55 protein-coding genes, 1 tRNA gene and 1 riboswitch (1 of these 57 cut by a window edge) are annotated in these 56,240 nt (G+C 68.2%); of the genes, 8 read left to right on the forward strand and 48 right to left on the reverse strand.

The features are described 5' to 3' along the window. Positions 1-75: 75 nt before the first annotated feature. Positions 76-507, reverse strand: coding sequence for a VOC family protein (locus DDQ50_RS13860; protein ID WP_116757270.1), 432 nt, complete (start codon positions 505-507; stop codon positions 76-78). A gap of 104 nt (positions 508-611) precedes the next feature. Here DDQ50_RS13860 and DDQ50_RS13865 point away from each other — a divergent pair, with 104 nt between their 5' ends. Further along, positions 612-1,589 (forward strand): helix-turn-helix transcriptional regulator, encoded by a 978-nt coding sequence (locus tag DDQ50_RS13865; RefSeq protein WP_116757271.1) that lies wholly within the window; start codon positions 612-614, stop codon positions 1,587-1,589. A 137-nt stretch (positions 1,590-1,726) separates the two neighbouring features. Next, positions 1,727-2,836, forward strand: coding sequence for a DNA alkylation repair protein (locus DDQ50_RS13870; protein ID WP_116757272.1), 1,110 nt, complete (start codon positions 1,727-1,729; stop codon positions 2,834-2,836). Here DDQ50_RS13870 and DDQ50_RS13875 read toward each other — a convergent pair. The 19 genes from DDQ50_RS13875 to DDQ50_RS13965 form a co-directional block, all read right to left on the reverse strand. Further along, positions 2,833-3,192, reverse strand: coding sequence for a nuclear transport factor 2 family protein (locus tag DDQ50_RS13875; RefSeq protein ID WP_116757273.1), 360 nt, complete (start codon positions 3,190-3,192; stop codon positions 2,833-2,835). The two genes, DDQ50_RS13870 and DDQ50_RS13875, sit on opposite strands and share 4 nt — an antisense overlap. Positions 3,193-3,244: 52 nt before the next feature. After that, positions 3,245-3,541: a hypothetical protein gene (locus DDQ50_RS13880; protein WP_116757274.1), complete on the reverse strand. Its 297-nt coding sequence runs from the start codon at positions 3,539-3,541 to the stop codon at positions 3,245-3,247. Between the two features lie 25 nt (positions 3,542-3,566). Then, the gene (locus DDQ50_RS13885) at positions 3,567-5,162 is read right to left on the reverse strand and encodes an ABC-F family ATP-binding cassette domain-containing protein (RefSeq protein WP_116757275.1); all 1,596 of its coding nucleotides are present in this window, start codon (positions 5,160-5,162) and stop codon (positions 3,567-3,569) included. A gap of 467 nt (positions 5,163-5,629) precedes the next feature. Further along, positions 5,630-7,033: an HNH endonuclease gene (locus DDQ50_RS13890; protein ID WP_165829827.1), complete on the reverse strand. Its 1,404-nt coding sequence runs from the start codon at positions 7,031-7,033 to the stop codon at positions 5,630-5,632. 559 nt (positions 7,034-7,592) lie between these two features. Beyond that, entirely contained in the window at positions 7,593-8,063 is a 471-nt protein-coding gene (locus tag DDQ50_RS13895) for a hypothetical protein (RefSeq protein ID WP_116757277.1), read from the reverse strand. Positions 8,064-8,072: 9 nt separating this feature from the next. Further along, positions 8,073-9,230: an imidazolonepropionase gene (gene hutI, locus DDQ50_RS13900; protein ID WP_116757278.1), complete on the reverse strand. Its 1,158-nt coding sequence runs from the start codon at positions 9,228-9,230 to the stop codon at positions 8,073-8,075. Further along, on the reverse strand, positions 9,227-10,507 hold the full coding sequence (locus DDQ50_RS13905; protein ID WP_116757279.1) for a formimidoylglutamate deiminase: 1,281 nt from the start codon (positions 10,505-10,507) through the stop codon (positions 9,227-9,229). Before DDQ50_RS13905 ends, hutI begins: the two co-directional genes overlap by 4 nt. Next, positions 10,504-11,694, reverse strand: coding sequence for an allantoate amidohydrolase (locus tag DDQ50_RS13910; RefSeq protein ID WP_205663638.1), 1,191 nt, complete (start codon positions 11,692-11,694; stop codon positions 10,504-10,506). The genes DDQ50_RS13905 and DDQ50_RS13910 overlap by 4 nt, the downstream gene beginning before the upstream one ends. Beyond that, entirely contained in the window at positions 11,694-13,343 is a 1,650-nt protein-coding gene (gene hutU / locus DDQ50_RS13915) for a urocanate hydratase (RefSeq protein ID WP_116757280.1), read from the reverse strand. Before hutU ends, DDQ50_RS13910 begins: the two co-directional genes overlap by 1 nt. Then, on the reverse strand, positions 13,340-14,893 hold the full coding sequence (gene hutH, locus DDQ50_RS13920) for a histidine ammonia-lyase (protein WP_116757281.1): 1,554 nt from the start codon (positions 14,891-14,893) through the stop codon (positions 13,340-13,342). Before hutH ends, hutU begins: the two co-directional genes overlap by 4 nt. Positions 14,894-15,002: 109 nt before the next feature. After that, a complete protein-coding gene (locus DDQ50_RS13925; protein WP_116757282.1) occupies positions 15,003-15,428 on the reverse strand; it encodes a hypothetical protein in 426 nt (141 codons plus the stop codon). 32 nt (positions 15,429-15,460) lie between these two features. Next, a complete protein-coding gene (locus tag DDQ50_RS13930; protein WP_205663639.1) occupies positions 15,461-15,937 on the reverse strand; it encodes a cucumopine synthase-related protein in 477 nt (158 codons plus the stop codon). Positions 15,938-16,059: 122 nt separating this feature from the next. After that, positions 16,060-16,533, reverse strand: a complete 474-nt coding sequence (locus DDQ50_RS13935; RefSeq protein WP_205663640.1) for a DUF3830 family protein — start codon at positions 16,531-16,533, stop codon at positions 16,060-16,062. Continuing rightward, complete coding sequence (locus DDQ50_RS13940; protein WP_116757284.1) at positions 16,530-17,018, reverse strand: cucumopine synthase-related protein; 489 nt, start codon at positions 17,016-17,018, stop codon at positions 16,530-16,532. The genes DDQ50_RS13935 and DDQ50_RS13940 overlap by 4 nt, the downstream gene beginning before the upstream one ends. A gap of 41 nt (positions 17,019-17,059) precedes the next feature. Further along, entirely contained in the window at positions 17,060-17,836 is a 777-nt protein-coding gene (locus DDQ50_RS13945) for an SDR family NAD(P)-dependent oxidoreductase (protein ID WP_116757285.1), read from the reverse strand. Then, positions 17,833-18,576, reverse strand: coding sequence for an SDR family NAD(P)-dependent oxidoreductase (locus DDQ50_RS13950; RefSeq protein ID WP_116757286.1), 744 nt, complete (start codon positions 18,574-18,576; stop codon positions 17,833-17,835). Before DDQ50_RS13950 ends, DDQ50_RS13945 begins: the two co-directional genes overlap by 4 nt. Next, positions 18,573-19,352, reverse strand: coding sequence for an amino acid ABC transporter ATP-binding protein (locus DDQ50_RS13955; protein WP_116757287.1), 780 nt, complete (start codon positions 19,350-19,352; stop codon positions 18,573-18,575). The genes DDQ50_RS13950 and DDQ50_RS13955 overlap by 4 nt, the downstream gene beginning before the upstream one ends. Continuing rightward, the gene (locus DDQ50_RS13960) at positions 19,349-20,272 is read right to left on the reverse strand and encodes an amino acid ABC transporter permease (RefSeq protein ID WP_116757288.1); all 924 of its coding nucleotides are present in this window, start codon (positions 20,270-20,272) and stop codon (positions 19,349-19,351) included. Before DDQ50_RS13960 ends, DDQ50_RS13955 begins: the two co-directional genes overlap by 4 nt. A 65-nt stretch (positions 20,273-20,337) precedes the next feature. Beyond that, on the reverse strand, positions 20,338-21,231 hold the full coding sequence (locus tag DDQ50_RS13965; RefSeq protein WP_116757289.1) for an ABC transporter substrate-binding protein: 894 nt from the start codon (positions 21,229-21,231) through the stop codon (positions 20,338-20,340). A 357-nt stretch (positions 21,232-21,588) separates the two neighbouring features. On the opposite strand from DDQ50_RS13965, the gene DDQ50_RS13970 reads away from it, so the two are divergent. Next, positions 21,589-22,356: an IclR family transcriptional regulator gene (locus tag DDQ50_RS13970; protein WP_116757290.1), complete on the forward strand. Its 768-nt coding sequence runs from the start codon at positions 21,589-21,591 to the stop codon at positions 22,354-22,356. Here DDQ50_RS13970 and DDQ50_RS13975 read toward each other — a convergent pair. The 15 genes from DDQ50_RS13975 to DDQ50_RS14045 form a co-directional block, all read right to left on the reverse strand. Next, positions 22,353-22,874, reverse strand: a complete 522-nt coding sequence (locus DDQ50_RS13975; RefSeq protein ID WP_133245979.1) for a HutD/Ves family protein — start codon at positions 22,872-22,874, stop codon at positions 22,353-22,355. The genes DDQ50_RS13970 and DDQ50_RS13975 overlap by 4 nt on opposite strands. Positions 22,875-22,954: 80 nt before the next feature. Then, positions 22,955-24,214, reverse strand: coding sequence for a Zn-dependent hydrolase (locus DDQ50_RS13980; protein WP_165829828.1), 1,260 nt, complete (start codon positions 24,212-24,214; stop codon positions 22,955-22,957). After that, entirely contained in the window at positions 24,211-25,134 is a 924-nt protein-coding gene (locus DDQ50_RS13985) for a DUF1028 domain-containing protein (protein WP_116757293.1), read from the reverse strand. The genes DDQ50_RS13980 and DDQ50_RS13985 overlap by 4 nt, the downstream gene beginning before the upstream one ends. After that, positions 25,131-26,381, reverse strand: a complete 1,251-nt coding sequence (locus DDQ50_RS13990; RefSeq protein WP_116757294.1) for a metal-dependent hydrolase family protein — start codon at positions 26,379-26,381, stop codon at positions 25,131-25,133. Before DDQ50_RS13990 ends, DDQ50_RS13985 begins: the two co-directional genes overlap by 4 nt. After that, complete coding sequence (locus tag DDQ50_RS13995; RefSeq protein ID WP_116757295.1) at positions 26,378-27,235, reverse strand: alpha/beta fold hydrolase; 858 nt, start codon at positions 27,233-27,235, stop codon at positions 26,378-26,380. Before DDQ50_RS13995 ends, DDQ50_RS13990 begins: the two co-directional genes overlap by 4 nt. A 52-nt stretch (positions 27,236-27,287) precedes the next feature. After that, positions 27,288-28,133: an ABC transporter ATP-binding protein gene (locus DDQ50_RS14000; RefSeq protein ID WP_116757296.1), complete on the reverse strand. Its 846-nt coding sequence runs from the start codon at positions 28,131-28,133 to the stop codon at positions 27,288-27,290. Then, on the reverse strand, positions 28,130-29,911 hold the full coding sequence (locus DDQ50_RS14005) for a dipeptide/oligopeptide/nickel ABC transporter permease/ATP-binding protein (RefSeq protein ID WP_116757297.1): 1,782 nt from the start codon (positions 29,909-29,911) through the stop codon (positions 28,130-28,132). The genes DDQ50_RS14000 and DDQ50_RS14005 overlap by 4 nt, the downstream gene beginning before the upstream one ends. Beyond that, entirely contained in the window at positions 29,908-30,939 is a 1,032-nt protein-coding gene (locus DDQ50_RS14010) for an ABC transporter permease (RefSeq protein WP_116757298.1), read from the reverse strand. Before DDQ50_RS14010 ends, DDQ50_RS14005 begins: the two co-directional genes overlap by 4 nt. Before the next feature lie 42 nt (positions 30,940-30,981). Next, complete coding sequence (locus tag DDQ50_RS14015; RefSeq protein ID WP_116757299.1) at positions 30,982-32,556, reverse strand: ABC transporter substrate-binding protein; 1,575 nt, start codon at positions 32,554-32,556, stop codon at positions 30,982-30,984. A 175-nt stretch (positions 32,557-32,731) separates the two neighbouring features. Continuing rightward, positions 32,732-33,355: a helix-turn-helix domain-containing protein gene (locus DDQ50_RS14020; RefSeq protein ID WP_116757300.1), complete on the reverse strand. Its 624-nt coding sequence runs from the start codon at positions 33,353-33,355 to the stop codon at positions 32,732-32,734. Between the two features lie 154 nt (positions 33,356-33,509). Then, a complete protein-coding gene (locus tag DDQ50_RS14025) occupies positions 33,510-35,015 on the reverse strand; it encodes a mannitol dehydrogenase family protein (RefSeq protein WP_116757301.1) in 1,506 nt (501 codons plus the stop codon). Further along, a complete protein-coding gene (locus tag DDQ50_RS14030; protein ID WP_116757302.1) occupies positions 35,012-35,737 on the reverse strand; it encodes an amidohydrolase family protein in 726 nt (241 codons plus the stop codon). Before DDQ50_RS14030 ends, DDQ50_RS14025 begins: the two co-directional genes overlap by 4 nt. Before the next feature lie 43 nt (positions 35,738-35,780). Next, entirely contained in the window at positions 35,781-36,782 is a 1,002-nt protein-coding gene (locus DDQ50_RS14035; protein ID WP_165829829.1) for an ABC transporter permease, read from the reverse strand. Positions 36,783-36,796: 14 nt separating this feature from the next. Next, a complete protein-coding gene (locus DDQ50_RS14040) occupies positions 36,797-39,349 on the reverse strand; it encodes an ATP-binding cassette domain-containing protein (RefSeq protein WP_116757304.1) in 2,553 nt (850 codons plus the stop codon). Between the two features lie 76 nt (positions 39,350-39,425). Further along, positions 39,426-40,526, reverse strand: a complete 1,101-nt coding sequence (locus tag DDQ50_RS14045; RefSeq protein ID WP_116757305.1) for a sugar ABC transporter substrate-binding protein — start codon at positions 40,524-40,526, stop codon at positions 39,426-39,428. A 170-nt stretch (positions 40,527-40,696) separates the two neighbouring features. On the opposite strand from DDQ50_RS14045, the gene DDQ50_RS14050 reads away from it, so the two are divergent. Next, a complete protein-coding gene (locus tag DDQ50_RS14050) occupies positions 40,697-41,461 on the forward strand; it encodes a DeoR/GlpR family DNA-binding transcription regulator (RefSeq protein WP_116757306.1) in 765 nt (254 codons plus the stop codon). Positions 41,462-41,488: 27 nt separating this feature from the next. Here the strand turns inward: DDQ50_RS14050 and DDQ50_RS14055 are convergent, their stop codons facing one another. From DDQ50_RS14055 to DDQ50_RS14085, 7 genes are all read right to left on the reverse strand, one after another. Continuing rightward, the gene (locus tag DDQ50_RS14055; protein WP_116757307.1) at positions 41,489-43,063 is read right to left on the reverse strand and encodes an AMP-binding protein; all 1,575 of its coding nucleotides are present in this window, start codon (positions 43,061-43,063) and stop codon (positions 41,489-41,491) included. 156 nt (positions 43,064-43,219) lie between these two features. After that, on the reverse strand, positions 43,220-43,591 hold the full coding sequence (locus tag DDQ50_RS14060) for a hypothetical protein (protein WP_116757308.1): 372 nt from the start codon (positions 43,589-43,591) through the stop codon (positions 43,220-43,222). 229 nt (positions 43,592-43,820) lie between these two features. Beyond that, the gene (locus DDQ50_RS14065) at positions 43,821-44,144 is read right to left on the reverse strand and encodes a DMT family transporter (protein WP_116757309.1); all 324 of its coding nucleotides are present in this window, start codon (positions 44,142-44,144) and stop codon (positions 43,821-43,823) included. An 11-nt stretch (positions 44,145-44,155) separates the two neighbouring features. Beyond that, positions 44,156-44,219: riboswitch (guanidine-III (ykkC-III) riboswitch) on the reverse strand. A gap of 60 nt (positions 44,220-44,279) precedes the next feature. Beyond that, the gene (locus DDQ50_RS14070) at positions 44,280-45,059 is read right to left on the reverse strand and encodes an SDR family oxidoreductase (protein ID WP_116757310.1); all 780 of its coding nucleotides are present in this window, start codon (positions 45,057-45,059) and stop codon (positions 44,280-44,282) included. Between the two features lie 358 nt (positions 45,060-45,417). Further along, positions 45,418-46,665, reverse strand: coding sequence for a YncE family protein (locus DDQ50_RS14075; protein ID WP_116757311.1), 1,248 nt, complete (start codon positions 46,663-46,665; stop codon positions 45,418-45,420). Positions 46,666-46,856: 191 nt separating this feature from the next. Continuing rightward, positions 46,857-48,740, reverse strand: coding sequence for a Na+/H+ antiporter NhaA (nhaA, locus tag DDQ50_RS14080; protein ID WP_116757312.1), 1,884 nt, complete (start codon positions 48,738-48,740; stop codon positions 46,857-46,859). 157 nt (positions 48,741-48,897) lie between these two features. Further along, a complete protein-coding gene (locus DDQ50_RS14085) occupies positions 48,898-49,806 on the reverse strand; it encodes a ThuA domain-containing protein (protein WP_116757313.1) in 909 nt (302 codons plus the stop codon). A gap of 334 nt (positions 49,807-50,140) precedes the next feature. On the opposite strand from DDQ50_RS14085, the gene DDQ50_RS14090 reads away from it, so the two are divergent. Beyond that, positions 50,141-51,019, forward strand: a complete 879-nt coding sequence (locus DDQ50_RS14090) for an MEDS domain-containing protein (RefSeq protein WP_116757314.1) — start codon at positions 50,141-50,143, stop codon at positions 51,017-51,019. Between the two features lie 151 nt (positions 51,020-51,170). Continuing rightward, on the forward strand, positions 51,171-51,470 hold the full coding sequence (locus DDQ50_RS14095; RefSeq protein ID WP_116757315.1) for a putative quinol monooxygenase: 300 nt from the start codon (positions 51,171-51,173) through the stop codon (positions 51,468-51,470). Between the two features lie 71 nt (positions 51,471-51,541). Here DDQ50_RS14095 and DDQ50_RS14100 read toward each other — a convergent pair whose 3' ends face one another. The 5 genes from DDQ50_RS14100 to DDQ50_RS14115 form a co-directional block, all read right to left on the reverse strand. Next, on the reverse strand, positions 51,542-51,793 hold the full coding sequence (locus tag DDQ50_RS14100; protein ID WP_116757316.1) for a hypothetical protein: 252 nt from the start codon (positions 51,791-51,793) through the stop codon (positions 51,542-51,544). Positions 51,794-51,999: 206 nt separating this feature from the next. Next, positions 52,000-52,209: a hypothetical protein gene (locus DDQ50_RS14105; RefSeq protein WP_133245980.1), complete on the reverse strand. Its 210-nt coding sequence runs from the start codon at positions 52,207-52,209 to the stop codon at positions 52,000-52,002. A 100-nt stretch (positions 52,210-52,309) separates the two neighbouring features. Next, entirely contained in the window at positions 52,310-52,486 is a 177-nt protein-coding gene (locus tag DDQ50_RS17340) for a hypothetical protein (protein WP_165829830.1), read from the reverse strand. Between the two features lie 417 nt (positions 52,487-52,903). Then, positions 52,904-52,977: transfer RNA gene (locus DDQ50_RS14110), tRNA-Pro, on the reverse strand. An 81-nt stretch (positions 52,978-53,058) separates the two neighbouring features. Beyond that, positions 53,059-53,637 carry a hypothetical protein gene (locus tag DDQ50_RS14115; RefSeq protein WP_205663641.1) on the reverse strand — a complete coding sequence of 193 codons (579 nt, stop codon included), beginning with the start codon at positions 53,635-53,637 and terminating at the stop codon, positions 53,059-53,061. Between the two features lie 141 nt (positions 53,638-53,778). On the opposite strand from DDQ50_RS14115, the gene DDQ50_RS14120 reads away from it, so the two are divergent. Next, positions 53,779-54,717, forward strand: a complete 939-nt coding sequence (locus tag DDQ50_RS14120; RefSeq protein ID WP_116757318.1) for a DsbA family protein — start codon at positions 53,779-53,781, stop codon at positions 54,715-54,717. A 310-nt stretch (positions 54,718-55,027) separates the two neighbouring features. Here the strand turns inward: DDQ50_RS14120 and trxA are convergent, their stop codons facing one another. Further along, positions 55,028-55,420 (reverse strand): thioredoxin, encoded by a 393-nt coding sequence (gene trxA / locus DDQ50_RS14125; RefSeq protein ID WP_116757319.1) that lies wholly within the window; start codon positions 55,418-55,420, stop codon positions 55,028-55,030. A 139-nt stretch (positions 55,421-55,559) separates the two neighbouring features. On the opposite strand from trxA, the gene DDQ50_RS14130 reads away from it, so the two are divergent. Beyond that, positions 55,560-56,240, forward strand: the 5' portion of a protein-coding gene (locus DDQ50_RS14130) for a sensor histidine kinase (protein ID WP_116757320.1). Its footprint extends 600 nt past the window's final position; 681 of the gene's 1,281 nt are visible here — the first part of the coding sequence; it begins with the start codon at positions 55,560-55,562; its stop codon lies off the right edge, out of view.

A 56,240-nucleotide genomic window follows, 5' to 3' on the forward strand; every position in this document is an offset into this window, starting at 1 on the left:
GCCACCACGCCGACTGTCCGCCCACCCCCGGCTGCGTACCGGCGGGGATCACCGTCGGGAGTGGGCGAGCGAGGGTCAGGCCGCCGGATACTCCGCGGCGATGTCGACGACCCATGTGACGCCGAATCGGTCCGCGAGCATCCCGTACAGCGGCGACCACGCGGACGGACCGAGCGGCTGGATGACGGCCCCTCCCTCGGCCAGCTTCTCCCACGAGGCGGTGAGAGCGTCCTCATCACCGGCTGCGCCGCGCACCGAGACGAAGAACGGGTCGTCGCCCCGGCTCCACGCTCGCGAGGACGGAACGTCGTAGGCCATCACGCGGAAGCCGCTCGGAGCAGCGACCTGCCCCCATACGACCTGATCGGCCTCCTCGGGCCTCGCTGCGCCACCCATGTCCGCATAGGTCATCACGACGAGGTCGCCGCCGAACGCCGCCTGGTAGAACTCGAGCGCTCGGCGGGCGTCGCCACGGAAGTTGAGGTGAGGGGTGACGTCGATCGTCATGATTGCTCCTGATTCGGTTGCGGGACGGTCCCATCGACCGCCGTTCGACAAGCCTTTCAGCGGTAGCGGTCAGTTTCCGTCCGCTATTCGCGCGAGAATGAATCATGGCTGGAACGACCTCGCGACTACTGACCCTGCTGTCGCTGCTGCAGTCGCGCCGCGACTGGCCCGGCCAGCTGCTCGCGGAACGACTCGACATCAGCGAGCGGACGGTTCGGCGCGACGTGGACCGTCTCCGCGAACTCGGCTATCGGGTACGCGCGTTCAAGGGTCCCGACGGGGGCTACCGCCTCGAGGCCGGTTCCGAGCTGCCGCCTCTGCTCTTCGACGACGAGCAGGCGGTCGCGATCGCCGTCGCCCTGCAGAGCGCGTCCGCGACCGGCGCCGGAATCGAAGAGGCCGGCGCGCGGGCGCTGACGACGGTCCGCCAGGTGATGCCGCCGCGTCTCCGACACCGGATCGACAACCTCGAATTGACCACACTCCCCCGTAGCGGAGTCGACGTCCAGGTGGACACCGAGGTCCTCGTCGCGATCGGTGCCGCGACTCGGGCCCATCAGGTCCTCCGCTTCGACTACTCCTCCGGTGCGGCCCACCACGATGCCGCCGCGCTGACCCCGGTACGCCGTGCAGAACCGCACCACCTCGTGGCGAGGGACGGCCGCTGGTATCTCGTCGCCTGGGACCTCGACCGCGACGACTGGCGCACCTACCGGGTCGACAGGATCTCGCTCCGGTCGTCCGTCGGTCCTCGCTTCAGTCCACGTGGAATACCCGGCGGCGATGTCGGCGCCTTCGTCTCCGCACGATTCAAGGGTTCCGAGGGCGCAGACGTCTGGCCGTGCGTCGGCGAGGTCGTCCTCGCCCTGCCCGCGAGAGCCGTCACGCCGTTCGCGGGCGAGTCGATCGTGGAGGACCTCGGTGACGGCCGCTCGCGCCTCATCGCCGGAGCCTGGTCGTGGCCGGCGCTCGCCGCGTCGCTCGGCAGGTTCGACGCCGACATCGAGGTCGTCGGCCCTTCCGAGCTGACCGATGCGTTCGCGCTTCTCGCGCGGCGGTTCCGGTCGGCGGCGACGGGGTGAGCGCCTGACAGATGCCGGCTCGCCAGTGCTGGCGGTCCGTGGTTCGTGCCGTCGAGGCGTGAGTGTGCTTGGGTGGTGATGGCCTCGTCTCCCGCAGTCGTCTACTGCGGTCGCTCGGCCACGAGGAGGATCGACACGTGCCATTCGCCGACGAGCTCATCGGCATCCGCACCGCCCAGGCGCTCGTGGATGCGATCGACGCCGCCGCGCCCGGCTCGCGTCTGCCCGCCCTCCGCGAGGCGGCAACCCGGCTCGACGACCTCTCGCTCCGCGAACGGGCGGACCTGCTGCGCGACGCACTGCTGCGGGACATCCCCGGCGACTACGCGCAGTTCGCGTCCGTCATCCGGGCGGCGCGCGACGGGGAGCTGCCCTTCAGCGGATGGCTGATCTGGCCGGTCACCGGGGCGGTCGCGCAGAAAGCCGTCGAGGAGAGCACCGACGCGTCGTTCGATGACGCGATGGATCTGCTCGCCGACCTGACCTCGCGCCTCACGGCCGAGTTCGCGATTCGAGTGCTGCTGCGGCACGACCTGCCTCGCGCGCTCGAGACGGCGCGCCGATGGACGGGGTCGGCGGACACCGATGTGCGCCGTCTCGCTTCGGAGGGCACGCGACCGTACCTGCCGTGGTCGGTCCGCGTTCCGGCGATCATCGTGTCGCCCGGCTCGACAGTGCCCATTCTCGATGCCCTCTACCGCGACCCCAGCGATTACGTGCGCCGTTCCGTCGCCAATCACCTCAACGACCTCAGCCGTGACGCTCCGGACCTCGTCGTCGGGACCGCACGACGATGGCTCGAGAACCCCGACGAGAACACGCCCGGGGTCGTCCGGCACGGCCTGCGGACGCTCATCAAGAAGGGGAACAGGGGCGCACTGGAACTGCTCGGGTTCACCCCCGCGAGCGTCGACGTCGTAGGCCCCGTCCTGTCGGCCGAGCGGATCGGATTCGGTGGGAGCATCGACTTCAGGGCGACGATCATCAACACGGGATTGGAACCGGCTCGGCTCGCGGTCGACTACACCGTTCACCATCAGAAGGCGAACGGTCAGCTGACCGGGAAGACGTTCAAGCTGACGACCGTGATGCTGGCGCCCGGCGAGGCGACGACGCTCAATCGGACGCACTCGTTCCGACCGATCACGACGCGGCGCTACCACCCGGGCGAGCACGCGATCGAGCTGCAGGTCAACGGCGTCCGGCACGGCCGTACGACGTTCGTGCTCGAGGCGCCCGACGACTAGGACTTCGTCAGATAGGTGTAGAGCGCGGTGATGCGGCCGTCCTTCACCAGGATGGTGTCGACCCCCGTGACCACCGGTTCCGCCGCTTCGGGACCGAATCCCCATGCGAGCGCACCGAGATCCTTCACGACGCGCGCGGGACCGATGGGGGCGAGCACGAAGTCGGCGGGCGCCTGATCGATGATCTCCTGCGCTTTCCGGCTGATCGCGTCACGGCCGACGGCCTCGCCCTCCTCGTCGGCGAACGCGGCGTCGACGACGAAGATGTCGGCGATCACCGATGCACGGATTCCGGGGTCCCGCTGTCCGAACACCTCGGACAGGTTCTTGTGGAGCAGGTCAGCGATCTCGGCCACGGGTTCTCTCCTCGTCAGGGTTGCTGCGTTCACGTATCCAACAGGTCCGAGATCACTCGGCGGGTGCGTCGTTCCGTGACCCGGGCGGCTCGCCCTCCCAGTCCGGGTGGGCGTCCCAGCCGCCGAAACGTCGTCGTGATGCCCAGACCGCCACTGCGAAGAATGCCAGATGGAATGCGACCCCGGCCACTGTCACCCAGGCGAGGACGGGGTGGCCGTGCAGGAAGCCGATCGTTATGGCGATTGCACCGAGGAGGAACAGGACCAGATACCCGAAGCCGAGCGCGACCTTGGAGGGGGCTCGCATGATGCGAACGTCCCACGCGATGCGCCGCAGCCAACCCGCCATCGAGACAGGCTAGCCGTGCCCTTGGTCAGGCGGCGCGGACGTCGATCTCGCCGACGGCTGCGCCGGGGGCGCCGAAGACGAGCATCCGATTCGCGATCTTGTCGGTGAAGAACCGGTCATGGCTGACCACGATCACCGCGCCCGGGAAGTGAACGAGAGCACGTTCCATGACCTGGGTGCTGGGCAGGTCGAGGTGGTTCGTCGGCTCGTCGAGCAGCAGCACCGATGCGCCGGACAGGAGGCACTGCGCCATCGCCACGCGGGCGCGCTGGCCGCCGGACAGTTCACGGATCCGCTTCTTCAGGTCGGCTTCGGAGAACTGGAACATCGCGAGGAAGCGGCCGACCGATTTGCGGGTGGCGGTGAGCGCGAGACTGTCGGGCATCGCGTTCACCGCGTGCGTCACGGTGTCGTCGAGGTCGAGGTCGTCGAGCACCTGGTTGTAGGAGACGATCTTCGCGCCCGACGCCCAGGCGACGTCGCCCGAATCGTGTTTCTCCTCCCCGGTCAGCACACGGAGAAGGGTGCTCTTGCCGCTGCCGTTCGCGCCGAGCACGACGATGCGGTTGCCACGGCGGACCTCGAAGTCGAGGCCGGAGAACAGGGTGCGGTCGCCGTACGACTTGGTCAGTCCGTTGACGCGGCAGAGCACGTCTTTGACATGGAGTCCGCGGTAGATCTCGGTGATGATCTCGTCGACGGGCCGCGGGGCGCGGTTCTTCTTGATGCCCGAGAGCTGTTTGTCGAGTCCCTTGCTGCTGCTCTTGGCGGCCTCGCGACGGTCGGCGATGCCCTCGGCCTCGAAGGCGAGGAGCTCGGATTCGTGGACGAACTGAGCTTCGAGGGTTTTGAGGCGGAACTGCTTCTGGATGACGTATTCGTCGAAGTTGCCGGGGTATTCGTGCAGGTGGTAGTTCTCGACCTCGACGATGCGTGTCGCGACCGCGTCGAGGAATCTGCGGTCGTGGGAGACGATGATCGCGGCGCCGTGGAAGTCGCGGAACCAGTTCTCGAGCCATTCGACGCCCGCGACGTCGAGGTAGTTCGTGGGCTCGTCGAGGAGCAGGATGTCGGGGTCTTCGAGCAGGATCTTGGCGAGGGCAGCCCGGTTGCGCCATCCGCCGGACAGGTCGTCGATGGCGGCCGTGCGGTGGGCCTCGGTGAAGCCGAGGGTGGTGAGCGCCTGGTCGATCTTGCGCGGGTAGTCCCAGCCGTCGAGGTGATCCATCTCGGCGAAGAGTTCGGACTGCCGGTCGATGAGCCGGTCGAGCTCGGGGCCGCCGGTGGGGTCGGCGGCGATCGCGGCGTCGATGGAGGCGAGCTCGTCTTCGACGGCGTGCACCTGGACGAAGAGGGCGTCGAGCACTTCGGTGATGGTGGCGGTGCCGTCGAGTTCGGAGAACTGCGAGAAGTAGCCGATGCGGGTGCCGGGTTCGATGGTGACGGTTCCGGTGTCGGGCTGGATCTGCTCGAGGACGAGCCTCAGCAGCGTGGTCTTGCCGGACCCGTTGCGCCCGATGAGCCCGACCCTGTCCTTATTCTCGAGGCGGAAGAACCCTTCGCGGAGGATCGGAGTGTTCTCGAGTCGAACACTGACGTCATTCAGTCGAACCAGGCTCATGCGGTGTCTGTCCCTCGTGGGTGTCAGCCGCGGCGACGGCGATCGGACCACCAGCCTATGCACCGGCGGCGGTACCACCCCGCCGCCCTCACCCGTTGAGCGCAGCGAAACGAAGGGACTCCCCTCAACCCACGGCCTGCGCGTCGCTCCGCTCTGCGGGCGGCAACACCCCGCCCGTTGAGCGCAGCGAAACGAAGGAACTCCCCTCAACCCACGGCCTGCGCGTCGCTCCGCTCTGCGGGCGGCAACACCCCGCCCGTTGAGCGCAGCGAAACGAAGAGACTCCCCTCAACCCACGGCCTGCGCGTCGCTTCGCTCTGCGGGCGGCAACACCCCGCCCGTTGAGCGCAGCGAAACGAAGAGACTCCCCTCAACCCACAGCCTGCGCGTCGCTTCGCTCTGCGGGCGGCAACACCCGCCCGTTGAGCGCAGCGAAATGAGCGTGCCGGGCGAAGGAAGGCCCGGTATCAGAACGGTGGGTGCCCGGTGCGGTTGGTTTCTTCGATCTTCTCGAACCATTTCTCGATCAGATCGGGGTCGGTGAATCTCGGCATTCGTTTCTCGCCGGGTGGAGCGAATTTGCGAACCGGTTTCGTGCGATAGACCCGCCCGGTCGGCGAAGTCCAGCTGATCTCTCCCGTGCCCTCGTTGCCGATCTTCCAGCGGCGTCGTTCTTTCACCAGATGATGAGAGACGCACAGCAGTTCCAGGTTTGCGAGTACCGTTTCGCCGTCTTCTGACCACGGTGTCGCGTGGTCGGCCTGGCAGTGCTTCGCCGACCGGGCACATCCGACGAACCGGCAGACCTGGTCCCGGGCTTCCAGGAACCGGCGCAGCTGCTTCGGCACGCGGTACGTGGTCCGGCCGAAGCTGACGATGGCCCCGTCTTCGGGGTCGGTCAGCATTCTCAACCAACCGGGGGCGGTTCCCGCGATACGGCGGGCCGTCTCAGCGTCGATCGGACCGTATCCCTCGAGATCGGCGGGTTCGTCGCTGACGCCCATCGCGGTGAGCACGGGCACGTGGACGAGGATCTCGGGGGTGACTCCACGCCGGGCGGCAGGAGTGGGGATCGTTTCGCTACCGGGCTCGAGGGGCGGCATGGTGCCCCACCCGTCGAGGAGCATGTCGCGGACCACATCGGACTCGATCTGCGCCAGGGTCCGGGTCTCGCCCTCGACCTTCAGGAGTCCCTTCGCGATGCCCGTCGCGACCGCCATGGCGGCGACACCATCTTCTGCGGCCAGGTAGTTGCCGAACCACGCCATGCCATCGCCTGCGGGTTCGAGCGCGATCCGACGCTCCGTGACCGCGACCCGGTGCCGTTCGACCATCGCCTCGGAGTCGAGTTCGGCGCGGATCTGGCGGGCCAGCCTTTCGAACCGGGACGGGATCAACTCGACCGCCCACGGCAGCAACCGCGCCTCGTACTCGGCCAGCAGCTCCGTCTTCAGGCCGACCGACTGCTCCACCAGGATCCGGGCGTGACGCTCGGAGAAGTCCGCACCGCGCAGCCCGGCGAGGGTTGAGGGGAACACGTTGACGAGGTTCCGGGCGAGCTCGATCGTCGACTGCGCGGACCGCTCGTGGACCTCGAGCACGGCCGCGACCTCGGCACGGAACTCCCGCCACTCCAGCGAGTCGGGATCCCGCCAGTCAGCGCCGTGGTCTTCGGCCCATTGGCGACGGAGGGCGTCGACGTATTCGAGTTGCTCGGCCTGGAAGATCCGCGTCATAGTGGACCGCTCTGCGATTCGCTCCACGAAATAGCGGGCCTGCGAAATCACCGGATATCCGCCGTTCTCGACGTCGTCGAGAGAGATCTCCTGCTCGGGGTAATCCCGGCAGAAGTCGCTCGGGGCCTCATCCATAGGGATATCGAACCAGCAACCACCGACATCGGGTCCGCTCAACAATGTCGGGAAATCCGCTCGTCGAAACGAAGTTCTCTCCTCCATTCCACGGCCTGCGCGTCGCTACGCTCTGCGGGCGGCCACCCCGCCCGTTGAGCGCAGCGAAATGAAGGAACTCCCCCCGGCCCGGTGCCTGCGCGTCGCTTCGCTCGGCGGGCGGCCGCCCCGGCCCGTTGAGCGCAGCGAAACGAAGGGACTCCCCTCGGCCCACGGCCTGCGCGTCGCTGCGCTCTGCGGGCGGCCACCCCCGCCCGTTGAGCGCAGCGAAACGAAGGGCTCCCCTCCATCCCGGTGCCTGCGCGTCGCTACGCTCGGCGGCCGGCGGCGGTCTCCCCTACAGCCCGGTGCCTGCGCGTCGCTTCGCTCTGCGGGCGGCCACCCCCGCCCGTTGAGCGCAGCGAAACGAAGGGACTCCCCTCGGCCCACAGCCTGCGCGTCGCTTCGCTCTGCGGGCGGCGGCGGTCTCCCCTACAGCCCGGTGCCTGCGCGTCGCTTCGCTCTGCGGGCGGGCGGCGGGCTAGGCGAAGCGGAGGACGCGGAGGCCGGCGGCGTCGAGGGCCGCGTGACCGGCGCGCTCCCGGAACGAACGCCAGCCGCGGCGAGGCAGAAGTCCCGGCAGGGCGAGGGCTACCTGGTAGAGCAGTTCCGCCGCGAGCAGATTCTGTAGCTTGTCGGGCGCGATGCGCGAGCGCTCGCTCTGCATGACGACCAATCGCACGGCGTCGGGAGCGACGACATGGTCGACAGCCCGGAGCATGCGCGACGCCTTCGTGAACGATGAGCGTCGCCCATCACGCTCCAACGCGAGGATCACGACCTGCGCCGGAGCTTCGGCCGTCTCGAGCGTCGTCAACGGGATGTTCGACTCCCGCGCACCCTGTCGCAGCACGTCGAGAAGCTCCCTCGCGTCGCCTTCGATCAGGATCGGGGTCTTCAGCAACCGCGACACCACCGCGCGCAATCGCGCTGCCTGCTTCGTCGACACCATCGGTCGAGCCTACGGGTTGGCGACCGACAGCACCCGGGAGACGAGCGGCACTCCGGGCCGATAGGCGAAGTGCACGTAGCTGGGCGCCTCGAGCAGAACCAGATCGGCTCGGCCGCCGATCCGCACGCTGCCGACGTCATCCCGCCGAAGCGCCCTCGCCCCTCCCGCGGTCGCCGACCACAGCGCCTCCGCAGGAGTGAGCCCCATGTCGCGGACAGCGACCGCGATGCAGAACGGCATCGACGAGGTGTAGCTCGACCCCGGATTGCAGTCCGTCGCGAGCGCCACCGTCGCGCCCGCGGCGAGCAGTCGGCGGGCATCCGGATAGGGCTGTCGGGTCGAGAACTCGACCCCCGGAAGGAGCGTGGCGACCGTGGAGGATGCGCCGAGCGCGTCGACATCCGCCCCGCTGAGGAAGGTGCAATGGTCGACTGAGGCCGCCCCGAGCTCGACGGCCAACTGCACACCCGCCGACTCGCGCAGCTGCCCGGCGTGCATGCGGACTCCGAGTCCCTTCGCCTGACCGGCGAGGAGGATGGCGCGTGCCTCGTCGACATCGAATGCTCCCGCCTCGCAGAACACGTCGATCCAGCGCGCGAACGGAGCCGCCGCGTTCAACATGGCACCGGCGACCAGGGCGACGTAGGCGTCACGGTCGTCCGCGTACTCGGAGGGCACGACGTGGGCGCCGAGATAGGTCGTCTCGGAGGTCAGCTCGCGGGCGATGCGGAGGGCTCGCGATTCGTCCTCGATCGTGAGACCGTAGCCGCTCTTCACCTCGACCGTCGTCGTGCCCTGCGCACGCATCTCACCGATCAACCGAGCGGCATTCGCCCTCAGCGCGGAGTCGTTCGCCTTGCGGGTGAGCGCCACGGTGCTGTGGATCCCGCCGGCGGAGTAGGACCGTCCCGCCATCCGGCTCGCGAACTCGTCGGCCCGGTCCCCCGCGAAGACCACGTGGCTGTGGCTGTCGACGAAGCCCGGGATGACGCATCGGCCGCCGGCGTCGATGCGGTCGTCAGCGGCGGGAGCATGCCTGCTCGCGCCGACCCAGACGATGGTCCCGTCGTCGATGATGACCGCAGCATCGACGAGCTCGGCGGTGCCCGGCCCGATCTCCGGATCGTTGGTCACGAGCAGACCGATATTGTCGACGATCGTCGTCATGGACGGACCCTTCCTATGGCGGCGGAGAGCAGGGAGGCGATATCTCCGAGACGGTGCACGCCGCCGGTCACGACAAGCTCGCCGTCCACCACGACTTCTCGGACGTCGGCGGCCGAGGCCGTCAGCCACATCTGGCCGGGGTCCGAACCGGCGGTCCGTGTGCTGGTGTCATCGACCGCGACCAGGTCGCACAGCGCGCCGGGTGCGATGGCCGCGACGTCCCATCCGAGGGACGCGTACCCGTTCGCGCCGGCCGCCTCCAGCAGGTCGCGGGGTGCGAACCGTCCCCGCTCGCCGCTCGCGAGCCGCTCGTTCATCTCGAGACCACGGATCTCCTCGAAGGGGTCGACGACCGCGTTCTGATCACTGCCGAGGGTCAGACGGACCCCCGCGTCGTGCAGCGCTCGAGCGGGACCGATGCCGTCGCCGAGGTCGCGCTCGGTCGTCGGGCAGATGCAGGCGAAACCGGTGCTCAGCGCCGCGACGTCGTCGTCGACGAGATGGGTCGCGTGCACGGCGGTGAAGCGGGGGCCGAGCAGATCGGCGAGGAGACGGACGGGCGTGCTCCCCCACCGCTCGATGGCCTGCTCGTTCTCCGCGGGCTGCTCGCTGACATGCGCATGCAGCAGGTCGAGGTCGAGATCCACCACCTCGGCGATGGCCGCCGGGGTCACCCCCCTCACCGAATGCAGCGCTGCACCGATCCGCGCCCGGCGACCCGGCACGAGGCGGGAGCGGCGTCGATGCCAGGCCTGCACCGAGCCGTCGCTGAATCGGCGCTGCCTATCAGAGATCGGTATGTCGATGCCTCCCTCGAGGTAGAGGGTGTCGAGGAGCGTCAGCCGGATCCCCGCATCGGCTGCCGCGGACAGGATGGCCTGCTCCATCGCGTCCGCCTCATAGGCCGTGCCGTCGGGCAGGTGATGCACGTAGTGGAACTCGCCGACCACCGTGTATCCGGCGAGGACCATCTCGGCGAACACGGCGGTGGCGAGCTCACGGTAGTTCTCGGGGGTCAGTGCGCCCGCGACGGCGTACATGCGCTCGCGCCAGCTCCAGAACGAGCCGCCATCGGCGTGGGTCGTGCCGCGAAGGGCACGGTGGAACGCGTGCGAGTGCCCGTTCGCGAAGCCGGGCAGCACGAGTCCCGGGAGGATCGTGCCGGCCGGAGGAGCATCGGGGGTGACGGACAGCACCCTGCCGCGGTCCTCCTCGATCCTGACCCCGTGGGCGATGGAGGTGGGAAGTACCGCATGCTCGGCCCAGAACAGATTCACGAGGCTCGAGATCGGAGGATCGACCTGAGCGCCGCCACTCCGAGGTCGCAGTCGTCGGGCTCAGCCCGTTCGGCTGGCGCATGCGAGATGCCGGTCGGGTTGCGGACGAGGATCATGGCCGCCGGGATCCCCGCGAGGGCGATCACCCCCGCGTCATGGCCCGCCCCGGACGGCAGGCGCGGCACGGAACCGCCCAGCACCCCGTCGACGCTCGCGGTGAGGTCGGCATCGAATGGCGTCGTGGAGGTCCAGGATTCCTCGACCAGCTCGACGCCCAGCTGGGCGATCGTCTCGCGCACGCGGGACTCGTCGTCGCCGCGGGCGTCGATCCAGGCCGACACGAGACCCGGCACCGCGTTCACGGCTCCCGGCTCTACCTTCACCTTGCCCACGGTCGCGAGGATGCCGGCGGCGCGCGCCCGCTGACGGACGTCGAGCACGAGCCGGGCGAGACCGATCATCGGGTCGTCGCGATCGGCCATCGGAGTCGTCCCCGCGTGGTTCTGGCTTCCCGCGATATCCGCTCGCCACCGACCGTGAGGCCAGATGCAGGTGGCGAGCCCGAGCGCCGATCCAGCGGCGCCGAGGCCTGCGGATCCGGAGTCGGTGCGCAGGTGTCCCTGTTCGACATGGAGCTCGATGAACTCGCCGATGCGAGCGATCCGCCGCCGGTCCGCGCCGAGATCGGCGGGGGCGATCCCCACTCGGGCCATCGCCTCGGCGAGGGTCACCCCGTCCACGTCCCGGAGCGCGAGGGCGCTCGCCGGGCTGATCGATCCCGTCAGGAGGCGCGATCCCACGCAGGCGACCCCGAAACGGGCGCCCTCCTCGTCGGCGAAGGCGACGACGGCGATCGGCCGGGACGGTTCGAAGCCGTCCCTCTGCAGGTCGCCGATCGCAGCGAATGCCGATGCGACGCCGAGTGGACCGTCGAATGCGCCTCCGCTCGGCACACTGTCGAGGTGCGAGCCGAGCACGAGCGCCGACCCGGGTGCCGCTTCGTTCCACCACGCCCAGAGATTGCCGTTGCGATCCGTCTCGACGTCGAGTCCGAGAGCCGCGGCGCACTGCTCGAACCACTGGCGGCACTCCGTATCGACGTCCGTCCAGGCGAACCTGTCGAACCCGCCGGAGCGCGGGTTGCGCCCGACCTCGGAGAGCTCGTCGAGCAGCCCGATGGCCGACATCAGTGCTCCCGCATCGGCACTCGGACTCCGAGCCGATCGGCGACGACCTCCGCCTCCTCGTAACCGGCGTCCACGTGCCGGAGCACGCCCATTCCCGGATCGTTGGTGAGCACCCGGGCGAGCTTCTCCGCCGCGAGAGGCGTGCCGTCGGCCACGGTGACCTGCCCGGCGTGGATGCTGCGACCGATTCCCACGCCTCCACCGTGATGGATGGACACCCAGGTCGCCCCGGAGGACGTGTTGACGAGAGCGTTGAGCAGCGGCCAGTCGGCGATCGCGTCGGATCCGTCCTTCATGGCCTCGGTCTCGCGGTACGGGGAGGCCACAGAACCGGCGTCGAGGTGGTCGCGACCGATCGCCAGCGGTGCGGAGACCTCTCCGGAGGCGACGAGCTCGTTGAACCTCAGCCCCGCCCTGTCGCGCTCGCCGTAGCCGAGCCAGCAGATGCGGGCCGGCAGACCCTGGAAGTGGACGCGCTCCCCCGCCATGCGGATCCACTTGGCCAGCGACTCGTTCTCGGGGAAGAGCTCGAGCACCGCTCTGTCGGTGGCCGCGATGTCTTCCGGGTCTCCGCTCAGCGCCGCCCATCGGAACGGGCCGCGCCCTTCGGCGAACAGGGGACGGATGTAGGCGGGGACGAAGCCGGGGAAGGCGAATGCGTCGCCGAACCCGGCGGCGAGGGCTTCGGTGCGGATGTTGTTGCCGTAGTCGAAGACCTCTGCTCCCTGCTTCTGGAAGCCGACCATCGCCTCCACCTGCTGAGCCATCGACTGCCGCGAGGCGTCGACGAAGCCGGGGTCGGCGCGTGCGGCGGCCCAGTCGTCGACCGAGTACTCGGTGGGAAGGTAGGCGAGCGGATCGTGAGCGCTGGTCTGGTCGGTGACGATGTCGATCTCCGCGCCCATCGCGAGCATCTGCGGGAACACCGTCGCCGCATTGCCGAGCAGACCGATCGAGAGCGGCTTCCGTGCATCGCGTGCGGCGTAGGCGAGCTCGAGGGCGTGCGTGATCGACGTCGCCTCGACGTCGAGGTAGCGATGCTCGATACGACGGGCGATGCGGGACGGGTCGACGTCGACGCAGATCGCGACGCCGTCGTTCATCGTCACCGCCAGGGGCTGGGCACCACCCATTCCGCCGAGTCCGCCGGTCAGGGTGATCGTTCCGGCGAGGCTCCCGCCGAACTTCTTTGCGGCCACCGCGGCGAAGGTCTCGTAGGTTCCCTGGAGGATCCCCTGCGTGCCGATGTAGATCCACGACCCGGCGGTCATCTGCCCGTACATGGTCAGACCGAGCTGCTCGAGTCGCCGGAACTCGTCCCAGTTCGCCCAGTCGCCGACGAGGTTGGAGTTGGCGAGCAGCACCCGCGGCGCCCACTCGTGGGTCTGGAGCACGCCGACCGGCTTGCCCGACTGGACGAGAAGGGTCTCATCGCCTTTCAGGGTCGCGAGCGTGCGGGTGATCGCATCGAAGCTGGCCCAGTCGCGGACCGCCTTTCCGGAGCCCCCGTAGACGATCAGCTCGTCGGGATGCTCCGCGACCTCGGGGTCGAGGTTGTTCTGCAGCATGCGGAGGGCTGCCTCCTGCGGCCAGCCGAGCGTGTTGAGATTCGTGCCGCGATGGGCGCGGACCGGGCGTGCTTCGCTCATACGAGCTCTCCTCCTGCTGTGCGGGCTGCGTCGAGCAGCGAACCGTCGATCACCATCGCGTGGGCCCTGGCGATCTCGGGGGCGAGATATCGGTCGGTGCCGGGTCCGTCGATCGTGGTGCGCATGCGGGCCACCACCGCTCCGGTCACGACACCGGGAACCGCGGGTGCTCGCATGTCCATCGCCCGCGCCGCGGTGAGCAGTTCGATCGCGACGACGCGGGAGACGCCGTCGACGACGCGACGGAGCTTCCGCGCTGCGGCCCAGCCCATCGAGACGTGGTCCTCCTGCATGGCGCTCGACGGGATCGAGTCGACGGAGGCCGGCACGGCGAGACGCTTGAGCTCGCTGACGATCCCCGCCTGCGTGTACTGGGCGATCATGTGCCCCGAATCGACTCCCGGGTCGTCAGCCAGGAAGGCGTTGAGCCCGTGGTTCCGGGACACGTCGAGGAAGCGGTCGGTGCGCCGCTCGCTCATGCTGGCGAGGTCGGCCGCGGCGATCGCGAGGAAGTCGAGCACGTAGGCGACGGGGGCGCCGTGGAAGTTGCCGTTCGATTCGATCCGGCCGTCCTCGGTCACCACGGGGTTGTCGACCGCGGAGGCGAGCTCGCGAGATGCGACGGTTGCGGCGTGGTCGATCGTGTCGCGCACGGCGCCGTGGACCTGCGGGGCGCACCGCAGCGAATAGGCGTCTTGCACCCGGGTGAAACCCGCCGGTCGCGCGAGCATCGGCGAGCCGATCAGCGCATTCCGCATGTTGGCCGCCGAATCGCGTTGCCCGGGGTGCGGCCGGAGGCCCTGGAGGTCGTCGGCGAAGACCGCGTCGGTGCCGAGGAGGCCCTCGACACTCATCGCCGCCGCGAGGTCGGCGGTGGTGATGAGCGCGCGCAGGTCGGTGATGGCGAGGACCAGCATGCCGAGCATGCCGTCCGTGCCGTTGATGAGGGCGAGTCCCTCCTTCTCGTGCAGTTCGAGGGGGGCGATTCCCGCGGCCGCGAGGGCGTCGCCCGCCGGCATCAGGATTCCGTCGGCGTCGCGGACGTCGCCCTCGCCGATGAGGGCGAGCGCGCAGTGCGCGAGCGGGGCCAGGTCGCCCGAGCAGCCGAGGCTGCCGTACTCGCCGACCACCGGGGTGATGCCCGCGTTGAGCACGGCGGCGTAGGTCTCCGCCACGAGGGGCCGCACCCCGGTGCGCCCCGTGGCCAGAGTCGAGAGGCGCAGCAGCATCAGCGCCCGGATCACCTCGCGCTCGACCTCCGGGCCGGTTCCGGCAGCGTGGCTGCGGATGAGCGACCGCTGGAGCTGGGCGCGCAGCTCCACGGGGATCTGCTTCGACGCCAGAGCGCCGAAGCCCGTCGAGACCCCGTAGTGCGGTCGACTGTCGGCGGCGAGCCCGTCGATGACGGAGCGGCTCGTCGCCATGGCCTCGAGCGATCGCTCGCTGACGCGGACTTTCGCGTCTCGGCGCGCGACGTCGACGACGTCCTGGAATGACAGCGCGCCGACGTCGATGACGACGTCGAGCGTGTCGGTGAGAGCGGTGTTCATTGGAGCCTTGCCTTGCGAGCGGGACCGGCGACCGGGGTCGTCCGGTGAGAGAGGGAGTCGACCCCGGCGGCGTCGGGACGCGGCGCCGCCGGGGGACGTGGGGAGTGGATCAGGCTGCGATCGCGAGTTCGACCAGCTGACCCTGCTGCAGCCAGTTCTTCATCCCGGCGAGAGCGAGCTCGAGCTCGCCCTCGACGACCTCGCCGATGTAGCTGATCTTCAACGGCTCGTCGGCCAGGTCGTCGCCGTACACGACGCAGAACTGCTGGCGTGGGTTGTACCAGCACACGGAGCCGCGGGCGTAGCCCTTCTCCTTGCGGCGCAGGGCTCCGACCTCCTCGGTCAGGTAGACGTTCTCCCACGGTGCGACGATCGGCATGGTCCAGAAGACCATCTCGCCGACGATCTTGCCGTGCTGGAGGATGCTCTTCTGCGGCAGGTTCTCCTTGAGCGCGGCGACGATCCCGGGGACCAGCTCCTCGAAGACCTGGATCTTGCAGACCTCGACACCGTCGACGGACATGATGAGTTTCATTTCGTGTGTTCCTTCGATCTCGACGTTGTCGCTCAGGCGCTGACGCGCTTGAAGCCGTTGGTGACACCCCAGGGGAAGACGGCGTCGACCCACATGTGCACCTTGTTGACGTAGCTGATGGCCGCGGCGGTGAGTTCGAGGAACTCCTCGATGCTCTCCGCGGAGTTAGCGGCCTCGACGTAGCGGGCGATGTGACCGCCGGCCTCGGGCATTCCGACGAAGTCGAAGAATGCGGCCTTATAGCCCACGATCTGGTTGACGAGCAGTTGGACCGTGACGAGGTCGAGCTTGTTGGTCTCGCTGACCTCGATGATCCCCCACAGCACCTCATCGGACAGGGTGCGCGCCTCGCTCTCGGCGAACATCAGCGTGGACAGGTACTGCCCGTGGGTTCCGGTGTTGCGGGGGATGATGCCCTTGCCCATATTCACGATCTCCTGGGGGCACTCCAGCCAGATCTTCTCGCGCTCGGCGTTCAGCTCCGCGATTACCTCGGTGACGATGCTCACTGGGAGCCTCTCCTTCTGTTCTTCTCGTTCATTGGTGGGTGTGCTGCGGGCAGGCTGAAGCAGCGCCGATCCGGGAGTCGAGTCCGAGATCGGCAGAGGATCCGCTGGCGCCGCGTTCGGGCTCAGGCCGCTTCGGCTTCGCGGATCCGGAGTTCGACGAACTTGTCCTGCTTGCGCCAGGTCTCCTCGCCGACGAGCTTCAGCTCGGTCATGCCGTCGATGACCTCGCCGATGTAGCTGTTGGCCAGCGGCTCGATCGCCAGGTCGTCGCTGTACGTGACGCCGAACACCTGGCGGGGGCTGTAGAAGATGACGGCGCCTTCGACCGATCCGGTGGCTTCACGGCGCTGGGCGACCATGTCCTGAGTGAGGATCAGGTTCTCCATCGGGATCACCAGAGGGAGGACCGCGAACAGCTGGTCTCCGACGAGGGTCGCGTGCTGCAGTTTGGTGCGGATGGGGAACTGCTCCCGGAACACGGCGGCGGTCTTCGGAACGACGTCCTCGAAGATCCGAATGGCGCAGATGTACTTCTCGTCGACGATGAAATCGATGATCATGGGGCTGTCTTCCTTGGTCGGCTCGGCGGGGGTCATGCGGTCTGCTTGGCGTCGGCGCGCGGGAACGCGGTGGCGATCCCCCAGGGGAAGACGCTCTGGATCCACATGTGCACGCGGTTGGTGTACGAGAGCGCGGCACCGGTGACGAGCGCGAACTCCTCCAGAGTCTCGGCAGCCCTCGCCCCCTCGGCGTAGCGGTGGATCCACTTGCAGGTGAGGGGCAGCCCGACGAAGTCGAAGAAGTCGGCTTTGTAGTCGATGATCTGGGTCACGAGCTTCTTCATCGTGGCGAGGTCCGTGTCCGGCTGGCCGGCGACCTCGATGAAGCCCCACAGGATCTCGTCGGCGAGCGTGCGTGCCTCTCCCTCTGCGTAGAGCAGCGAGGTGAAGTACTGCTTCTTGGGGCCGGTGAGACGGGGGATGATTCCGTTGCCGAGGTCGCGGACGTCCTCGGGCAGGGTGAGCCAGATTCGCTCGCGCTCGGCATCCAGTTCTGCGATGACGTCGTGTACTTCAGACATTGGTGTCCTTTCAGGTAGCGGGGAGGTGCGGGGTCGATCGGCTAGATGTGCACGCGCCCCCCGTCGATCGGCACGGTCACCCCGTTGAGTGAGGCGGGAGCCTGAGCGAGGAACATGAGCACGTCGATGACGTCGTCGATGCTCGTCTCGCGAAGCACGTTGCCCTTCACGACGGTCGTCTCGCGGGACACGGGGTCCTCGCCGCGGGTGAGTCGAAGGGCGTCGTTCGCGCCGTCGTCGGAACGGAAGAACTGGGTCGGGGCAATGCTGTTGCACTGGACGGTGGGGCTGAGGGTCACGGCGAGCTGCTCCATGAGCCGCCCGAGACCGGTCTTCGCCACGATGTGCGGGGCGAAGTCGGGCCACACCTCTGTGAGCGAGTTCCCGAGGATCGCGAGGATCCGGCCGCTGCCCTGCTCCGTCATCACGCGCGCGGCCGCCTGGGAGAGGAAGAAGGGGCCTCGGAGATTGACCCCCAGCGAGGAATCGAAGTCCGACACCCGCAGTTCCGCGAACGGCCGGGGCGCGAAGGTGCTCGCATTGTGGATGAGGAGGTCGAGTCGTCCGGTCTCGGCGACGATCCGTTCCACCATGGCGGCTGTCGCCGCGGGATCGGTGATGTCGGCTTCGATGGGATGCATCCGCTCCCCGTACCCGTGCGTCTCCGCACGCGAGATCGTGCTCGCGGCCTGGTCCCCCTGCCCGAAGTGGTTGAGGTAGACGGTGGCGCCCTCGCGCGCGAAGGCTGCGGCGATCTCGGCGCCCGCGCGTTCGGCGGCACCGGTGATGAGGGCGACGGTTCCCTCGAATCGGCTCATACCCGCTCACCGCCGGCGAGTGCGATCGTCTGTCCCGTGACAGCGGAGGACGAAGGGGCGAGAAGCCACCGGACCGTGTCGGCGATGTCCTGCGGGACCGGCAGGGGAAGGACCCGCCGGAGCGCCCCGACCTCGTCGAGCGATGCGAACGCCGGATCCTCGTCGACGAGGTCGCCCTGATCGACAGCTACCCGGCCCGGGCTGACGATGTTCGCGCGAACCCCGTTGCCGCCCTCCTCGAGAGCGAGCACCTGGGTCAGCACGGTCGCCGCGGCTTTGCCCGCCCCGAAGAGTCCGAGCCCCGGATGCAGTCGCGATGCGAGGGCACCGCCGATGAGGACGACGGAACCCGACGCGCGGCGCAGGCCCGGGAGCACGGACCGGCAGAGGTGGGCGTGGCCCCGGTAGCCGAGCAGACCGGCGTCGAGGGCGCCGTCGTCGTAGTCCGCGACCGGACCGCTGGGCACGGCGGGCCATGCGGCGTTGACCATGTCCTCCACGCTCCCCCAGGTCGACTCGAGCTCGCGGATCGCCGCATCGACGGCCGCCGCATCGGATAGCTCGACCTGCACGACGGCGTGGCCTGCGGGATCGGGAAGCGAGGCGACGAGCTCGTCGGCGATGTCGCGCCGACTGCGGCAGTGCACCGCCACGCGGTAGCCCGAGGCGGCGAGGTCGCGAGCGATGACGCGTCCGATCTGCCCCGTCGCGCCGCCGACGAGCACTCGGCGCGCCGTCACCGGGTGCTCCGCATCAGGAAGCTCTTGATGCGCGGAGAGCGCTCGGGATCGAGCACCTCCCTGGCGGGGCCCGACGCCTCGACGACGCCGTCGGCCATGAAGACGACCTGATCCGAGACGTCGCGAGCGAAGGCGATCTCGTGGGTGACGACGATCATCGTCGTGCTCGAGTCCTCGGCGAGGCGCCGCATGACGTCGAGGACCTCTCCCACCAGTTCGGGGTCGAGAGCGCTGGTGGGCTCGTCGAAGAGGATCAGCTCGGGCTTCATCGCGAGAGCTCGGGCGATCGCGACGCGCTGCTGCTGCCCGCCGGAGAGCTGACCGGGATACTCATCGGCCTTGGCCGCGAGCCCGACCGATGCCAGGAGCTCTCGCGCCTCCTCCTCCGTCTCGCGCTTGGGGCGCCCGAGCACGACCTGCGGACCTTCGACGAGGTTCGCGAGAACCGTCTTGTGGGGGAACAGGTTGAAGTTCTGGAAGACCATGCCGATGCGCTGCCGCTGGCGGCACAGGTCGCGGTCGGAGAGCTCGTAGTACTTCCCGCCGCGCTCCTCGTACCCGATGATGTTGTCGCCGACGCGGATCAGTCCGGAATCGATGGGGATGAGCCGGTTGATCGATCGGAGGAGGGTCGACTTGCCCGACCCGCTGGGTCCGAGCACCGAGGTGACGGTGTTCGCGGGGACGTGGAAGGACACCCCCTTCAGGACCTCGTTGTGGTGGTAGCGCTTGTGGACGTCGCTGACGTCCACCGACTGGCTCGTCGCCTCGATCATCGTGTTGCCGCCTTTCCGCCCCGGCGGAGCAGGTGGGACATCCCGCGTCCGCTGACGCCCGCCTCGGCGAGGGCGCCGCGGCCGAAGTGGGTCTCGATCTGCGCTTGGCCGATGCTGAGGAGCGAGGTGAGCACCAGGTACCAGATCGACGCGGTCAGCAGGAGCGGAATCACCTCGAAGGTGCGCGAGTAGATGCTCTGCGCGCTGTACATCAGATCGGACAGCGCGATCACGGAGACGAGGGATGTGGACTTGAGCATGCCGATCGTCTCGTTGCCGGTCGGCGGGATGATGACCCGCATCGCCTGGGGCAGGATGATCCGCCGGAAGGCCTGGTAGCGCGTCATGCCGATCGAGGTCGCAGCCTCGCGCTGCCCGGTCGACACCGACAGGATCCCGGCGCGGATGATCTCCGCCAGGTAGGCGCCCTCGTTGAGCCCGAGTCCGAGGATCGCGGCGAGCAGAGGTGTGATGACCGAGTTCGTGTCGACGGTGACGAAGGGTTCGAGGAAGGGGATCCCGAAGGTCAGCTCGGGGAACAGGTAGCCCAGGTTGTACCAGAAGACCAGCTGGACGAGCACCGGGGTGCCGCGGAAGAACCAGACGTAGAAGCTGCTCGACCAGCGCAGGGTGCGGCTGGCCGAAGTGCGCATGACCGCGATCACGACCCCGAGGGCGAGACCGATGACCATGGCGATGAAGGTCAGGAAGATCGTCATCCCCAGGCCCGCCAGGATGCGGGGGTTGAACAGGTAGCCGACGACGACGTCCCACTGGAAGCGCTCGTTGGTGGCGACGGTGATGACGAGGAGGAGGGCGAGGATCAGCACCAGGACGATTCCGGCGATCCGCCAGGGGTGCTTGAGCGAGACGAAGTGCGTCACGACTTCCGGCGCTGTCTCGTGTGTCGGGGTGCTCATCTGCTCCGCTTCTCTCCGAAAGGGATGGGGGTCATCGGGGGCCGGTCGGACCGGCCCCCGATGGGTCAGGAGATGGGGCGAGTGGTCGCCAGGTTGATGCCCGGCTCCTCGAGGGCGAGCGAGCTCATGCCCCACTTGTCGAGGATCTCGGCGTAGGTGCCATCGGCGATGACCGCCTCGAGACCGGCGAGGAGGGCGTCCTGGAGGTCGGTGTTGTCCTTCTCGACGACCATTCCGAGGTACTTCTGCGGGAACGACTCGATCGATGCGTAGTTGATCGGGGTCGGCGCCGTCTGGTTGAGGTAGGCGGCGGCGGAGGTGCCGAGGATCATGAAGTCGACGCGACCCGAGTTGAGCGCGTTGTAGGTGTCAGCCGCGTTCGGGTACTCCTGGATGACGACGGGGTCGAGGCCGGCCTCCGCGCACGCGGGGTTGAGGATCTCGTTGACCTTGTCGATCGTGTCGAAGCCGGTCTGGGCTCCCATCGTCTCGCCGCACAGGCTGAGGTCGTCGCCCTCGGTGATCGGCCCGTCGTAGGACTCGATCGTGACGACGTCGGTCTTGTCGAAGATGTAATTGACGAACGACACCTGTTCCTCGCGCTCGACGTTGTCGCTGATGCACTCCATCGCGATGTCGTAGCGACCGCTCTGCACGCCGGGGATCAGGCTGGCGAACTGGGTGTTCTCGACCTCGAGGGTGACTCCGAGCTTCTCGGCGATGGCGTCCCACAGGTCGACCTCGTAGCCGATCATGACGTCGGAGCCTTCTTCGAAGTACTGGCAGGGCGGGTAGTTGGCGTCGGTGGCGAGGGTGAGCGTCTCGCCCTGGAAGGGACTCTCGACCTCGGCGGCGGCGGTGGCCTCAGGAGCCGCGGGGGTGCTGCAGGCGGTGAGGGCGAACGCCCCCACGACCGTGATGCTCGCGAGGACGGTGGCCCGCTTGGTGATGGTCTTCATCGTTGGTGCCTCTCGTGGTGCGTCAGGGGATCTGGGTGAGGAGTTCTCCGCCGTGGCCAGTCAGCGAAGGGGGCTGGAGCCCCCACCTCCCTGCGTCGCGGTTGGGGAAGTAGGGCAATGCTAGGTAGGCGAAAACGCCGCCTCACGGGCAGTCCAGACGCGACTGTCTGGGATCTCGGACTTGGGGCGCATGCGTTACCGCGGTGTTTCTCTGGTGTTGCGAGGCGGCGCATCGAGTCGATCGATCGGCTGTGAACCCCCGCTCCGCCTCCCGGCTGGGATACCGGGGCGCGCGGACACCGGATCGAAACATTTCGCCGTTAGCCTGTCCGGTATCTCAGACAGGGCGGAGTGGACATGAGCGATATTCCGGCTGCGCGGCACACGTTGCGGGTTCTCAAGTACGTGGCGAATCAGAGCGGGCCGGTGCGGGCGTCGACCATGTCGCGCGAGCTCGACATCCCGCGCTCCACGATGTATCAGCTGATCAAGGTGATGCAGGACGAGGGCTTCCTCGTGCACTTCCCCGAGGATCGGGTCTACGGCCTCTCGCCGCTGGTCTCCGAGATCGGCTCGAACTACCTGCGCACCTCGAAGCTGAGTCGACTCGCGGAGCCGCTTCTCGAGAAGCTCGTCAAGAGGATGGGTCTGCCCGTCGTCGCGCACCTCGGGGTCCTGCACGGCGACGACATCGAGTACGTCGTGAAGTACTCGGCCGTCCGCGCCCCGACCCTGGTGACCGACATCGGCGTCCACCTGCCGAGCCATCTCACGGCGACCGGTCGAGCCATCCTGTCCCGCCTGCCGAAGGAGCAGGTCCGGGCCCTCTACCCCCACCAGGCCAGCCTGACCACGCGCAACGGCCGCGGCCCCGCGAGTCTCCGCGAGCTCGACGAGATCCTGAACGAGACACGGATCCGGGGCTACGCGATCGAGACGGGCGAGATCACCCCCGAGTACGCGTCGGTCGCCGTCGCGGCCCTGGACCACAACGACTATCCGGCCGCGGCGATCGGCATCACCTTCCGCAAGATCGCCGTCGACATGGGCTTGTGGAAGCAGCTGGGTGCGGCGGCTCAGATCTCGGCGGGAGCCCTGAGCATGCGCATGCGCGGCAAGATCTAGCCGGCGATCCGGACGAGGTACCCGCTGCCCGCGCAGTCGAAAGTGCGGTGCACCTCGACCGCGTCGAGCAGGCCGAGCTCGCCGTAGGGGGTCTTCATCGAGGTGTCCAGACTGACGAGGAAGCTGATCCCGTCACCCGGTGCGACTCGCCCCTGCACCGGGTGGATCGATCCCGACAAGCGTCCGCGCACCATGAGGTTGAGATCCAGCACGGGCTCGCCGACGGGCGTCGCGTGCGCCGGTGACCCGCCCGAGAACTCGAATGCGGGGCCGCCGACCTCGAGCCGACTGACGACGCCGTCGACGGTGAGGTCGAGCGCGCCTCCGGCGACGACGGCGAGGGTCCTGGTGACCCCGTCAAACGGGGAGAACGGCGCGGGCCCGGTGACCGTCGCCATGCTGAGCCGCCAGTCGAAGACACCCTCAGCGGGGCTCCGGCGGATCTCACGTGTCTCGCCGAGGCCGTTGGCCCAGCCCATGACGACGTAGTCGTCGAAGCGCATGATCCGGGGCGGCACCCGTTCAGACTAGAAGAGGCAGGGTCGCCCGTCGGTCGCCCCACCCGAAGCGACCGACCCGGAGGCTGTCGGCCTGCCGCTCAGCTCGCGAGTCGGATCACGGTTCCGAGGAGGGTGTCGGCTCCTCGAACCACGTCGGGCCACGGGGTGTGCTCGGCGGGGCTGTGGCTGCGGCCGCCGGTGCTCGGAACGAAGATCATCCCGGTCGGAGCGAGCGTGGCCAGATTCTGCGAATCGTGGCCGGCACCCGAGGCGATGTCGACGCTCGAGTAGCCGAGCTGTTCCGCGCTGGCCCGGATCGCGTCCCGGACCTCCGAGTGCAGCGGCGCCGCGGGAACGATGTCCTCCCAGTGCGTCTCGACTCGCGAGCCGTGACGGGAGGCGACCTCGTCGGCGACAGCGGCGATCAGAGCCTCGAGCTCACGGGCGTTGTCGGTCGAGGGATCGCGGTAGTCGACGACGACCTCCGCCGCTTCGGCGATCACATTGGATCCTCCGGGCTCGGCGCGCACGATGCCCGTCGTCACGACCGCCGCCGGACCGACCCGCGGCGCGAGAGCCGGGAGGAGAGTGATGAACTCGGCCGCGGCGACCACGGAGTCGCGCCGTCCGATCATGGGCGTGGTGCCCGCGTGGTCGGCCTGCCCCGTGAAGCGGACCGCGCCACCGCCGATGGCGACGATCCCGGTGACGACGCCGATCTGGATGCCCTGCCGCTCCAGCAGCGGCCCCTGCTCGATGTGCAGCTCGACGGTCGCGTGGAGAGCCCCGGGGGCGAGTCGAACCTCGGCCGCAGCGTCGAGGTCCCCGCCGGACGCGGCGAAGGTGTCGGCGAACCGGTCGCCGTCTCGCCCGACGAGGTTCGACAGCTCGGCGACGCTGAACCCCCGCGTGAGAGCACTCGAACCGAAGAGGTGGGCGTAATTGCCCTCCTCGTCGGTGTAGACGACCGCGCGGACGGGACGGGCGAGCGGCACGCGCTCCTCGTGCAGACGACGAAGGCACTCGATGGCGGCGAGCGATCCCAGCGGCCCGTCGAACCGGCCGCCGTTGGGCACCGCATCGATGTGGGACCCCGTCCAGACCGGCGCCTGATCAGCTAGTCCGGCTTCGAGGTCGGGCGATGACACGACGATGTTGCCGATGCCGTCGACCGCAACCTCGAGGCCTGCCTCCTCGCAGCGCGCGATGAGCCATTGCCGGGCGGCGAGGTCGGCGGCGGAGAACGAGGTGCGATCGATCCCTCCCGCCTCGTTGACACCGAACTCGGCGAGACGCTCGAGGTCGGCGACCAGCCGGTCCCCGTCGACCGTGAGACCTCGTTCGCCGCCGTCCGTCACTTCGACACCAGAGCTGCCACCTTCTCGGGAGCGATGAAGCCCGCCGCGGCGACCGAGTCGAGGTAGGGCCGCCAGTGCGGCCCCCTCTCAAAGACCTCCGCGAAGAGCGCAGCGGACTCGGCGTCGCGGTCGGCGCGACCGAGCAGCACGGCCTTCCAGAAGGACGCCTCGAGGTTGTCGCCCAGGATCGCGCGAGCGGAATCCAGAGCGTCGAGTGCTCCGCCGAGCTCCTCGTCGCTGACGTCCTCGTACTCGCCGAGCATGAGGCGCGGCGCGAACATCACGTCGCCCAGAGCATCGAAGGCCCCGCTGACCTCGGCCAACCGGGTGATCTCCGTCACGGGATCGGGATGGTCGTCGACGCGCAGATCGAGAAGGGTCTCCTCCCAGGCGTTGCCTCCGCGGTTGCCCGACACGATCTTGAGCACGGCCGACTGCGACCCGCGAGCGTCGCCGCCCGCATCCTCGCCGGCCCGGAGTGCGAGCAGGAGCCGCTTCGCGAACGGCTCACCCGCGCTGCTCTCGTACGCCTCGAGCATCGACCGGTAGACGTCGTGGGAGGCGAGCATGTTGCCCTGCACCGAGACCTGGTCGCCCGAGAGCGCACCGGCCGACTGCACGCACTTGGCGCCGGTGAAGTTCGCGACGGTGCCGTCTGGTCCGATGATCGCGAGCTGGCGCACGTCGGGTGCGTCGTCGCCGTCGATCAGCGAGGACAGCGCGTCCTGCGGCGCGATGCCCTCGCGCAGCAGATCGAGACCGCGGGGACCGAACCCGACGTTGACGAATGCCTGGGTGGCGATGACGCCGACGCCCGGCTCGAGCCAGCCGACGAGACGCCCGACTCCGAAGAAGTGCGTCTCGCAGGCGATGCCGAATGCACCGGTCTCGGGGTCTCGGGCGATGATTGAGAAGGTCACGCCGCCACCTCGTTCCGTGCGCCGACTGCCGCCGCCTGCGACTGGAGAGAACTGCGGTGGATCACGCCGTCCTTCGCCACGAGCAGGATGCTGCGCAGCGCGGTGATGTCGGCGACGGGGTCGCCGTCGACGACGATGATGTCGGCCGCCTTGCCCACCTCGAGGGTGCCGGTCAGCTCCGACAGGCCGGCGTTGACCGCGCCGTCGCGAGTGGCGGACAGCAGGGTGCGCGCGGAGGTGAGCCCGATCGACACCATCTGCACCATCTCCTCGACGAGTCCGTCGTGCGGGTTGTACGGAGTGCCCGCGTCGGTTCCGGCGGCGATGTTCATGCCCGCCTCGACCGCTGCGCGGAACATCGCGGTGCTGCGGTCGGCCTCCGTCTTCGCCTTGTCGACGATCCAGGTCGGGATCCCGCCGCTCTCCCCCTCGGAGACGATGCCGTGCACCGCCGAGAGGGTGGGCACGAGGTAGGTTCCCCTCTCGATGGCGAGCGCGAACAGCTCGGCGTCGAGGTGGAATCCGTGTTCGATGGTGTCGACACCGGCGAGGATCGCGTTCTCGATGCCGTCGCGGCCGATCGCATGGGTCGAGACCCTGCGCCCGGCGTGATGCGCCTCCTGCACGATGGTCTCGAGCTCCTCGCGGAGCAGTGCGGTCTGCGTCGGCTTGACACCCGAGGTCAGCACTCCCCCGGTCGCCATCGCCTTGATGAAACCCGCGCCTTGTTTGAGCTGACCGCGGACCGCGGTCCGGACCGCGTCGACGCCGTCGGCCTCGACACCCATGAAGTAGCCGTGGCCGCCGGTCATCGTGATGACCCGCCCTGCCGCCACGACGCGGGGACCGGCGACGACGCCCGCCTCGATGGCACGACCGAGGTCGATCACCACGTTGTCGGCTGCGCCGCAGTCCTTCACGGTCGTGATGCCGGCGTCGAGCGTGACGAGCGCGTTGGCGACGGCACGATAGGCGGCCGTCGCCGTGGAGTCGTCGCGCACCTGGGCGGCGAGGTCGGCGGCACCGTCGTTCGCGAGGTGCACGTGGGCGTTGATGAGACCGGGCATGACCGTGCGTCCGCCGGCGTCGATGACGACGTCAGCCGCGGGAGCGTCCGCGTCGGGGCCGATCCAGGCGATGATCCCGTCGTCGACGAGGACCGAGTCGCCGCCGGCACCGATCGATCCGTCGGTGGCGTCGAAGACGACGGCGTTCTTGAGCAGCCAGCGGCCCTTGGGGCCGGTCATGACTGGATGAACTTCGACACGACGTCGAGGTACGCCTGCTCCTCTTCGCGGGCGAACGGCTCGTGGCCGCTGTCCTCGAAGAGCACGAACTCGGAGTTCGGGATGGCATCGGCGATGCGGCGACCCTGGCTCGGCGGGGTCACCCAGTCGTACTCGCTCGACATCACGAGTGTGGGAACCTCGATGGTCGGCAGACCGGGGAACGGGTTGTATTTGGGGATCTCGTTGGCCATCATGTAGCCCGACACCTCGAACTTGCCGTTGCTGCGCACCGACAGCTGATCCAGCACCTCCTGGTCGGGGTGGCGGAAGTACAGCGGGTAGCACTTCTTCCACCACGCCTCGTACTCCTCCTGGCTCGAGATCTTGCCCTCGAACAGCTCGCGGAAGACGACCTTCTGCTCCGGCGTGGCGATGCGCTCGGCGATGGCCTGCGCCTCCTCCCAGAAGCTGTAATCGGGAGCCGTGTGCGACAGGATCAGCTTCTCGAGCGACTGCGGGTGACGCAGCGCGAAGACCTGGCCCACGAATCCGCCGTAGGAGTGCCCGAGGAAGATGATCTTGCCGAGACCCAGGTGGTGGCGGAGCGCCTCGACGTCGTCGGCCATCTGCTCGATCGTGTAGGTCTCGAGGGGTGCCTCGGAAGAATTGCCGGTTCCGCGGTGGTCGAGGTAGACGACCTGCGCGATCTCGCCCAGCGGGTCGAGCCACGGACGGAAGTAGCTGTGGTCGGCACCCGGTCCACCGTGGTGGATGAAGAGGACGGGCTTGTCCCTGTCTCCCGCGAAGTCGACGGTCTTGCCGGACGAGATCACGTCGAAGTAGAGGTCGACGCCGTTGACGTGCGCGTACATGGTGCTCCTTATGTTGCGGTTGTGGTGAGGAGAGGGCGGGCGGCGCGGAGGCCTAACCCGCGATCACGGAGTCGTAGGCGGATGGATCGGTGAGGAAACGGCCGTCGGGATCGGGGACGCTTCCGACGAGCAGGCGGGTGTACGGGTCGGCGGGAGCGGCCAGCAACGAGATGGGCCCCTGCTCGACGACCTTCCCGTAGCGCATGACCGTGATGTCGTCGCACATGCGGGCCGCTACACCGAGGTTGTGGGTGATGAAGACGCAGCCGAAGCCGAGCTCCTTCTGCAGCCGGTCGAGCAGCCCGAGCACCTCGAACTGGATCGACGCATCGAGTGCCGAGGTGACCTCGTCGGCGATGAGGAGGGTCGGCTGGACGGCGATCGCGCGAGCGATCGCGACGCGCTGACGCATTCCTCCCGAGAACTCGTGCGGGTACCGGTTCACCGCGGACGCGTCGAGGGAGACGAGCTCGAGCAGTTCGACGATGCGGTCGCGGTAGGTGGACTCCCGGCCGCCCTTCGGGGCGAGAGCCTCGCGGAGCGTGCGTCCGATCGTCATCCGCGGGTCGAGCGACGCGTACGGATCCTGCGGGATCATCTGGACGGACCGGCGCAGAGCCTGCCGCTGCGCGGACTTCGCGCGGCCGACGTCGACGCCGCCGACCTCGACGGTTCCGGCGCTCGCTCCGAGCGTGCCGATGATGACCTTGGCGAGAGTCGACTTGCCCGAACCGGACTCGCCGACGACGCCCATCGTGCGCCCCTTGCCGAGGGTGAGCGACACGTCGTCGAGCACGAGAGGAGCGCGGCGGCCGAATCCGTAGCTGGCGGACAGCCCCGTCACGGAGAGGATCGGCTGGTCGACGGTGCCCGTCGAGGTCGGGGTCGAGGTGGTCATGCCGGGCTCCCTCCGTTCGCGTTCGCGCGGTACACGGCGCCTTCGAGCGCGGTGCTCGCCGACGCGGCGAGAAGCTTCTCGGTGTACGGCTGGGTGACCTCGCGGTCGCGCAGCTGCGCGGCCGTGAGGTGCTCGATGATCTCGCCGCGGTACATGACGTAGACCCGGTCGCACATGGCGGCGATGACGTCGATGTCGTGCGAGATCAGGAGGACCGCCATGTCGTGGTCGCGGTTGATCTGCTTGATGAGCCGCAGCACGTCGGCCTGCACCGTCACGTCGAGAGCCGTGGTCGGCTCGTCGGCGATGAGGAGCTTCGGGGTCGTGATGAGCGCCATCGCGATCATCGCGCGCTGCCGCATTCCGCCGGACAGTTCGTGCGGGTACTGCCTCATGCGGAGCTCGGGTTCTGTCACTCGCGCCTCGCGCAGCTTCTGGATGGCGAGCCGCTCCGCCTCCTGCTTCGGCACCTTCTTGTGCACCCGGATCGACTCGGTGAGCTGCGCCCCGAGCTTGCGAGCGGGGTTGAAGCACGACGAGGGGTCCTGGAAGACGATGCCGAGATCGAGCGCCAGAGCGGTCGGAGGGACGCTGCTCGAGCTCAGGGCGTGCGAGGCGACGTCGAGCGAGGCGGCGTCCCAGGCGAGTTCGGGCGGCAGCAGCTGAGCCGCGGTCATAGCGGTGATGCTCTTGCCCGATCCGGATTCGCCGACCAGGCCGACGATCTCTCCGGCGCCGACGGTCAGCGAGATGCCGCGCACCAGCTGCGCCCCCTCGCCGCTCTGACCGACCTGGACGCGCAGGTCGCGGACATCGAGTGCGGGAGCACGCCCGGCCGCGGTGGCGGCGGCGAGCGTCGAGGCGGCGTTGATCTCCACCGGCACGGCGGGAGCGGCGGCACGGACGACCTTGCGGGCGCGCGGCTGGATGCGACGCGGCTCGCTGAGGGCGACGAAGCCGTCGCCGATGAGGCTGGCCGAGAGGCCGGTGAGCACGATGGCCAGCGACGGTGCGATCGCTCCGCTCGGGTTCTGGTAGATGTCGCGCAGGCCGCTGGCGAGCAGCTGTCCCCAGTCGATGGCGGGCGGCTGGACGCCGAGACCGATGAAGCTGAGTCCCGACATCGTAATGATCGAGGTCGACAGGCACACCGAGGTGAGCACGAGCACCGGCGAGGCGATGTTCGGGATCACGTGTCGGAACAGCACCGTGGGGCCAGGGACGCCGAGCAGGTGCGCGGTGACGACGAAGTCCTTCGCCCCGACCGAGCTGGCCAGGTTGTTCGTGAGGCGGGCGAACTGCGGGGAGAACGCGATGCCGATCGCGATGACGACGGTGACCTCGTTGGGTCGGAAGATCGCGGTGACGGCGAGGGCGACGATGATGGGCGGCAGAGCGAGCCACAGATCGATGGCACGGGCGCCGAACCAGCGCACCCGGTTACCGGAGACCACGAGGAGGGCCCCGATGAGCCCACCGAGAACGACGGCGATTCCGGTGGCGATGACGCCCATGATCAGAGTCAGGCGGGTGGCGACGAGGGTTCGGATGAGCACGTCGCGACCCTGCGAGTCGGTTCCGAACCAGTGCTCGGCCGAGGGCCCGGTGCGGAGATCGCCCGAGCCGGCTTCGGCGGCGCTGCCCCAGATCATCGGCGCGACGATCGCGAGCAGGAGGATGAAGCCCAGTCCGACGAGTCCGATGACGAGCGAGACCGGGTAGCGCTTGCCCGCCCGGAGCGGCGCCGCAGCCGGCGGCGTGAGGGTGCCAGCGGTCATGAGCCCATCCGCCCTTTCTGGAGAACGCGCGGATCGAGGATCCCGAGGAGGATGTCGATCGCGAGGTTGACGAGGGCGGCGAGCAGTCCGAGCGTCAGGATGATGCCCTGGATGGCCGGATAGTCGCTCGAGAGGATGGACTCGACGATCTGCGTGCCGAGACCGGGGATGTTGAAGACGTATTCGACGATGACGGTGCCGCCGAGGAGGGCGACGAGGATGATGCCGCCGATCGTCAGCGCGCTGGTGGCGACGTTGGGGAGCACGTGGCCGACGAGGAGCCGGCCGGTCGAGATGCGCTTGCTGCGCGCCGTGGCGATGTACTCCTGGCCGAGGATCGCCCGCGTCTCCCCTCGCACGACCCGGGAGATCGCGGCGGCGGGGGCGAGCCCGACCGCGATCGCGGGGAGGATGAAGCCGTTGAACCCGACGCCGCCCTGAGCGGGCAGCCAGCCGAGGCTGAGGGCGAAGACGATGACCAGGATGGTTCCGGTGATGTATTCGGGAATCGCGCCCGCGAGACCTGCGACGACGTTGTAGATGCCCGATCCGACCTTGGCGCCGCCGCGCCGCTCCGCGAAGGCGATGGCGATGCCGAGCGGGAACCCGACGAGGAGGACGACCAGCAGACCGCCGAACGCGACGGCTGCGGTGATGGGGAGGCGCTGGCCGATCATGTCGACGATCGGCTGCTGCGTGACGAAGGAGTTCCCCAGGTCGCCCTGCAGGAGTGCCACGACGTAGTCGAGGGCCTGCACCGGGAACGGGTTGTTCAGGCCGAGTCGCTCGCGGACCAGTTCGACCTGCTCCTGCGTCGCGGTGACCCCGACGATGTTGCGCGCCGGGTCGCCGGGTACGAACTGGACGAGCAGGAACGTGATCACGAGCAGGGCGATCACGATGCCGACCAGGCCGCCGAGGCGGCGGAGCAGGTAGCTGACCCACTGCCGGGCTGCGTCCCGGGAGGCTCGCGAGGGCCCGGTCGAGGGCGAGGAGGTGGCGGGTGAGGCCACGCTGTCGGTGCTCATTCAGATTCCTCTTCTCGACCGGGCCCTGCGGGTGGTGGGGTGCTACTCCGCGATGCGGATGGTGCCGGCCCGGACGAAGCCCTTGGAGACCATGGCGGTCACTCCGGGGGCGAACGTGACCGTGGCGGGTGCCGTGGCGAGCGGCAGCACGTCGGTGTTCTCGAGCATCAGGCGGTTGTAGTCGGCCAGCGCGGCGCAGCTCTCATCGCCGGTCGTCTCGCGAGCGATCTGCAGGGCGGCGTCCGCCTCGGGGTTCACCACGGCGGACAAATTCTGCCCGTTCGGCGGGACCGGCCCGGTGAAGAAGTTCGCACCCGAGAGCAGGTTCGACGAGGTGTTGGCGAAGACCAGGATGGTGACGTCCCAGTTGTTCAGCGGAGTGAACAGACCTGACACCCACTGCTGGTTGTTCAGGTTCTCGAACGCGACGTTCGCGCCGGCCTCCTGCAGTGCGGACTGCACGTAGGCGTTTCCGTCTCCACCGGCGAGCAGCGTCGTTCCGTTCACCGCGAGGTCGAGACCCGACAGGACCTCGGAGGCTGCGTCGACGTCGTACTCGGGCATGTAGTCGCTGGCCGATTCGTCGTAGCACTGGTAGGACGGCTCACCGAGGTTGGTGATGAGCGTGCCGGCGCCGTAGCTCTGCACGTCGTTGAGGCGCTCACGATCGATCGCCTGGGCGATCGCGAGGCGGACGGCCGGGTCGGCGGTGGGGCGGCCCTCGGTGTGGTTGAACATGAGGAAGGTGTCGGACTGCTGCGAGACGGTGCTCGTCCAGCCCTCCTGCTCCGTCACGCGGTTCCAGGCGTCGGTCGTGTAGGCCGAGATCTGCATCGCACCGGTGGTCTGGAGGTTCGCGCGGGTGTTCTCGTCCTCGGTCACCTGCATGATGAGAGTCGCAGGACGGGCGCCGTCGGTCGGGATGCCCGCGAACTCGGGGCCCCAGTCGTAGTCCTCGCGCTGCTTGAAGGTGTAGCTCGCGCCGGCGGTCTGGGTGTCGGCGACGAAGCCGCCCGTTCCGTTGGATCCGGTGGTCAGCGTGCTCGGGTCGTCCGTGCCCGCCGAGCAGACGATGCCGGTGTAGGCGACGGTGAGGCCGGACAGCAGACCCGAGAACGGCGATCCGAGCGTGACGGTGACCGTCTGACCGTCGGCCGTGGCGGTCGCCGTGTTGCCGGCGCCGATCACGTTCGACACGAAGGGAGCCGCGGTGTCGGGGTTGAAGAAGCGATTGAGCGAGTTGGCGACGACGTCTCCGGTGAGCTCTTCGCCGTCGGAGCAGGTCACGCCGTCCCGGATGGTGAAGACGCCCTCGGTCGCGGTGACGTCCCAGTCGGTGGCGAGACCCGCGACGTACGAACCGTCCTCGTCGAGCGCGACGAGGGTGTCGTACATCGACCAGATCACGACGGCGTCCTGGAAGGAGGCGCCGAGAGCGGGGTCGTAGGAGGTGACGGGGCCGTCGAGCTCCATCGTCAGGGAGTCGGCGCTGGTCGAGCCGGAACCCCCTGATGCGTTTCCTCCGGAGCACGCAGTCAGGGCGATCAGGGCGGCGGCGCCGATGGCGACCGCGGCCATGCCGCGACGACGTCGCAGCGGATTGGGCTGTGTGGGCATGGGGATTCCTTCGTTACGAGAGCCGGGGGCATGACGAGAACAGAACCGAGCACGTTGCCATTCAGAGGAATGAACGTCGTGCAACAAAGTGAACACCAACCCTGTTGCTGACCCGTTGCCCGTTTATTTCGGGTGGGTTACGAAACCGGGGAGAGCGCCGCGGTGAAGCGAAACGTCAGAAGGACGGGGGCGTCATGGCGCCGAGGAGAACGGCCGGTTCGTCCGTGACGTTCGCATACCAGTGCGGCACGGAGGCGTCGTAGGTCAGGGCGTCGCCGAGCGCCAGCTCGTACCGATCGCTGCCGACGACGATGACGAGGGCACCCTCGACCACGACGATGCACTCCTCGCCCTCGTGCTGGAAGGGCACCGTCTCGTTGCTCCAGCCGGCGGCGATCTGGGCGCGGATCATGCCGAGTTTGCCGTTCATGCTCGGCGTGATCAGCTCGTAGACCATGTCGTGCTCGGAGAGGAGGAGGCGTCGACGCGAATCGGCTCGGACGAGTCCGGCGAGTTTGGGCTCGGGATCCTGTCCGCCGAAGAAGTCGCCGACGCGGACGCCGAGTGCGTGGGCCAGCTTGATGAGCGTGTTGTACGACGGGTTGCCGTTGCCGCGTTCGATCTGACTGAGGAGTCCGGCGCTCACACCCGACGCCGACGCGAGGGCATTGAGGCTCAACCCGGAAGCGACCCGATGGATGCGGACGATCTGACCGAGCTGACTGGTCGGCAGCGCCTCCGACTGAGGGTCGTTCTCCTCGTCGGTCGCGGTGCTCTGCGCGGGGGCGGTCTCGTCCATGTCGCGTTCAACTTATTACACGGGGAGCTGTTTCCCTGCATGGGCGGCAGGCTGCGAGGATCGGGTCTCCGCCGATCCTCAGGACAGGCGTCCGGCTCGAGCCGAGCCGGACGCCTGGTCTCCGCCCGGTGACCCACGGCGGGGGCGGGCATTCCTAGTCGGCGACGAGCGCCTCGACGGTGGCGTGAGCGCCGTTGTCCCAGAACGAATGAAGCGCCGCGAGGTAGGACTCGACGAATCGGGCGTCGTCGATGAGATCACCGAAGAGCTGACGGTCGGCGATGAAGGCGACGGGCTTCTCGTGCTGCCCCCGGGCCACCGCCATCAGCTGGTCGGCGAGCCGGTCGACGACCACGATGGGTTCGCCCTGCTCGTCGACGGCCTCGTCGTACCGCGCCCAGCTGGCCACGATGGCAGCCGACAGCTCGACCTTGCCGCCGTTCGCCAGATTCTCGCGGATGACGGGGACGAGCCACTTCGGGATCCGATCCGACGACTCGGCGCACAGCCGCGCGAGCGTGTCGCGGACCTCGGGGTTGCCGAACCGCTCGATCAGCGTGTCCTTGTACTCGTCGAGATCGACACCGGGGACGGGACGCAGCGTGGGGGTGCCCTCTTCGTCCATGTAGCGGCGGAGGAAGGTCGCGATGGCGGGGTCGGCCGTCGCCTCGTGCGCGTACCGGTGACCACTGAGGTACCCGACGTAGCACATCGCCTGGTGACTGGCATTGAGCAGACGCAGCTTCATCAGCTCGTACGGCTCGACATCGTCGACGACCTGCACCTCGGCGTCCTCGTAGGCGGGGCGGCCGAGGGGGAAGTCGTCCTCGAGGACCCACTGGAAGAACGGCTCGCACACCACGGGCCACGCGTCCTCGATGCCGAAGTCGCGCCGCACCTCCTCGCGATCGGAGTCGAAGGTCACCGGCGTGATCCGATCGACCATCGAGTTGGGGAACGAGACGTTCTCGCGCACCCACTCCCCCAGCTCGGGATCCTTCAACGATGCGAAGGTCGAGAAGGTCAGCTTCGCCATGTGGCCGTTGCCCTGGATGTTGTCGCAGGACATGACGGTGAACGGGGCGATACCGCGCTCGCGGCGCCGGGCGAGAGCCTCGGTCACGAGTCCGAAGACGGTGGCGGGCACCGCTCCGGCGGCGAGATCCGCCTGGATGGCGGGGTTCGCCGAGTCGAACTGGCCCGACACCGGGTCGAAGTTGTAGCCGCCCTCGGTCACGGTCAGCGACACGATCCTGGTGGAGGGGGCGGCCATCTTCTCGATGACGGCGTCGGCGTCGTCCGGGGCGAAGAGGTACTCGACGATGGACCCGATGACGCGCGCCTCGCGCGAACCGTCGGCGTGCTTGTACACGAGGGTGTAGAGCCGGTCCTGCGCCGCCATGACATCGCGCATCTTCGCGTCGCCGGGGAGCACACCCACGCCGCAGATGCCCCAGTCGAGCGCCTCACCGTTGTTCATCAAGGTGTCGACGACCATGGCCTGGTGGGCACGATGGAAGCCTCCGACCCCGAAGTGCACGATGCCGACGGTGACGTCGGAACGGTCGTAGTTCGGCACCGAGACCGAGTCCGGCAGCGAACGGAGGGTGGCCTCGTTCAACGCGACGGCGTGACGGTCCCCCGTCGTGTCGGGGCTCATTCGGGGAGTCCGAGCAGGCGTCGCAGGTTGCCGCCGCAGACGAGTTGACGGGCCTCCTCGGAGTCGACGACGCTGCTCATCTTCTCGTACTCGAAGGTGTAGTCGACGAAGGGCGAATCGGTGCCCCAGACGACCTTCTCCGGTCCGAGCTCGCTGACCGATCGGGCCACCTCGAAGACCGGCACGCGTGCGGTCTCGAGGTAGAGGTTGGGGATCTGCGCCGCCAGCTCGATGGCCTGATCATGAGACCAGAAGGTCCCGCTGTGGGCCATCAGGAAGGGGATCTCGGGGTAGGCGCGGGAAACCGCGGCGAACTCGGGGGGCGCGTTGTACAGGTCGGATGCACCGTGGGAGATCACCAGCAGACCGCGCTCGCGGATCGCGTCGAGCACCGGCCCGATCAGGCCGAGGTCGCTCAGGTGGTAGCCGTGGAGGGTGGGGTGGATCTTCACGCCCTTGTAGCCCTTGTCCGCACGAGCATGCACCTCGTCGACGGCCGCCTGCTGATGCCACGGGTTGACCGCCATGAACGGGATGAGCCGGTCGGGGTGCTCGGCCACCGCGACGTCGATGACGTCGTTGCTGAAGTCGCCCTCGACGAAGGGGAACACGCAGGCCTGGTCGACGCCTGCAGCGTCCATACGGGCGACCAGCTGCGTGCCGGTCTGGTCGGCTCCGTGCCTCACTCCGAGGTGGTTGTGGGCGTCCAGAGTTCGTGTCATGAGCTGCTCCTTGCTTTCAGTTCGAGAGGGAAGTCGTGTCGGATCATCGCCGGGCCGTCCTCGTGCGCAGTGCGCCGAGTGCGAGCGCTGCGAGGATCAGCAGACCGTTCAGGGCGAATCGCCACGGGGCACCGAGGCCGAGGAGGGTCAGTCCGTTCGCGAGAAGTGCGACGAATAGGGCGCCCACGACGGTCCAGAGCACCCGGATCCGACCCTTCGGCGAGGCGATAGACCCGAGGTAGACCGCGGTGAAGGCGTCCAGGAGCAGCGGTGCTGCGGTTCCCGGGACGACGACTCCGGTGCGGGCGGTGAGCATCACGCCGGCAAGAGCCGCCAGCACGCTGCACGCGACGAAGCCCGCGGCGAAGGTCACCCGGACCGGGACTCCTGCGAGGAAGGCCGCACGAGAGCTCGATTCGACGAGGTCGATGCCGCGTCCCCACACCGTGCGCCGAGTGGCGAACCAGGCGATCGCGACCACGACTATGGCGACGATGATGAGGATCCGCACGGGACCCACCGACCCTGTTCCGATGGCGAGGAAGTCGCCGACGACGGCCGCTGGAGCGGTGAACAGCTGCTGCGGTGTTCCGTTGTCGGAGATCACGAGGCCGACGGCGGAGAGCAGCAGGTTGACGCCCAGGGTCGCGACGATCGCGGGGACTCCGAGGAATCCGGCGAGCACACCGTTGACGAGGCCGACCACGAGGCCGACGGCGAGCGCCGCGAACAGGGCGGCCCCGAGACCGTTGCCCTCGAGCAGGGTCTTGGCGGCGATGTAGCCCGCGACATCGGCTGTGACGGCGATCGAGAGGTCGATGCCCTTCATCGACATGACGATGCTGAGTCCGACGGCCAGCACCGCGAGGACGGTCGCCTCGACGAGCACGGCCTGCAGGTTGGGCAGTCCGAGGAAGGACGGTTTGATCGCCCCGACCGCGAGGACGACGACGATCATGCCGATCACGGTGCCGTAGCTCGTGATCTTGGGTCGACGGCGCGCCTTGACGGTCGTGGGAGTGGGTGCGGGCTGCGTTGCGGTCATTGCTGTTTGCTCCATCAGAAGATCGCCACCTGTCCGAGTGCGCGGCGTCGGACGACGGCGAGCAGGACTGCCAGCAGGAGAACGATTCCCTGGACCCCGGGGAGCCACTGGTCGGAGAGTCCGTTCGAGATGAGCCCCGCGCCGACGGCCGTGACGAAGAGCGCCCCGATCGCTGCGGTCGCGGGGTCGAAGAGGAAGCTGCGCGTCATCGCCGAGCCGAGGAAGGCTGCGGCGAGGGCCGTCGTCAGCAGGTCGAGCGAGGCGTCGCGTGCGGTCGCGCCGCTGCCGTAGGAGGTGAGGAGCACCCCGGCCAGTCCGCTGATCGACGCCGACAGGATGAGGGCGAGGAGCCGGTTGATGCCCGGCTTCACCCCTCGCAGCTCCGAGGTCTTGGCATCGTCTCCCACGGCTCGCAGCCGCAGGCCGGTGGCGGTGCGGCGCCAGACGACGGTGGCCACCGCGATGACCAGGATGGCGACGATCGCGACGATGGGCAGATAGCCGGCGTACCCCTGGCCCAGCATGAGGAAGTCGCTCCCCTGGGCAACGGCGATCGGCAGGCCGCCATTGATCTGCAGCGTGGCACCCACGAGGAGGAACAGCATGCCGAGCGTCGCGACGAAGGACGGCACCCGGAAGGCGACGGTGATGAGACCGTTGACCGCTCCGACTCCTGCGCCGATGGCGATGCCCGCGACGACGGCGCCCGGGGTCGGTACCCCGGCGGCGATCAGGGCTGCCGACACCGTCGAGGTGAGCAGCGCGACACCCCCGACCGACAGGTCGAAGGCGCCCGCTCCGAGCGCTATCGCCAATGCGGCGGCGAGCAGTGCAGGAGTCGAGGCCTGGCGCACCACGTCGAGCAGGCTGAGCGGGGCGGCGAATCCGGGAGAGCCGAGCGCGAGGATCACGATCACCAGGACCATGGCGAGCGGCAGACCGATCTGACGCACCCAGGGGCGCGAACTCAGGACCGCGCGGGGCTTGGCCGATTCTGCGACCGGCGCCTCCGTGGCCAGTCGCACCTCGTTCTCGGTGGCTCCGACCGCGGCGGCGTCGGAGGTGAGCTGCTCGACATCGACCTCGCCGCGGAGGTACTGCCCGGTCACGGCGCCGTCGCGGACGACGAGCAGCCTGTCGGAGATGCCGATGAGCTCCTCGAAGTCGGAGGAGACCACGAGCACCGCGGCTCCCCCTGCGGCCAGCTCGCCGAGCTGCCGGTAGATCTCGATCTTGGCGCCGACGTCGACGCCGGCGGTGGGCTCGTCGACGAGGTAGACGCGACCGCCGCGAGCGAGCCAGCGGCCCACGATCGCCTTCTGCTGGTTGCCGCCCGACAGTGTCGCGATGTCCTGCTCGGACGAGGAGGCGACGATGTGCAGCTTGTCGATCAATCCGTCGGCGGTGCGCTTCTCCTCCTTGGAGTTCAGTACGGAGAAGCGGCTGTGGCGTCGGAGGCTGGCAGCGGTGATGTTCGAGAGCAGCGACAGGCCGGGGAAGATCCCCTCGGTGCGCCGTTCCTCGGGCACCAGGGCCATGCCGCTCGCGATGGCGCTGCGCGGGTTGCCGACGGAGACGGGCTTGCCGTCGACCGAGACCTGACCCGTCGACTTCTCGGCACCGAAGAGCGCAAGGAGCGCTTCACTGGCGCCGGAGCCGACCAGTCCTGCCAGACCGACGATCTCGCCGGCGCGGATCTCGAGGTCCATCCCGGTGAGCAGTTCTCCGGACTTCAGCCCGGTGGCGGTGAGGACGACCTCGCCCGCGGTGTGCGGTACGACCGGGTAGAGAGCATCGAGGTCGCGTCCGACCATGGCCGAGATCATGTCGTCGGTCGACAGCTCGGCTGCGGGCGAGGACCGCACCAGGCGCCCGTCGCGGAGGATGGTCACCGTCGTGGCGAGCGAGGTGATCTCGCGGAGTCGGTGCGAGATGTAGAGGACTGCGACACCCTGACTCGTCGCGGTGCGCACGATGTCGAAGACCGGCGCCGCCTCGGCGGCGCCGAGCGCTGCGGTGGGCTCATCGAGTACGAGAACGCGGGGATTCGCCGCGAGGGCTCCCGCGATCGAGACCTGCACCCTTTGCGAGGGAGTGAGGTCGCCGACGAGGTCCGTCGGCGAGCAGACCGCACCCACGCGAGAGAGGACCTCTAGGGCGGTCCGGTTCATCTGCCCGCTGTCGAGGAACACTCCCCCGGCTCGCGGTTCGCGGCCGAGGAACATGTTCTCGGCGACCGTGAGGTGCGCGGCGAGAGGCTGATCCTGGTAGACGATCTCGAGGCCCTGGCGCCGAGCATCGGAGGCACCCGAGATCGACACACGCTCGCCGTCGATCTCGATGTGGCCGCCGGCGAGGGGGTTGACGCCCATCAGGGCCTTGACGAGCGTGGACTTCCCCGCGCCGTTCTGGCCGACCAGGGCGTGTACCGTGCCGGCCACGAGCTCGAGGTCGACGCCGTGGAGGACTGTCGTCTCGCCGAAGGTGACGACCGCTTCTCGGACGGCGGCGACGACGGTGCCCGTCGCGGGCGATGGGGTGTGGGTCACCGAGGATGGCTTCGCCATCGGAGCCTCGCTTTCTTGGGGTGCAGATGAATGCCTCGTCGGTCGGCGGCTCGAGCCGCCGACCGACGAGAGGGGGTCAGTTCTCCGGGGTGACCGGCTGCATGATGACCACGTCCTGGTTCTGAGGCCAGGTGCTGGCGATCTGCGCGGGGTCGAGCTTGATCTCGTCCCAGATGCCCTTGCCGTACCGCTCTTCCGCTGCGGCGACGCCGTTGTTGCGGGTCGCGACCCAGGCGCTCGTCACGGTGTTGCCGACCGGCTTGCCGGCGCGGACGTCGATAGCGGCCTGCGCACCCAGTTCGCCGATGAGCTGGGCGTTCTGCACCACGGTCGCCACGAAGGGGCTGCCTTCCGAGTAGAGCATCGAGAAGGTGGCGCGATCGCCGTCGATCGAGGCCGACTTGATCTCGTCGCGGCCCGCGGTCTGGATGGCCTGCACGGCTCCCGAGGTCATCTGGTCGTAAGCACCCCAGACTCCCGCGATCGATCCCTCATCGGGGTTGGCCGTGAGGATGGCCTGCATGGCCGACTGGGTGGTGGCCGGGCTGAAGTCGGTGGGCTCCTTGTGCAGAGTCACCTGGGGGTAGTCGGCGACGACGGCCTCGAGGATGCGCAGACGCGTCTCGAGCAGCGGGGCGCCGGGAACCCAGAACGCGTAGAGGTCGCCCTGGTAATCCATCGACTCGAGCAGAGCGCGAGCCGCCATCTGCGCCATGAGGGTCTCGTCGCCGCCCGCGTCGGCGATGGCGCCGGGGACGACCGAGCCGACGCCTGCCGTGACGACCGTGATCCCGGCGTCGTTGGCCTTCTTCACGACGGGTGCCAGCTGAGCCGGGTCGCCGAGCTCGATGAACAGGACGTTGATGCCCGAGTTGATCAGGGTGTTGATGTCGTTGATCTGCTTGGTGGCATCGCCGCCTCCGTTCGTCACGGTGACGGTGCCGCCCTCCTTCTCGAAGAGGGTCTGGGCGCCGGAGATGATGTCGCGGTTGTAGTCGTTGACGATCTCGCGCGAGGAGATGCCGACCTTCAGCTCACCGGTGGCGACGGGGGCGGGCGCGGTCTCCGTGGCCTCGGGCGACGTGGCTGCGCCGGGAGCGCCCATCGTGCAGCCGCTGAGGAGAGCGACCGCCACGACGGCGAGGGCTCCGATCCGCATTCGATTACCGGTTTTCATGAGACTCCTTCGTCAGGTGCAAACAGCTGTGCGGACCCGGCGTTCGAGAAGAACGTGTCGGGCCCTCATCGACCATAGGTGCGCATTCGTACACCCCGAATGTGCGATTGATCATCTTTCGCGGACGTTTGTTGTACGTTTGTGCGTGGAAACAGCGGAGCGGAGCTCGTATGGATACCGCCGGAGCGCGTCGTGTGCGCATCCTTCAACTCGTCTCGGAGCGCGCCCAGGTGGCGGTCGCGGAGGTCGCGGACGAGCTCGGAATCACCCAGAGCATGCTGCGTCGCGACCTGCGGGTGCTCGAGTCCGAAGGGTCGGTCCGACGCTCGTACGGCATGATCTCGGCGGTGGAGCGCAGTCGCTTCGAGACGCCGTTGTCATGGCGGACGACCACGAACGGAGATGAGAAGCGGGCCATCGCGCGAGCAGCCGCCGAGCTGCTCGTCGGCGAGAGCTCCGTCTACATCGACGAGGGAGTCACGGCTCGGCTCGTGGCCGAGTACCTGCCCGCGTCGAGGCCGCTCACCATCGTGACCCCCTCGATCCTCGTCGCGGCCGATCTCGCCGCGAATTCACCGCACGAGGTTCTGCTCCTCGGGGGGCGGGTGCGGGGTCGCACGCTCGGGGTCGTCGATCACTGGGCGCGCGAGATGCTCTCGGGCTTCGCGATCGACGCGGCCTTCCTCGGCGCCAACGGGGTGACGGTCGAGGCGGGCCTCACCACTCCCGATCCCGCGGTCGCGGCGATCAAGGCCGCGGCCGTGAAGGTGTCTCGACGCCGGATCTTCGTCGGCGATCACAGCAAGTTCGGGGTCACCTCCTTCGCCCGGTTCGCGAACGTGGGCGACATCGAGGTCTTCGTGACGAGCGAACGCCTTCCGCTCCCGCACGCCCGCCGGTATATGCAGTACGGCCCGCAGGTGGTCAGGGTCTGAGCCGACCACCTGCCCGGTGGTCCCCGGCTACTTCCCCTTCAGATCCTTCCGCAGGATCTTGCCGGAGGCCGACTTGGGGATCGCGTCGATGAATGCGACGGCGCGCACCTTCTTGTGGGGTGCCACATGCTCGGCGACGAAGGTCATCACCCCGCCCTCGTCGAGTTCGGAGCTGTCGCGCCGCACGACGAACGCCTTCGGGATCTCCTGTCCGTCGGCGTCCTGCGCGCCCACCACCGCGGCGTCGGTGATCTCGGGATGGGTGAGCAGCAGCGCCTCGAGTTCGGCGGGCGCCACCTGGTACCCCTTGTACTTGATCAGCTCTTTGAGCCGGTCGACGATGTAGAACTCGCCCTTCGCGCCGACGGTCGCGATGTCGCCGGTGTGCAGGAATCCGTCGTCGTCGATCACTTCGTGAGTGGCGTCATCCCGCCCGAGGTAGCCGAGCATGACGTTCGGTCCGCGCACCAAGAGCTCCCCCGGTTCGCTCACGCCGTCGGCGGGGTGCTCGATCTCCTCCCCGGTTTCGACGGAGACGAGCTTGGCCTCGACGTTCGCGATCGGGAGGCCGATCGATCCTCGGGACAGCTGGTCGCGTCCGGGAGGCATGGCGTGGGTGACCGGGCTCGCCTCGCTCATCCCGTATCCCTGGCGCACCTTCGTTCCGAGACGTTCGGCCACCGCACGCATGAGCGCATCGTCGATCGGGGCGGCGCCAGAGAAGACCACGCGCACGCTGGACAGATCGTACTGGTCGACGAGGGGGTGCTTGGCGAGTGCAACCGCGATCGGCGGGGCGATGAACAGGTACGTGCAGTGGTGGTCGCGGATGATCCGCAGGAACTCCGCCAGGTCGAACTTGGGCATGGTGACCAGGGCTGCTCGCCGGCTGAGCGCGACGTCGAGGAGCACGGTCATGCCGTAGATGTGCGAGAACGGCAGCAGCGCGAGCACACGGTCGGATGACTCGACGTCGATGATCGGCCGCACCTGGCAGACGTTGGCGACCAGATTCGTGTGGCTCAGCTGCACGCCTTTCGGGATCCCGGTCGTGCCCGACGAGTACGGCATGACGGCCACATGCGTGGCGGGGTCGAATTCGACGCGGGGCGCGGGTGCCCCTGAGGTGAGCAGGTCGCGCAATTGCGGGTGCCCGTCCATGCCGTCGAGCACGATGACGTCGTCGGGGCCGAGTCCGACCGCCTCGGCTGCGGCGTTCGCCTGCGGGTAGAGCGCGCTGACGGTGAAGAGGGTGCGGGCGCCGGAGTCGCGGAGCTGGGTCTCGATCTCCTCGGCCGTGTAGAGCGCGTTGACGGTCGTCGCTGTCGCACCCGAGCGGAGGATCCCGTGGAAAACGGTGGCGAAGGCGGGCACGTTGGGGCAGTGCAGGGCGACGACGGAGCCGACGCCGATGCCGCGCGCGGCGAGCGCCCCGGCGAGCGCGAGGATCTGCTGGACGAGCGCCCCATAGGTGGTCTCGACACCCGATGCGCCGTCGATCAGAGCGATGCGTCGCGAATCGTGCTCGCTCAGGCGACCGAACAGGAAGTCGAAGACCGACTGTTTCGGGATGATCTCGTCGGGGTACGGGCTGCGGTACATGGCGATCTCCTTTGATCAGCGATGTCGGACCCGCATCCTCTGCACGTGCGGGTCCTCGCAATCTAGACCCGCATCCCGATGATCGGATCGGAGCCCGCCGAGGGCTCCCGACGACGGGGCGCGCCGAAGATCACCCCCGACGTCGGATGCGCTTCGTCATTTTCTGAAGAACGAGTTGGCCTGCCCGGTGTGCAGCAGCACGATTGCGACGATCGATGCCACTCCCGACACCACCGGCAATGTGATCGCAGCCGGATCGTCTGCCAGCAGCAGCGCAGAGGTGAGCAGTGAGAGGACGAGCAGAACGGTGAGCAGCCATCGGGCGCTGCTGCTTCCACCGAACAGGCCCAGACTCACCACCAGCGTTGCCAGACCCACGATGACGCCGGCCCACGCGGACACGTCGGAGAGCCCGACACCGGGCACCGAGGCGGTCAGCACCACCACTCCCAGCGCGATATGCAGGGCCGCCGAGATCCATGCCAGGACAGCCACTGACGTCACCGCGAACGGCCGCTGCTGTGCCACTCGGCCCTCCTCCGGTCGGCGCCAACGGTTCATCTGGATTCTGGCACCGGCACGTCAGGCGGCGCATCTGGCCCGTGGTGGTGAGACGCCGGCAGCAGAGGAGACAGACATCGTCAGGAGCTGCCACCACCCGAGCGATACTTCGCCACGACCGACTCCGAGCTCGCGATCACCGCGGGTAGAGTGTCGCCCGGGTCGGAAGGTCGCTCACCCGACGTCACTGCGAAGCTCAGTGGCCCGAGTCGACGAGTTTGAGTCCGACGACGCACCCGACCAGTCCGATGATCAGGAGCACCTTGATCACCGAGACGGGTTCTGAGCCGGTCACCACCGCGTAGGTGATGGTAAGGACAGCCCCGATGCCGACCCACACGGCGTACGCCGTGCCGACCGGGATGTCCCTCATGGCGAACGCGAGACCGCCCATGCTGCAGACCAGCGCGACGCCGAAGACGACGGTCGGCCAGAGTTTCGTGAATCCCTCGGATTTGCCGAGCGCGGTCGCCCAGACCGCTTCGAGCACACCGGACGCGACAAGGAGGATCCACGACATGACAGCACCTTCACGGCCAGTCTTGTCGCGTTCCGGGTACTGATCCCTCGTCCGGGAGTGTGAGAAACACTCTGCAGGCGACCGTAATCGACGAAGCTCGGCAAACCATGAGCAGCCGAACCTCGCCGGCTGCGCTCACCAGGTCGAGTCGCCCCTGATCACGACATCGGAGCCGCCGTCGATGAAGACGACCTGTCCGCAGAGGTGCGCGTTCTCCTCACTGGAGAGCCAGGCGAGCAGGTAGGCGACGTCACGGGGTTCGAAGATGCCATTGAGCGGCATCGGAACCTGCTGGAGCAGCGCTTTGCGGGCCTCCTCCGAATCCGTCAGGTCCGCCGTCATCGGGGTCGCCACCACCCCGGGCGCGATCGCGTTCAGCGGGACCCCCGCTCCGGCCCATGGCTCTGTCGCGGCGTTGCGGCGAACCCACTTGGCGAGCGCCTGCTTGGTGGTGCCGTAGATCTGGGCGGACAGCTCCGGGCTGTCGGCGAGCTCGGCGCCGCGCGCGAGGGCGGCGGGCTCGTCGCCCGCGAGAAGGGCATCGAGCAGCACCTTGTCAGCGGGGAAGAGCGACGCCATCGAGGCCGTCGTGACCGCCCGCGGCGCGGAGGATCCGGACAGCAGCGGCCGCAGGCCCTCGAGGGTTGCGACCGCGCCGAAGAAGTTGACCGCCACTGTCGCGACGGTCGGCGATGCGAGTCCGGCGTTCGCGATGATCGCGTCGATGGTGCCGCCGCTCGCATCGGCGACCTGAGTGACGAGGTCGGTACGCCCCTCCGCCGTCGAGAGGTCGACGTTGACGTCGGCGTTGTGGATGTCGACGCCGATCACCCGATTGCCCCTCTCGGTGAGGAGTTCGGCGGTCGACCGGCCGATACCGCTCGCGGCACCGGTGATGACGTAGGTACGGGACATGAGGAGCTCCTTCGCTGCTCGAGAACTGACTTACCCCTCCATCGTCGTTCCCGTGACCGAGGCTGGCTAGGCCGAAGGTCCCGCCTGCCCGCGACTCGACAGCTGCACCCGCCCCCGCACTCCCGCCCGCTGAGCGCAGCGAAGCGAAGGACCAGCCGCACCCGCCCCCGCACTCCCGCCCGCTGAGCGCAGCGAAGCGAAGGACCCGGCGCGCCCACACACCCACCCCGCCCGCTGAGCCCGTCGAAGCGAACGGTGGACACGTCGCCGGGCTCGACGGGGCCGAGCCTCCATCCCCACAGGCACGACGTCCGCAGCTCTCGCCTACCCGACGTCGGGCGGGACCGGACGATCCGGATCAGCGGGTGGCGCCGCGGCGTCGCGACGCCATGATGACGGCGGCACCGAGAGCAAGGGCCGCGGCTGCGCCGGCGGCGAGGAGATCGATGCCGACCGGCCCGGTGGCCGCGAGCTGCGGGCTGGGCGCGGCGGCCGCAGAGGTCTCGCCGTTCCCCGCCGTCGACGGTGAGCCGGAGCCCGATCCCGCGATGCCGGTGCTGAGGATCGCGATGTTATTCGATCCGACACTGCTCACGTAGACCGTGGACCCGTCGTTCGAGAAGGCGACATCCGTGGGCAGGGTCCCGGCGTACGAGGTCACCGTTCCGGTCTCGGTGCGGGTTGCGACGTCGATGATGGACACGGAGTCGGACCCGAGGTTGGCGACGTACACGGATGCCCCGTCGGGCGAGAAGGCGAGCCCGTAGGGAGCCAATCCCGAATAACCGGCGACATCGCCGAGCAGGGTGAGGGTCGTGAGGTCGATCACGGCGACGCCGCTCGATCCGTTCTCGCTGACGAACAGCAGCGATCCGTCGGGGGACACCGCGAGCGAGTTCGGCGACGAGCCCACCGGAAGTGCGATCGACCCGACCTCGGTGTCCGTTGTCGTGTCGATGATGGAGACGGTGTCCGAGATCGAGTTCGCAGTGTAGGCGCGGGTGGCATCCGGCGAGACGACGATCGCCTGCGGCGCGACGCCGGTGTACCCGGCCACGATGCCCGACTCGATATCACCAGCGGTGTAAACGATCGAGACGGTGCTGGTGCCACTGCCCAGCGTGTAGCCGTTGGTGACGTACGCCTTCGACATGCCGGGGACGAAGGCGGCGGCGGACGGTCGACGGCCCGTGAATCCGATCACCTGGCGCTCCACGCCCGTCCGCGCCCCCATCACGATGACCGAGTCGCTGTTCGCGGCCGGGACGTAGAGGGTGCCGCCTGTGGGGTGGATCGCGATTCGGCGCATCCCCGACCCGCTGACCGGGTAGTGGGCGATCTCGGCGTTCGACGCCGTGTCGATCACCGAGATGGACTGGTCGCCGTCGTTGGAGACGTACATCCGAGTCCCGTCCGCGGAGATGACGAGGTCGAACGGGCCCGTGCCGCTGTACCCGGAGACGGTCCCGACCTGGATCGGCGCAGCAGCCGCGACGGCGGGCGAAGCGGCGATCAGGATCGACGCGGTCACGGCGAGGGCCGCGCCGAAATGAACCACCCCCCGTCCCGAGAGTCGGCGGGAACGGGACGGTGCGGAGTGCGGCATGCGGGTCTTTCCATCTGGCGGACATGTCGTGGGCAGGGTGAGCCGCCGTCGGCAGGCTATCCAGGACGCTCTGATCGGAACGTCAGGCACCCCGGCGTGCCTGACACCCGTACGACACGCACGCCCCACGGTGCTCCCTTGCGGCTTGCCGAGCGGCGCCGCGCACGGCCTTTCCGCGACGCCCGACGGGCTCAGACGACCGCGCCGGGCCTGACGCTCGCCTCGAGAGCTTCGATGAGGGAGCGCGCGTCGTACGGTCCGACATGACGGACCCCGTTGATGAAGAGGGTCGGCACCGCGGTGATCTCCATCGCCTCCGCGTCGAGCATGTCGTCTCGCACACGGGCGGCGATCTCGGGTGACGTGAGGTCGGCCTCGAACTTCTCCATGTCGAGTCCGAGCTCACGGGCCCGGCGCAGGATGTCGGACGGCAGCTGATTCTCCTGGTCGGAGAACAGTGCGCGTTCGAACTCGAAGAACTTGCCCTGACGCGCGGCCGCCTCCGAGGCTTCCGCCGCGGCGAGCGCGTTCGGGTGGAAGCTGACGAGCGGCGCATGCCGCCACACGTAGCGCAGCCGATCGCCGACCTCTTCGCGCACCTGCTGGATCGAGCCCGACGCCTTGAGGCAGAACTGACACTGGAAGTCGCCGTATTCGACGATCGTGAACGGTGCGTCGTCGCTACCGTAGACGTGGTCGCGCTTCGAATCGACCGGCCGGGCGAGTGTGCGGGCAGCCTCCTGGCTCGGGTGCACCCGGTCGGAGACTCGGAAGATCAGCGTTGCGATGAGGAACGCGAGCACCGAAGCGGCGAGAACCCCGACGCGCGCCTCGTTCTGGGCGGAGGAGTCGTCGATCGCGATGTCGATGATGAACAGCGAGATCGTGAATCCGATCCCGCACAGCGCCGCACCCCCGGCGACCCGGTCGAGGGTGAGCCCCGCGCCGAGCTCGCCGAGCCGGAACACCTTCATCACCGCGGTGGCACCGAACACCCCGATGAACTTGCCCACGACGAGACCGACGACGACACCCCAGGTGATAGGCGACTGGATCGCCGTTATCAGGATGTCGGGGCTGAGTTGGACACCCGCGTTCGCGAGCGCGAACAGCGGCAGCACCACGTAGGCGACGTAGGGCGCGTAGGCGGTCTGCAGCCGCTCGTTGATCGAGATCGACTCGCGGAGGCTGTTGGCCGCCGCCCGCGCGTACTCCGTGTTCGGCGACTGCCGGAACGTACGCGCCAGGTCGAGGGCGTGCTCGACGTCCCGACGGTTGGGGCGGTAGACGGGGACGAGCAGAGCGATCGCGACGCCGGCGAGGGTCGGGTGCACACCGGACGCGAGGAACGACAGCCAGACGATGATCGCGAGCGTGCCGTACACGGGCCCGCGACCGCCTCGCAGGTAGCGGGTGAAGTAGACGCCGACGAGACCGATCGCGGCGACGACCAGCGGGAACGGGTTGAAGTCCTCGGTGTAGATGAGGGCGATGATGCTGAGCGCTCCGATGTCGTCGACAACCGCCAATGCGAGCAGGAACACCCGGAGACGCCCCGGGATGCGGGGACCGACGAGGGCGAGCGCTCCGACGACGAACGCGGTGTCGGTCGAGATGACGACCCCCCACGCGTGCTCGTTGCCCGATCCCATCGCGATGAGGAAGAACAGCACTGCGGGGACGGCGAGCCCGGCCACCGCTGCCACGACGGGGACGACGGCACGCGACCAGCTGGTGAGCTCACCGATCGCGAACTCCCGGCGCACCTCGAGGCCGACGGTGAAGAAGAAGATCGCCATCAGGGCGTCGTTCACCAGTGCGTGAAGCGTGAAGTCGAGCTGCAGATCGGCGAACCCGAACATCAGGTGCGTGTCCCAGAAGGACTCGTAGGTCTCGTGCGACACATTCGCCCACACGATGGCGATGACGGTGGCCGCGAGCAGGAGCATGGCGCCGACACGGGCTTGCCCCATCGCGCGGATCTTGTCCGCCACTGACCGGTGCCGGTGCTGATGCGAGTGGTCCTGCGGCCGCTCGGGATCAGGCGAAGTCCTGATGATCGTCAGTTGGGTCATTGCACGCCTCCCGCTTCGCACTCCGAATAGCAAGCGAATGCATCGCAACTTTTCGGGATACGTACAGCCTGACACGATCTCGGGGTCGGTGCACCGACGAAGGTGGCACTGATCCACCCTGGTCGACGAGTGCGGATCGCGAGACCCGAGCCACGGTTCAATCGTGCTTCGGCACCTCGTCGACGGGATCGTCGCGGACCTCGCCGGTCGCCGCCCATTCCGCGCCTCTGACGAGCATCGTCTTGTAGTGCGGGAGCCGGGTCGCGATGTCCATCGTCGGCCCGATGTCGCGACCTTCTGCGTGTCCCTGGTGGGCGGCACCGATCGTCGATGCGCCGACGTGACCGAAGGAGAGCGCGAACACGCGTCCATCACCGTAGGCCTTGGTCCAGCTGACGGGATGCCGTTGATCTGTGCCCGGCAGGGCCCTCGCGCTCTCGATGTCGTAGATCTTCGGTCCGGGCATGGCGTTCACCGCGTAGTACGCCCCTTCGAGATACGCCTCGGCCGGGTCGGCGATGTCCGCGAGCACCGTCACGTCGTTCACCGGCGGTAACGCCATGTTGACGTACTTGTCATCGACCGGCGACACGAAGTCCACCGTCAGGCCGCGGGTGATGGGATGCTCCGGCTCTGTGAGGTGGATCTCGACGGCTTCGCCGGGCGCTCGACGACTCGTCGACCTCATGGCCCCGCCGAAGAGCTCGAGCAACTCGTCGGCGTGGGAATCCCACGTGCCACCCATCCAGAAGGAGCCGTGCAAGACGACGAGGCCTCCGCCGTTGCGAACGTACTCGAACAGCGCACGTTCGGTGTCCTCACCCCACCTGCGCTCCTCCCCTGCCGGGGCGTCGGCGCCGAAGTAGTTCAGCAGGACGACGTCGAAGGGCGCCAGAGTCGCCGCGGTCGCACCCTCGAACGCCTCTGTCACGCGCACATCGAAGTACGGACGCTCCTCGAGGATCTCGCGGAATCGCGCGGAGGCGGCTCGCCAGCGATGGTGGAAATGGTCGTTGCCGGTGATGATGAGGGCGCGCAGGCGCCGCTGCGGGTCGTTCGCGGTCATCGTTCTCGTCCTCTCATCGCTTCAGCGGGCGCCGGGCGTAGTGCTCGGCCGCCGCATCCGCACTCACGTGGCCCGGCCGCATGTGAGTGAAGAGCGAAGGGAGGACAGCACCGACCTGGCGAAAGTACCTACTGACGTAGATACTTCCTATCCCACGCTGGGGCGCACGGCAAGTGCGATGCCAAGAACGGCGCGGCGATCGACCAGCGCCTCCGTGAGGTTGCGCGTGTCCTCGCGCGGCGGCTCCGAGCACGAATCGGGCGTTCGGACCACCGGTTGCGATGAGGTCGCAGTGCTACTCTTCACGCCTCGGATCCACTGAACGGTGGCCACTATGAACGCTCTGAGCCTCGGGATTCCCGGCGTCGGCGCAGTCAGCTCAGGAACTCACTTCTGCGCGCTGTACTCGGGCCCGGCCGAACGCGACCGCTTGTTGTACGCCTTCCTCGAGGAAGGTCTGCGACAGGGCGACAAGTGTCTGTGCCTGATCGACGATGTCGACCCGGCGGTTGTCCGGGACCGAGCCGTGGGACAGTCGGGCTCCGACTATTCGCGCCGATCCGCACAGCTCGACGTCGAACGTTCGTCGGACGCCTACCTGCGATCAGGAGAGTTCAGCGTCGAAGACATGGTGAGCTTCCTCTCCGGAAGCGTAGATGCGGCTATCGCCGAGAACTTCAGTCTTCTCAGAGCCGCCGGCGAGATGTCCTGGGTGCTGTCGGGTCCTCCGGGCTGGGATGACCTGTTCGCATACGAGTCCTCTCTCAACCAGATCGTCGAGCACGAGCCCGCCATCCTCATCTGCCTGTACGACCTCAGGAAGTTCGGCGCCGAGATGCTCATCGAAGTCCTCCGCACCCACCCGAGAGTGTTGCTGGACGGCACGGTGATCCATAATCCGCACTACATGGAGCCGGCCGAATACGCGTCGGCGGGCCGAGCTGCAGCGACGATCCAGCCCCCTTTGGTCAGGGTGGACACCCAGGGCGCCGATGAAGCGGACAGCAGGTGGGCGTCGCTCACCGACGCCGAATTGCGGGTGATCTCGCTCGTCGCCCAGGGCATATCGAACCGCGAAGTCGCCGGAGACCTCTACGTCTCCCGCCATACCGTAGACGCGCACCTCAAGCACATCTACCTGAAGCTCGACATCCACTCTCGAGTCGAGCTGACCGTGCGGGCCCTGCAGCGCCGCCTGCCCGCAAGGTACTAGCTCGAGGTGGTGCTGCCCGCCGGGGAATACCCGTTCACGGGATGCGCAGCAACGGCGCGGCCGTGAAGCCTAGGCGGAGACAAGCTCTCGGGCGCCGTCCCCTTGTGTCCGTCAGGTCACAGCGTCTCCCCCGGAGCGAAGGAGCGGAACCATGCTGACCAAAGCCCTTCTCGTGCGTCTCGAGGCACTGCCAGGTCAAGAGGAGCAACTCGCGGACTTCCTGATCAACGCGCGGTCGGTCGTCATGGAGGAGCCGGGCACCATCGCGTGGTTCGCCATCCGGTTCGGCCCCTCGACGTTCGGCGTGTACGACGTGTTCCCCGACGACGAAGCTCGCGACGCCCACCTCGCCGGCGGAGTCGGCCAGGCGCTCGGCGCGAACACCGGTGTGCTCTTCAGCTCGCCGCAGATCGAACGGATCGACATCCTCGCCGACAAAGTCCCGGCATAACCGCCGATCGGGATGCGCCCCGACTGGCTACCCCGACCGCCGCTTCGCGTCGCGGCTGGGACATCGTCGGCTCAGATCTTGCCTTCGCGAGCGACGGAGGCGGCATGAGCACGCCGCTTTCGCCTCCATATCACGAACTGCAGCACGGAAGTAGCGATGACCAGCACCACGACAAACCACGATGCGAAGCGCATCCAACCGTACGGCGACGTGAAGGCCAGGAGAAGCATCGAGGCCACCAACAGCACATCGACGACGACCGTGGCGACAGGCGAAGCCAAGGCCCGCGCCCATCGCGGCCAGTTCTCCGTCCCAGGGTCCATCCCAAGACGCTACTGCCGCCCTCTCGGACCAACAAGCAACTCATCGACGCTCGAAAGGAACGAGCAAGACCCATCAACATCACGCAGCTGTCTGTGCGGTAACCACGTCCACCGGGAGCACCGCTCCCACTTGAGAGAAGGAACAACTCCCATTGCCCTTCATGGCGCGTGCCGGACAAGCATGTCCGACGGGCTGCGCGCTGATGTCAGCGGTACGAGAGGCGCTTCGACTCTCGAAGCAGGATCGCTCCGCCCACGACCATCGCCACCGCCCCGACCAGGAGCAGTGCGCCAAGCGCGATGCGCCACGTCTCGCCGTCCGCGAGGGCCAGCAACACGCCACCGAAGACGCCCGAGCCGACACCAACAACGATCGAGAGCACCGAAAGCCAGTGCAGCCACCGTGGGGTTTGCATGCCGATCACACTAGCGAGAGGCTCGCGCCAGCTTGTCGGCTGCAATCTCTGCCGCCCAACCCGCATCGGTCGTCGGGGCTCGTCCGGCCAGTAGACGTGTCTACTGGTCGCCCTCGCGAGCACGCCGTGCCTCTGCGTGGCGCGCAGCCAGCTCGCTGAGCGGACGGAGGGCTCCACGTGCAGTTTCCCCAAGGTCGTACCCGACCAGGAGCTCCCTGCCGGACATGCCGCGCATGTATCCGACGGTCCAACCTCCGGTGTCCGGGGTGTAGGTCACCCCGAACTCCTCCCGCTCCCCAAGCGCGATGAGCTCACCTATCGCGCGCAGAGTCGCATCCTCGTAACCGCCGGCCCTTGTTCAAGACTGCCCGTCATGGGCAGTCGTTACTAGGACCCGACGAGCGCATTGGAGTGGTCTCGGAGACGGAACCGCGATACAGGAATGACGAAGGCCCGGTAGAACCTCACTCCTACCGGGCCTTCGCTGTCGGGATGCACCCCGCTGTAATACCTCGGGGAGACGACGAAGGGCCGCCCTGTCGGGCGGCCCTTCGTCGTATCAGTCGGGATGCACCCCACCGCACGGCCGTCACGCCGCTTCGCAGCGCGCCGGAACCGGCGGCGGGGGCCCCCCCGTAATCGCTCATGCATGAAAAAGGGCCACCCGTATCCGGGGCGGCCCTTTTTCATACAGTCGGGATGACAGGATTTGAACCTGCGACCCCTTGACCCCCAGTCAAGTGCGCTACCAAGCTGCGCCACATCCCGATAATCCATGCCTGGTCGAACGGCACGATCAACCACTTTACCGTGTCGCGGAGCTCCCCGTGACACCACATCGGCGGGAGGTCAGGCTGACAGTCTCAGGTTCAGCCCCACATGGTCCGGGACCGCGAACTTCAGCGACGGCAGCCACGCATCCGGGACCGCGAACTTCAGCGACGGCAGCCACGCATCCGGGGCCGGCCACGGCCGACTCGTCGGCAGCGAACGCAGCAGACCTCGCACCGAACTCGCCGACGCCTCCATCGGCAGCACCCGCATCGGCGCCAGATGCGCCAACGCACCCAACCACCAATGCCGCCACGTCCCCTCCAGCGACGCCGGCTCGATCACCACGTAGTAGTCCGGCATGAACGCCTCCCCCGAGACGAGACGAGACACCGCCGCCTCGACCTCGAGATCCAGGACCTCGGCCGTCGACTGGTCGTCGAAGAACTCCACCCACGCAGCCGCCACATGCCGCAACGGATCGACATCGTGCACCACATAGGTCGCATCCGATGTCGCGATCAGCTTCGCCGCGGTCTCGCTGTCCGCATCGGCCAACGCCATCGCATCCACACCGGCGAACCGATCAAGCGACGACAGCACATGCTGCGCTTCCGGACCGACGACGGCGATGGTGGTTCCGTGAACTGGGGCCATGCGCCACCCTAGAACCCGCACCACCCGCCGACGGCGCTCGACGCCCCGAACGTAATCTGCACGAAACCGGCGGCACCCATAGCCGACTCTTACGTTCCCCCAACCCCGCACGCGGAAAACGGGTCTTCACTGATCGACGCTATGGCGAAACGCGACAACGACTTCTTCCCCGACGACTTCGCGTCCCTCCCCAAGAAAGAGCGACGCGTCTACGAGCGCGAATACAACCGGTGGCTCCGAGAAGAGCAGGCCAAGGCGCGGCGCCGTCGCAAGATCGCCGGACGCTCCGCCCTCATCGTCTCCCTCGTCGCCGCCGTCGCGATCATCGCGCTGATCGCCGTCGTCACCGTGCGGGCCGGATGGGTGGGTCCCGAGAACATGGCCAGCGACGGTATCCACTTCACCGGCGACACCAGCGCACTCACCGCTACCACCACTGCGGCTCTGCAGCCCGACGACCAGCCGACCGCCGACCCCACCTCGGACGAGACGAAGATCGCCGACATCGTCATGTACGTCGACTACACCTGCGCCGACTGCGCCACCTTCGACTCCACCAACGCCGAACAGCTCACCAGCGTCGTGACGGGCGGATACGCGACGCTCACCGTCCATCCCATCGGAGCGAAGGGCGATGACTATTCGATGCGCGCCGCCGCCGCCATGGGGTGCGTCGCCCAATACGACCCCGACCAGTTCCTCGTCGCGAACTCGGCGATGCTCGCGTCGATACCGCCCGGCGGGGACGACCGCAGCAATAAGGACATCGCCGGGATCCTCAGCGATGCCGGGGTCACGAACACCGACCTGGAGACCTGCATCACCGACGGCAGATTCGGGCACTGGGCCGCCGCGGCCACCGACCGCGCGCTCGCCGGACCCCTGGCCGGATCGGCGACGGTGCCCTACATCGCGGTGAACGGCACCCAGTACACCGGGGCGCTCGACGACGCCGACGCCTTCATCACGTTCATCTCGTCGCTCTTCGCCGGAGACACCGCGGATGATGGGGCGGCCACAGATGATGGGGCGGCGACAGACGGTGGCGCGGCCACCGATGGGAGCACCGAAGGCCAGTGAGCTGAGGTCCGGCGGCTCGAGGCGTTCGTTTCGACGGGCTGAACGGGCGGGGGCCGGTGGGTGGCTTCGTTTCGACGGGCTCAACGGGCGACGGGTGGTGGCGGGTGGCTTCGATTCGACGGGCTCAACGGGCGCGGGCTGACGGGTGCCTGCGTTTCGCTGCGTTCAACGGGCGGCGGTGGGTGCCTTCGTTTCGCTGCGCTCAACGGGCGGCGGCGGGTGGCTTCGTTTCGACGGGCTCAACAGGCGGCGGGCCGTTAACGAGGGCGACCCCGGCGCCGTGGCGTCGGGGTCGTCTTCGTGACGTCGGTCAGGCCTGGGTCGAGTCGACTCCGGCGGCCTGAGCTGCCTTCGCGGCCTCGTACTTGGCACGGACGTCGTCCATGTCGAGCGACTTCACCTGCTCGATGAGGTCATCCAGTGCGGCGCCGGGCAGAGCGCCCGGCTGGCCGAAGATCGGGATGCCGTCGCGGTAGACGACGAGCGTGGGGATGGAGCGGATGCCGTATTCAGCCGAGAGCTCCTGCTCGGCGTCGGTGTCCACTTTCGCGAACGTGATCTCAGGGTTGGCCTCGCTGGCCTTCTCGAAGATGGGGCCGAACTGCTTGCACGGGCCGCACCAGTCGGCCCAGAAGTCGATCAGCACGATGCCGTCGGCGACGGTGTCGTCGTGCGTCTCCTTGGTCAAAGTCGTAGTAGCCATGCAAGTAGTAACGCACCCGCGGCTGAAAGCATTCCACGAACCGAACTCCCTCATCCGAGCCGGGATTCGGGTCAACTTTCCGCCGGTCTCCCCCTCGCGACGGAGGCGCCCCGAGACCTGAGTTCGCTACCGTGAAGAGATGACCGCCACGCCGCCCGACGCGTTGAGCGACGACTGGCGGCGACCGACCCCCGATCGACGCGGATACCGTGCCGACGCCATCCTCGCCGTCGTCATCCTGGCCCTCGCCCTCTCCGCCTTCTTCATGTACGAAGCCGCGGGCTTCTACCAAGACCCCGCACCCCTCTGGCTCAGCCTCCTGTGCGTCGGGACGCAGAGCCTCGTCCTCATCTGGCGGCGACGCTGGCCCGAAGCGGTCCTGCTCGTCAGCGCCGTGGTCTTCGTCGCCACCCAGCTCCTCAAAGTGCCCGAGGTGCTGTTCAGCAACATCTCCCTGTTCATCGCCCTGTACACCGTCGGCGCCTGGGCTCGGCACCGTCGGCGCGGCACACTGATCCGCGCCGTCGTGATCCTCGGCATGTTCATCTGGCTCTTCTTCGCCCTCGTCGATCAGAGCAGGCAGGCCCAAGCCGCCGCAGTGCCGGGCGAGGACGCGCTCTCGCCGTTCATCGCCATCGGGCTCATCACGATCCTCAACAACCTCCTCTACTTCGGCGGCGCCTACTACTTCGGCGACCGGGCGTGGGCATCGGCCCGTGCGCGCGTCGCGCTCGAAGAGCGCACCGCGGAACTGGCCGCCGAGCGGGAGCGGACGGCCTCCCAGGCCGTCGCCATCGAACGACTCCGGATCGCCCGAGAA

Source organism: Amnibacterium flavum (assembly GCF_003097495.1).
GTDB classification, from domain to species: domain Bacteria; phylum Actinomycetota; class Actinomycetes; order Actinomycetales; family Microbacteriaceae; genus Naasia; species Naasia flava.

What these genes read in the sequence shown, in the direction of transcription:
- DDQ50_RS13860 (WP_116757270.1), bottom strand. Translation starts at nt 507, where the DNA reads ATGACGATCGACGTCACCCCTCACCTCAACTTCCGTGGCGACGCCCGC.
- DDQ50_RS13865 (WP_116757271.1), top strand. Translation starts at nt 612, where the DNA reads ATGGCTGGAACGACCTCGCGACTACTGACCCTGCTGTCGCTGCTGCAG.
- DDQ50_RS13880 (WP_116757274.1), bottom strand. Translation starts at nt 3,541, where the DNA reads ATGGCGGGTTGGCTGCGGCGCATCGCGTGGGACGTTCGCATCATGCGA.
- DDQ50_RS13885 (WP_116757275.1), bottom strand. Translation starts at nt 5,162, where the DNA reads ATGAGCCTGGTTCGACTGAATGACGTCAGTGTTCGACTCGAGAACACT.
- DDQ50_RS13890 (WP_165829827.1), bottom strand. Translation starts at nt 7,033, where the DNA reads ATGGATGAGGCCCCGAGCGACTTCTGCCGGGATTACCCCGAGCAGGAG.
- DDQ50_RS13895 (WP_116757277.1), bottom strand. Translation starts at nt 8,063, where the DNA reads ATGGTGTCGACGAAGCAGGCAGCGCGATTGCGCGCGGTGGTGTCGCGG.
- hutI (WP_116757278.1), bottom strand. Translation starts at nt 9,230, where the DNA reads ATGACGACGATCGTCGACAATATCGGTCTGCTCGTGACCAACGATCCG.
- DDQ50_RS13910 (WP_205663638.1), bottom strand. Translation starts at nt 11,694, where the DNA reads ATGTCGGCCATCGGGCTGCTCGACGAGCTCTCCGAGGTCGGGCGCAAC.
- hutU (WP_116757280.1), bottom strand. Translation starts at nt 13,343, where the DNA reads ATGAGCGAAGCACGCCCGGTCCGCGCCCATCGCGGCACGAATCTCAAC.
- hutH (WP_116757281.1), bottom strand. Translation starts at nt 14,893, where the DNA reads ATGAACACCGCTCTCACCGACACGCTCGACGTCGTCATCGACGTCGGC.
- DDQ50_RS13925 (WP_116757282.1), bottom strand. Translation starts at nt 15,428, where the DNA reads ATGAAACTCATCATGTCCGTCGACGGTGTCGAGGTCTGCAAGATCCAG.
- DDQ50_RS13935 (WP_205663640.1), bottom strand. Translation starts at nt 16,533, where the DNA reads ATGACCCCCGCCGAGCCGACCAAGGAAGACAGCCCCATGATCATCGAT.
- DDQ50_RS13940 (WP_116757284.1), bottom strand. Translation starts at nt 17,018, where the DNA reads ATGTCTGAAGTACACGACGTCATCGCAGAACTGGATGCCGAGCGCGAG.
- DDQ50_RS13945 (WP_116757285.1), bottom strand. Translation starts at nt 17,836, where the DNA reads ATGAGCCGATTCGAGGGAACCGTCGCCCTCATCACCGGTGCCGCCGAA.
- DDQ50_RS13955 (WP_116757287.1), bottom strand. Translation starts at nt 19,352, where the DNA reads ATGATCGAGGCGACGAGCCAGTCGGTGGACGTCAGCGACGTCCACAAG.
- DDQ50_RS13960 (WP_116757288.1), bottom strand. Translation starts at nt 20,272, where the DNA reads ATGAGCACCCCGACACACGAGACAGCGCCGGAAGTCGTGACGCACTTC.
- DDQ50_RS13965 (WP_116757289.1), bottom strand. Translation starts at nt 21,231, where the DNA reads ATGAAGACCATCACCAAGCGGGCCACCGTCCTCGCGAGCATCACGGTC.
- DDQ50_RS13970 (WP_116757290.1), top strand. Translation starts at nt 21,589, where the DNA reads ATGAGCGATATTCCGGCTGCGCGGCACACGTTGCGGGTTCTCAAGTAC.
- DDQ50_RS13990 (WP_116757294.1), bottom strand. Translation starts at nt 26,381, where the DNA reads ATGACCGGCCCCAAGGGCCGCTGGCTGCTCAAGAACGCCGTCGTCTTC.
- DDQ50_RS13995 (WP_116757295.1), bottom strand. Translation starts at nt 27,235, where the DNA reads ATGTACGCGCACGTCAACGGCGTCGACCTCTACTTCGACGTGATCTCG.
- DDQ50_RS14000 (WP_116757296.1), bottom strand. Translation starts at nt 28,133, where the DNA reads ATGACCACCTCGACCCCGACCTCGACGGGCACCGTCGACCAGCCGATC.
- DDQ50_RS14005 (WP_116757297.1), bottom strand. Translation starts at nt 29,911, where the DNA reads ATGACCGCTGGCACCCTCACGCCGCCGGCTGCGGCGCCGCTCCGGGCG.
- DDQ50_RS14010 (WP_116757298.1), bottom strand. Translation starts at nt 30,939, where the DNA reads ATGAGCACCGACAGCGTGGCCTCACCCGCCACCTCCTCGCCCTCGACC.
- DDQ50_RS14015 (WP_116757299.1), bottom strand. Translation starts at nt 32,556, where the DNA reads ATGCCCACACAGCCCAATCCGCTGCGACGTCGTCGCGGCATGGCCGCG.
- DDQ50_RS14020 (WP_116757300.1), bottom strand. Translation starts at nt 33,355, where the DNA reads ATGGACGAGACCGCCCCCGCGCAGAGCACCGCGACCGACGAGGAGAAC.
- DDQ50_RS14025 (WP_116757301.1), bottom strand. Translation starts at nt 35,015, where the DNA reads ATGAGCCCCGACACGACGGGGGACCGTCACGCCGTCGCGTTGAACGAG.
- DDQ50_RS14030 (WP_116757302.1), bottom strand. Translation starts at nt 35,737, where the DNA reads ATGACACGAACTCTGGACGCCCACAACCACCTCGGAGTGAGGCACGGA.
- DDQ50_RS14035 (WP_165829829.1), bottom strand. Translation starts at nt 36,782, where the DNA reads ATGACCGCAACGCAGCCCGCACCCACTCCCACGACCGTCAAGGCGCGC.
- DDQ50_RS14040 (WP_116757304.1), bottom strand. Translation starts at nt 39,349, where the DNA reads ATGGCGAAGCCATCCTCGGTGACCCACACCCCATCGCCCGCGACGGGC.
- DDQ50_RS14045 (WP_116757305.1), bottom strand. Translation starts at nt 40,526, where the DNA reads ATGAAAACCGGTAATCGAATGCGGATCGGAGCCCTCGCCGTCGTGGCG.
- DDQ50_RS14050 (WP_116757306.1), top strand. Translation starts at nt 40,697, where the DNA reads ATGGATACCGCCGGAGCGCGTCGTGTGCGCATCCTTCAACTCGTCTCG.
- DDQ50_RS14055 (WP_116757307.1), bottom strand. Translation starts at nt 43,063, where the DNA reads ATGTACCGCAGCCCGTACCCCGACGAGATCATCCCGAAACAGTCGGTC.
- DDQ50_RS14065 (WP_116757309.1), bottom strand. Translation starts at nt 44,144, where the DNA reads ATGTCGTGGATCCTCCTTGTCGCGTCCGGTGTGCTCGAAGCGGTCTGG.
- DDQ50_RS14070 (WP_116757310.1), bottom strand. Translation starts at nt 45,059, where the DNA reads ATGTCCCGTACCTACGTCATCACCGGTGCCGCGAGCGGTATCGGCCGG.
- DDQ50_RS14075 (WP_116757311.1), bottom strand. Translation starts at nt 46,665, where the DNA reads ATGCCGCACTCCGCACCGTCCCGTTCCCGCCGACTCTCGGGACGGGGG.
- nhaA (WP_116757312.1), bottom strand. Translation starts at nt 48,740, where the DNA reads ATGACCCAACTGACGATCATCAGGACTTCGCCTGATCCCGAGCGGCCG.
- DDQ50_RS14085 (WP_116757313.1), bottom strand. Translation starts at nt 49,806, where the DNA reads ATGACCGCGAACGACCCGCAGCGGCGCCTGCGCGCCCTCATCATCACC.
- DDQ50_RS14090 (WP_116757314.1), top strand. Translation starts at nt 50,141, where the DNA reads ATGAACGCTCTGAGCCTCGGGATTCCCGGCGTCGGCGCAGTCAGCTCA.
- DDQ50_RS14095 (WP_116757315.1), top strand. Translation starts at nt 51,171, where the DNA reads ATGCTGACCAAAGCCCTTCTCGTGCGTCTCGAGGCACTGCCAGGTCAA.
- DDQ50_RS14100 (WP_116757316.1), bottom strand. Translation starts at nt 51,793, where the DNA reads ATGGACCCTGGGACGGAGAACTGGCCGCGATGGGCGCGGGCCTTGGCT.
- DDQ50_RS14105 (WP_133245980.1), bottom strand. Translation starts at nt 52,209, where the DNA reads ATGCAAACCCCACGGTGGCTGCACTGGCTTTCGGTGCTCTCGATCGTT.
- DDQ50_RS14115 (WP_205663641.1), bottom strand. Translation starts at nt 53,637, where the DNA reads ATGGCCCCAGTTCACGGAACCACCATCGCCGTCGTCGGTCCGGAAGCG.
- DDQ50_RS14120 (WP_116757318.1), top strand. Translation starts at nt 53,779, where the DNA reads ATGGCGAAACGCGACAACGACTTCTTCCCCGACGACTTCGCGTCCCTC.
- trxA (WP_116757319.1), bottom strand. Translation starts at nt 55,420, where the DNA reads ATGGCTACTACGACTTTGACCAAGGAGACGCACGACGACACCGTCGCC.